This is a genomic window from Nocardia sp. NPDC050435, assembly GCF_040655395.1.
In the GTDB taxonomy this organism is placed as follows: Bacteria; Actinomycetota; Actinomycetes; order Mycobacteriales; family Mycobacteriaceae; genus Nocardia.
In genome coordinates this window covers 224533-279224 of the sequence record NZ_JBFAJW010000013.1, presented here as the reverse complement: position 1 = coordinate 279224, position 54692 = coordinate 224533, and the positions used below count along the sequence as shown (strand labels likewise).

The 54692-nt window shown below is 70.3% G+C and carries 57 protein-coding genes (2 of these 57 only partly in view); 37 read left to right on the top strand and 20 right to left on the bottom strand.

Features of this window, described 5'->3' with window-relative positions; translation table 11 throughout:
• From AB0I43_RS34595 to AB0I43_RS34585, 3 genes are all read right to left on the bottom strand, one after another.
• Nucleotides 1-740, bottom strand: the 5' portion of a protein-coding gene (locus AB0I43_RS34595; RefSeq protein WP_356977891.1) for a TIGR03617 family F420-dependent LLM class oxidoreductase. The gene continues 280 nt to the left of window position 1, outside the view; only the first 740 of its 1020 coding nucleotides appear in the window; it begins with the start codon at nt 738-740; its stop codon lies off the left edge, out of view.
• Nucleotides 741-789: 49 nt separating this feature from the next.
• Nucleotides 790-1845 carry an ABC transporter substrate-binding protein gene (locus AB0I43_RS34590; protein ID WP_356977890.1) on the bottom strand — a complete coding sequence of 352 codons (1056 nt, stop codon included), beginning with the start codon at nt 1843-1845 and terminating at the stop codon, nt 790-792.
• Nucleotides 1846-1915: 70 nt separating this feature from the next.
• Nucleotides 1916-2713 (bottom strand): VOC family protein, encoded by a 798-nt coding sequence (locus tag AB0I43_RS34585; protein WP_356977889.1) that lies wholly within the window; start codon nt 2711-2713, stop codon nt 1916-1918.
• A gap of 288 nt (nt 2714-3001) precedes the next feature.
• On the opposite strand from AB0I43_RS34585, the gene ctaD reads away from it, so the two are divergent.
• The 6 genes from ctaD to AB0I43_RS34555 all read left to right on the top strand — a co-directional run bounded on the left by ctaD (nt 3002) and on the right by AB0I43_RS34555 (nt 9455).
• Nucleotides 3002-4741 (top strand): cytochrome c oxidase subunit I, encoded by a 1740-nt coding sequence (gene ctaD / locus AB0I43_RS34580; RefSeq protein WP_356977888.1) that lies wholly within the window; start codon nt 3002-3004, stop codon nt 4739-4741.
• Nucleotides 4742-4863: 122 nt separating this feature from the next.
• Nucleotides 4864-6099, top strand: a complete 1236-nt coding sequence (serB, locus tag AB0I43_RS34575; RefSeq protein WP_356977887.1) for a phosphoserine phosphatase SerB — start codon at nt 4864-4866, stop codon at nt 6097-6099.
• An 81-nt stretch (nt 6100-6180) separates the two neighbouring features.
• Nucleotides 6181-6636, top strand: coding sequence for a protease inhibitor I42 family protein (locus AB0I43_RS34570; protein ID WP_356977886.1), 456 nt, complete (start codon nt 6181-6183; stop codon nt 6634-6636).
• Nucleotides 6636-7391, top strand: coding sequence for a peptidyl-tRNA hydrolase (locus tag AB0I43_RS34565; protein ID WP_356977884.1), 756 nt, complete (start codon nt 6636-6638; stop codon nt 7389-7391). The genes AB0I43_RS34570 and AB0I43_RS34565 overlap by 1 nt, the downstream gene beginning before the upstream one ends.
• A 376-nt stretch (nt 7392-7767) precedes the next feature.
• Nucleotides 7768-8601: an ABC transporter ATP-binding protein gene (locus tag AB0I43_RS34560; protein WP_356977883.1), complete on the top strand. Its 834-nt coding sequence runs from the start codon at nt 7768-7770 to the stop codon at nt 8599-8601.
• A gap of 83 nt (nt 8602-8684) precedes the next feature.
• Entirely contained in the window at nt 8685-9455 is a 771-nt protein-coding gene (locus AB0I43_RS34555) for an NUDIX hydrolase (RefSeq protein ID WP_356977969.1), read from the top strand.
• A 116-nt stretch (nt 9456-9571) separates the two neighbouring features.
• Here AB0I43_RS34555 and AB0I43_RS34550 read toward each other — a convergent pair whose 3' ends face one another.
• The gene (locus tag AB0I43_RS34550; RefSeq protein WP_356977881.1) at nt 9572-10399 is read right to left on the bottom strand and encodes a GNAT family N-acetyltransferase; all 828 of its coding nucleotides are present in this window, start codon (nt 10397-10399) and stop codon (nt 9572-9574) included.
• Nucleotides 10400-10482: 83 nt separating this feature from the next.
• Here AB0I43_RS34550 and AB0I43_RS34545 point away from each other — a divergent pair, with 83 nt between their 5' ends.
• The 3 genes from AB0I43_RS34545 to AB0I43_RS34535 all read left to right on the top strand — a co-directional run bounded on the left by AB0I43_RS34545 (nt 10483) and on the right by AB0I43_RS34535 (nt 13541).
• Nucleotides 10483-11250, top strand: a complete 768-nt coding sequence (locus AB0I43_RS34545; protein WP_356977879.1) for an enoyl-CoA hydratase-related protein — start codon at nt 10483-10485, stop codon at nt 11248-11250.
• 131 nt (nt 11251-11381) lie between these two features.
• Nucleotides 11382-12359 (top strand): class I SAM-dependent methyltransferase, encoded by a 978-nt coding sequence (locus AB0I43_RS34540; protein ID WP_356977877.1) that lies wholly within the window; start codon nt 11382-11384, stop codon nt 12357-12359.
• Nucleotides 12360-13541 carry a class I SAM-dependent methyltransferase gene (locus AB0I43_RS34535; protein WP_356977876.1) on the top strand — a complete coding sequence of 394 codons (1182 nt, stop codon included), beginning with the start codon at nt 12360-12362 and terminating at the stop codon, nt 13539-13541. It abuts the gene before it with no gap.
• 7 nt (nt 13542-13548) lie between these two features.
• Here the strand turns inward: AB0I43_RS34535 and AB0I43_RS34530 are convergent, their stop codons facing one another.
• The gene (locus AB0I43_RS34530) at nt 13549-14853 is read right to left on the bottom strand and encodes a PQQ-binding-like beta-propeller repeat protein (RefSeq protein WP_356977875.1); all 1305 of its coding nucleotides are present in this window, start codon (nt 14851-14853) and stop codon (nt 13549-13551) included.
• A 137-nt stretch (nt 14854-14990) separates the two neighbouring features.
• Between AB0I43_RS34530 and AB0I43_RS34525 the strand changes: the two genes are divergently transcribed.
• The 3 genes from AB0I43_RS34525 to AB0I43_RS34515 are packed head-to-tail and all read left to right on the top strand — an operon-like array spanning nt 14991 to nt 16969.
• On the top strand, nt 14991-15740 hold the full coding sequence (locus tag AB0I43_RS34525) for an acyltransferase (protein ID WP_356977873.1): 750 nt from the start codon (nt 14991-14993) through the stop codon (nt 15738-15740).
• 39 nt (nt 15741-15779) lie between these two features.
• Nucleotides 15780-16331: a DUF1697 domain-containing protein gene (locus AB0I43_RS34520; protein ID WP_356977872.1), complete on the top strand. Its 552-nt coding sequence runs from the start codon at nt 15780-15782 to the stop codon at nt 16329-16331.
• Complete coding sequence (locus AB0I43_RS34515; protein WP_356977870.1) at nt 16328-16969, top strand: hypothetical protein; 642 nt, start codon at nt 16328-16330, stop codon at nt 16967-16969. Before AB0I43_RS34520 ends, AB0I43_RS34515 begins: the two co-directional genes overlap by 4 nt.
• Here AB0I43_RS34515 and AB0I43_RS34510 read toward each other — a convergent pair.
• From AB0I43_RS34510 to AB0I43_RS34500, 3 genes are read right to left on the bottom strand one after another with little or no spacing between them, the layout of a single operon-like run.
• Entirely contained in the window at nt 16966-18228 is a 1263-nt protein-coding gene (locus tag AB0I43_RS34510) for a glycosyltransferase family 4 protein (RefSeq protein ID WP_356977868.1), read from the bottom strand. The two genes, AB0I43_RS34515 and AB0I43_RS34510, sit on opposite strands and share 4 nt — an antisense overlap.
• Nucleotides 18225-19826, bottom strand: a complete 1602-nt coding sequence (locus AB0I43_RS34505) for a glycoside hydrolase family 57 protein (protein WP_356977866.1) — start codon at nt 19824-19826, stop codon at nt 18225-18227. The genes AB0I43_RS34510 and AB0I43_RS34505 overlap by 4 nt, the downstream gene beginning before the upstream one ends.
• Entirely contained in the window at nt 19823-20623 is an 801-nt protein-coding gene (locus AB0I43_RS34500) for a class I SAM-dependent methyltransferase (RefSeq protein ID WP_356977864.1), read from the bottom strand. Before AB0I43_RS34500 ends, AB0I43_RS34505 begins: the two co-directional genes overlap by 4 nt.
• Nucleotides 20624-20841: 218 nt before the next feature.
• Here AB0I43_RS34500 and AB0I43_RS34495 point away from each other — a divergent pair, with 218 nt between their 5' ends.
• Both AB0I43_RS34495 and AB0I43_RS34490 read left to right on the top strand, forming a co-directional pair.
• On the top strand, nt 20842-21627 hold the full coding sequence (locus tag AB0I43_RS34495; RefSeq protein ID WP_356977862.1) for an electron transfer flavoprotein subunit beta/FixA family protein: 786 nt from the start codon (nt 20842-20844) through the stop codon (nt 21625-21627).
• Between the two features lie 35 nt (nt 21628-21662).
• Complete coding sequence (locus AB0I43_RS34490) at nt 21663-22619, top strand: electron transfer flavoprotein subunit alpha/FixB family protein (RefSeq protein ID WP_356977860.1); 957 nt, start codon at nt 21663-21665, stop codon at nt 22617-22619.
• A gap of 4 nt (nt 22620-22623) precedes the next feature.
• On the opposite strand, the gene AB0I43_RS34485 is transcribed toward AB0I43_RS34490, so the two are convergent.
• Nucleotides 22624-23631, bottom strand: coding sequence for a YafY family protein (locus AB0I43_RS34485; protein ID WP_356977858.1), 1008 nt, complete (start codon nt 23629-23631; stop codon nt 22624-22626).
• A 101-nt stretch (nt 23632-23732) separates the two neighbouring features.
• On the opposite strand from AB0I43_RS34485, the gene AB0I43_RS34480 reads away from it, so the two are divergent.
• Both AB0I43_RS34480 and AB0I43_RS34475 read left to right on the top strand, forming a co-directional pair.
• Nucleotides 23733-24860 carry an epoxide hydrolase family protein gene (locus AB0I43_RS34480; protein ID WP_356977856.1) on the top strand — a complete coding sequence of 376 codons (1128 nt, stop codon included), beginning with the start codon at nt 23733-23735 and terminating at the stop codon, nt 24858-24860.
• 44 nt (nt 24861-24904) lie between these two features.
• Nucleotides 24905-25870 (top strand): aminoglycoside phosphotransferase family protein, encoded by a 966-nt coding sequence (locus AB0I43_RS34475; RefSeq protein WP_356977855.1) that lies wholly within the window; start codon nt 24905-24907, stop codon nt 25868-25870.
• Here the strand turns inward: AB0I43_RS34475 and AB0I43_RS34470 are convergent.
• The gene (locus AB0I43_RS34470) at nt 25842-26453 is read right to left on the bottom strand and encodes a Uma2 family endonuclease (protein WP_356977853.1); all 612 of its coding nucleotides are present in this window, start codon (nt 26451-26453) and stop codon (nt 25842-25844) included. The two genes, AB0I43_RS34475 and AB0I43_RS34470, sit on opposite strands and share 29 nt — an antisense overlap.
• Before the next feature lie 19 nt (nt 26454-26472).
• The gene (locus tag AB0I43_RS34465) at nt 26473-27327 is read right to left on the bottom strand and encodes a LysR family transcriptional regulator (RefSeq protein ID WP_356977968.1); all 855 of its coding nucleotides are present in this window, start codon (nt 27325-27327) and stop codon (nt 26473-26475) included.
• A gap of 113 nt (nt 27328-27440) precedes the next feature.
• Between AB0I43_RS34465 and AB0I43_RS34460 the strand changes: the two genes are divergently transcribed.
• The 5 genes from AB0I43_RS34460 (at nt 27441) to AB0I43_RS34440 (ending at nt 32458) form a co-directional block, all read left to right on the top strand.
• On the top strand, nt 27441-28715 hold the full coding sequence (locus AB0I43_RS34460) for an NAD(P)/FAD-dependent oxidoreductase (protein ID WP_356977851.1): 1275 nt from the start codon (nt 27441-27443) through the stop codon (nt 28713-28715).
• Nucleotides 28716-28886: 171 nt separating this feature from the next.
• Nucleotides 28887-29708, top strand: coding sequence for a GNAT family N-acyltransferase (locus AB0I43_RS34455; protein ID WP_356977850.1), 822 nt, complete (start codon nt 28887-28889; stop codon nt 29706-29708).
• Between the two features lie 6 nt (nt 29709-29714).
• Complete coding sequence (locus tag AB0I43_RS34450; protein WP_356977848.1) at nt 29715-30716, top strand: lysophospholipid acyltransferase family protein; 1002 nt, start codon at nt 29715-29717, stop codon at nt 30714-30716.
• Nucleotides 30717-30804: 88 nt separating this feature from the next.
• On the top strand, nt 30805-31788 hold the full coding sequence (locus AB0I43_RS34445) for a helix-turn-helix domain-containing protein (protein WP_356977846.1): 984 nt from the start codon (nt 30805-30807) through the stop codon (nt 31786-31788).
• Between the two features lie 70 nt (nt 31789-31858).
• Complete coding sequence (locus tag AB0I43_RS34440) at nt 31859-32458, top strand: isochorismatase family protein (RefSeq protein WP_356977966.1); 600 nt, start codon at nt 31859-31861, stop codon at nt 32456-32458.
• Here the strand turns inward: AB0I43_RS34440 and AB0I43_RS34435 are convergent.
• A complete protein-coding gene (locus AB0I43_RS34435) occupies nt 32448-33257 on the bottom strand; it encodes a type II CAAX endopeptidase family protein (RefSeq protein ID WP_356977844.1) in 810 nt (269 codons plus the stop codon). The two genes, AB0I43_RS34440 and AB0I43_RS34435, sit on opposite strands and share 11 nt — an antisense overlap.
• Nucleotides 33258-33375: 118 nt before the next feature.
• On the bottom strand, nt 33376-34278 hold the full coding sequence (locus AB0I43_RS34430) for a MerR family transcriptional regulator (RefSeq protein WP_356977843.1): 903 nt from the start codon (nt 34276-34278) through the stop codon (nt 33376-33378).
• A 71-nt stretch (nt 34279-34349) separates the two neighbouring features.
• Between AB0I43_RS34430 and AB0I43_RS34425 the strand changes: the two genes are divergently transcribed.
• Nucleotides 34350-34955 (top strand): maleylpyruvate isomerase family mycothiol-dependent enzyme, encoded by a 606-nt coding sequence (locus tag AB0I43_RS34425; protein WP_356977841.1) that lies wholly within the window; start codon nt 34350-34352, stop codon nt 34953-34955.
• 5 nt (nt 34956-34960) lie between these two features.
• Here the strand turns inward: AB0I43_RS34425 and AB0I43_RS34420 are convergent, their stop codons facing one another.
• Nucleotides 34961-35290, bottom strand: coding sequence for a hypothetical protein (locus tag AB0I43_RS34420; RefSeq protein ID WP_356977840.1), 330 nt, complete (start codon nt 35288-35290; stop codon nt 34961-34963).
• A 96-nt stretch (nt 35291-35386) separates the two neighbouring features.
• Here AB0I43_RS34420 and AB0I43_RS34415 point away from each other — a divergent pair, with 96 nt between their 5' ends.
• Nucleotides 35387-36019: a histidine phosphatase family protein gene (locus AB0I43_RS34415; RefSeq protein ID WP_356977839.1), complete on the top strand. Its 633-nt coding sequence runs from the start codon at nt 35387-35389 to the stop codon at nt 36017-36019.
• 1 nt (nt 36020) lies between these two features.
• Here the strand turns inward: AB0I43_RS34415 and AB0I43_RS34410 are convergent, their stop codons facing one another.
• Nucleotides 36021-36527 carry a MarR family transcriptional regulator gene (locus tag AB0I43_RS34410; protein WP_356977837.1) on the bottom strand — a complete coding sequence of 169 codons (507 nt, stop codon included), beginning with the start codon at nt 36525-36527 and terminating at the stop codon, nt 36021-36023.
• Nucleotides 36528-36571: 44 nt separating this feature from the next.
• Here AB0I43_RS34410 and AB0I43_RS34405 point away from each other — a divergent pair, with 44 nt between their 5' ends.
• The 8 genes from AB0I43_RS34405 to AB0I43_RS34370 all read left to right on the top strand — a co-directional run bounded on the left by AB0I43_RS34405 (nt 36572) and on the right by AB0I43_RS34370 (nt 46489).
• Complete coding sequence (locus AB0I43_RS34405) at nt 36572-37783, top strand: MFS transporter (RefSeq protein ID WP_356977835.1); 1212 nt, start codon at nt 36572-36574, stop codon at nt 37781-37783.
• Nucleotides 37784-37826: 43 nt separating this feature from the next.
• Nucleotides 37827-38891, top strand: coding sequence for an ABC transporter permease (locus AB0I43_RS34400; protein WP_356977833.1), 1065 nt, complete (start codon nt 37827-37829; stop codon nt 38889-38891).
• Nucleotides 38892-38924: 33 nt separating this feature from the next.
• Entirely contained in the window at nt 38925-40145 is a 1221-nt protein-coding gene (locus tag AB0I43_RS34395) for a cysteine desulfurase family protein (protein ID WP_356977832.1), read from the top strand.
• Entirely contained in the window at nt 40145-41263 is a 1119-nt protein-coding gene (gene mnmA, locus AB0I43_RS34390; protein ID WP_356977830.1) for a tRNA 2-thiouridine(34) synthase MnmA, read from the top strand. The genes AB0I43_RS34395 and mnmA overlap by 1 nt, the downstream gene beginning before the upstream one ends.
• Nucleotides 41264-41372: 109 nt before the next feature.
• Nucleotides 41373-42404 carry a methionine synthase gene (locus tag AB0I43_RS34385; RefSeq protein ID WP_356977964.1) on the top strand — a complete coding sequence of 344 codons (1032 nt, stop codon included), beginning with the start codon at nt 41373-41375 and terminating at the stop codon, nt 42402-42404.
• Nucleotides 42405-42549: 145 nt separating this feature from the next.
• A complete protein-coding gene (gene ligA / locus AB0I43_RS34380) occupies nt 42550-44601 on the top strand; it encodes an NAD-dependent DNA ligase LigA (protein ID WP_356977962.1) in 2052 nt (683 codons plus the stop codon).
• Between the two features lie 72 nt (nt 44602-44673).
• On the top strand, nt 44674-45372 hold the full coding sequence (locus tag AB0I43_RS34375) for an SDR family oxidoreductase (RefSeq protein ID WP_356977828.1): 699 nt from the start codon (nt 44674-44676) through the stop codon (nt 45370-45372).
• An 88-nt stretch (nt 45373-45460) separates the two neighbouring features.
• Nucleotides 45461-46489: an S-adenosylmethionine:tRNA ribosyltransferase-isomerase gene (locus tag AB0I43_RS34370; protein WP_356977826.1), complete on the top strand. Its 1029-nt coding sequence runs from the start codon at nt 45461-45463 to the stop codon at nt 46487-46489.
• Here AB0I43_RS34370 and AB0I43_RS34365 read toward each other — a convergent pair.
• A complete protein-coding gene (locus AB0I43_RS34365; protein ID WP_356977825.1) occupies nt 46486-46851 on the bottom strand; it encodes a hypothetical protein in 366 nt (121 codons plus the stop codon). The two genes, AB0I43_RS34370 and AB0I43_RS34365, sit on opposite strands and share 4 nt — an antisense overlap.
• Before the next feature lie 337 nt (nt 46852-47188).
• Between AB0I43_RS34365 and AB0I43_RS34360 the strand changes: the two genes are divergently transcribed.
• The 3 genes from AB0I43_RS34360 to AB0I43_RS34350 are packed head-to-tail and all read left to right on the top strand — an operon-like array spanning nt 47189 to nt 49354.
• On the top strand, nt 47189-48442 hold the full coding sequence (locus AB0I43_RS34360) for an ATP-binding protein (RefSeq protein WP_356977823.1): 1254 nt from the start codon (nt 47189-47191) through the stop codon (nt 48440-48442).
• 24 nt (nt 48443-48466) lie between these two features.
• Nucleotides 48467-48805, top strand: coding sequence for a hypothetical protein (locus AB0I43_RS34355; protein WP_356977822.1), 339 nt, complete (start codon nt 48467-48469; stop codon nt 48803-48805).
• A 42-nt stretch (nt 48806-48847) separates the two neighbouring features.
• The gene (locus AB0I43_RS34350) at nt 48848-49354 is read left to right on the top strand and encodes a GNAT family N-acetyltransferase (protein WP_356977821.1); all 507 of its coding nucleotides are present in this window, start codon (nt 48848-48850) and stop codon (nt 49352-49354) included.
• Nucleotides 49355-49367: 13 nt separating this feature from the next.
• Here the strand turns inward: AB0I43_RS34350 and AB0I43_RS34345 are convergent, their stop codons facing one another.
• Nucleotides 49368-50018 carry an amino acid-binding protein gene (locus AB0I43_RS34345; protein WP_356977820.1) on the bottom strand — a complete coding sequence of 217 codons (651 nt, stop codon included), beginning with the start codon at nt 50016-50018 and terminating at the stop codon, nt 49368-49370.
• Between the two features lie 265 nt (nt 50019-50283).
• Here AB0I43_RS34345 and gatC point away from each other — a divergent pair, with 265 nt between their 5' ends.
• Both gatC and gatA read left to right on the top strand, forming a co-directional pair.
• Nucleotides 50284-50583, top strand: a complete 300-nt coding sequence (gene gatC / locus AB0I43_RS34340) for an Asp-tRNA(Asn)/Glu-tRNA(Gln) amidotransferase subunit GatC (RefSeq protein WP_356977818.1) — start codon at nt 50284-50286, stop codon at nt 50581-50583.
• Nucleotides 50580-52052: an Asp-tRNA(Asn)/Glu-tRNA(Gln) amidotransferase subunit GatA gene (gene gatA / locus AB0I43_RS34335; protein WP_356977816.1), complete on the top strand. Its 1473-nt coding sequence runs from the start codon at nt 50580-50582 to the stop codon at nt 52050-52052. Before gatC ends, gatA begins: the two co-directional genes overlap by 4 nt.
• A 49-nt stretch (nt 52053-52101) precedes the next feature.
• On the opposite strand, the gene AB0I43_RS34330 is transcribed toward gatA, so the two are convergent.
• Complete coding sequence (locus AB0I43_RS34330) at nt 52102-52950, bottom strand: SDR family NAD(P)-dependent oxidoreductase (RefSeq protein ID WP_356977815.1); 849 nt, start codon at nt 52948-52950, stop codon at nt 52102-52104.
• Between the two features lie 117 nt (nt 52951-53067).
• Between AB0I43_RS34330 and AB0I43_RS34325 the strand changes: the two genes are divergently transcribed.
• Complete coding sequence (locus tag AB0I43_RS34325) at nt 53068-53655, top strand: TetR/AcrR family transcriptional regulator (protein WP_356977814.1); 588 nt, start codon at nt 53068-53070, stop codon at nt 53653-53655.
• A 55-nt stretch (nt 53656-53710) separates the two neighbouring features.
• Here the strand turns inward: AB0I43_RS34325 and AB0I43_RS34320 are convergent, their stop codons facing one another.
• Nucleotides 53711-54148: an SRPBCC domain-containing protein gene (locus AB0I43_RS34320; RefSeq protein WP_356977812.1), complete on the bottom strand. Its 438-nt coding sequence runs from the start codon at nt 54146-54148 to the stop codon at nt 53711-53713.
• 38 nt (nt 54149-54186) lie between these two features.
• Nucleotides 54187-54692: the 3' portion of an alpha/beta-hydrolase family protein gene (locus AB0I43_RS34315; protein WP_356977811.1), read on the bottom strand. It continues 961 nt past the right edge of the window; 506 of the gene's 1467 nt are visible here — the last part of the coding sequence; its start codon lies off the right edge, out of view — the gene reads right to left on this strand; its stop codon occupies nt 54187-54189.

The following is a 54692-nucleotide window of genomic DNA, read 5'->3' as shown; positions in this document are numbered from 1 at the left end:
GTGGAATAGAGGAAGGCGAGTTCCTCGCGCATCGCCGGGCGGGCCGCGGCGAGCGCCGCCGCGTCGCGGCCGGTGATCGCCTTGGGCACCACCACGATGCGCGGGAGCGCGCGATCGCGGGTGGCGGCTCCCGTCGCCAGCGCGGGCCGTACCTGTGCGGCGAGCGAGCGTGGATGCGAGCCCGTCGGGTGCGCGACGAAACCGTCGGCGACCGCGCCTGCGAGCTCGCACATCCGCACGTTCACTCCGCCGGTCCAGAGCGCGGGCGCGGCGACCGCCAGCGGGCCGGGGTTGAAGAACGGCTGCAACCGCGTGAACGTGTAATGACTGCCGCGATGCTCCAGCGGCGTGCCGTGCTGGAAGGCGGCGAAGATCGCGCGCAGCGCGTCGGCGTAATCGCCGAGCTGGGCCACCGGATCGGACCACGGCATCGAGAAGCGGCCGACGATATTGCCCCGGACCTGCGAGGAGATGCCCAGCTGGAAGCGTCCGCTGGAGAAGCGCGCCAGCTCCCAGGCCGAACAGGCGGTGAGCATCGGACTGCGCGCGAACGCCACCACCATGCTGGTGCGCACGGTCAGCCGGGTGCTGTGCTCGATCGCCAGCGCGCACACCGCGAACGGGTCGTGCACGGTCTCCGAGACGTGCACCGTGTCGAAACCCAGCCGCTCGATCCGCCGCACCCGCTCGGCGACCCGGGCCAGGCCGGTGTCGGCGGGCAGTGAGGTCACGATCTCCACGGCGGCACCACAGTGTTCATATCGACACTGTGACAGGCCGGGTCCGGGGTCAGTCGGTGACGTACCCGTTCAACGTGTTCCGCAGATCGGTGAGCAGCGCGCGGGCGGCGGTGAGACCGGAACCGTGCCACACCGAATCCTCGGCCGCGAACACCCGCTTGTCCTTGGACGCGCCCAGCTCCTTGAAATCCTCGGAGCGCAAGGTCTTCTCCCCGAAGGTCTTTCCGGAGGCGCCGTCGAAGATTACGTAAATGAGGTCGCCCTCGATCGGCTCCAGGTCGGCGGCGGGCACGTCGAAGGACGTGGCACGCTGCGCGGTGGGCCGCTGCACGCCCGCGTCGGCCAGTACCTGCCCGGCGAAGCTGTCGCTGCCCTGGACCCGCATCACGTCGCCGCTGAAGCGCACCACCGAGGCCTGGGTCTGGTTGGCGGCCAGGGCGTTACCGGTCTCGGTGGCTTCGGCGCGATAGTCGGCGAGGGCCTGCTCGGCCGCGGTGCGGCGATCCAAACCGGCGGCGTAGCCGAGGAATTCGGCCTGCCAGCCGTCGTTCGTGCCGACCAGGACGGTGGGCGCGATCCGCTGCAGCGCCTCGAAACCGGCCGGGGCCGCGCCGAGAATCAGATCGGGGCGCAGCTCGGCGATCTTGGCCAGATCGGGCTGGGCGGGCGAGCCGACGCCCGGGACCGGCAGCACGCCGTACCCGAGATACTGCGGTTGCGCCCGCGGGCCGTCCAGGGTGACCGCGCCGACGACGCGCTCCCACAGGCCGACCGCGCACGTCGCGTCCAGTGCCGCCGTGGACAGCACCACGATGCGCTGCGGATCGGCCGGCACCTGCGACACCCCGCCCGCGTGCGTGACGGCGCGGGTGCCCCCGGCCTGGTCGGGTGTGCTGGGCAGCGGGCAGGCCCGGGTGGTGTCGCGTTCCACGCCGACCACGCCGGCCCCGGCGATATTGGTGGTGGTGCGGACGATCGAACTCGCGTCGTCGGCCTTGCCGCCGCAGGCCGTGAGCAAGGCCAGCACCGCGGCGCAGGCCGCCAGGGTGCGGAAACGGCGGAATTCGAACTGGTTTCGGGTGCGATCCATGACGCTCACCGGCATGCCGGAGAGGGTACATGCACCGGATCCGGCGCCGGTCGCGCATCCGGGCGGGCGCGCGACCGACGACCGTTCAGGCCGCGTCGCCGCCGAGATTGAACCGGGCGCCGGTCACGTCGGTGACCGTGGCCATGCGGCCGTAGGGGGTATCCATCGCGGGGGCGACGACCGCGCCGCCGAGCTCGACGACCCGCGCCACCGCCTTGTCGACATCGTCGGCGCCGAAGTACACCGACCAGGAGGCGGGCACGCCCTCGGGCAGGAACTCGGTCGCGTCCATCACCCCGCCCAGCATCGGGCTGGTGGAATGGATGGTGCTGTAGCGGAATCCCGGCGCCTCCGGCATGGCGAACACGTCGTCCCAGCCGAACACGTCGCGGTAGAACGACAGGGCGCCCTGGTAATCGCGGGTGTGCAGCTCGAACCAGGAGGGCGCGCCCGCGGCGTCGGTCCACTTGCCGCCCTCGACCAGGGCGGCGGTCTCGATGCCGGCGTGCGTGCCCGGCTGCCAGATGCCGACGCCCGCGCCCCCGGAGTCGCCGAGGATCGCCATGACGCCGAGATCGCCCACGTCCATGGGCTCCACGACGACCAGTCCGCCGTGCTCGGTGGCCGCGGCGGCGGTCGCGCGCGCGTCGGGGGAGAGCAGGTACACGGTCCACTGATCGGGACCGTCCACGCCGTCCTCGGTCTTGCCCATGGCGCCGCCGACGGCCTTGCCGTCCTTGCGGAAGGTGATGTAGCCGCCGAATTCCGCGCCGGCGCGCTCGGCGGTCCAGCCGAAGAGCTCGCCGTAGAAGGCGATGCTGGCCTCGGGGTCGGTGGTGTAGAGGTCGACCCAGATCGGGTCGCCCGGCTTGGGGTGAGTCATTGGCACAATCTCCTGTCCGGTGATGAAACACTCTCTGCGGATAGAGACGGCACGGCTCGGTGGAAATCATCGTCGCACGCCAGAGGAGGTGCGCGGGCCCCGCGGCCGACACCGGCGACCAACGAAATACGACACAGAGTAGGACCCGTGCGGATCCCTGCGGCAGCACGGTTTACGATCTCAGGAGCGCAAGCGAACTGTCGTCTGTCCGGACGCCGGAGGGTCACTCCGGGCGGATGCGAGCAGCGGAGCCTGCGGAGCGACCTAAAGGCACCTTCAGGAGGATCAGTGACTGCGGTAGAGCCCCAGCCAGTCCAGTTGGAAGCGACTCGGCCGTATCCGGCTCGGACCGGGCCGAAGGGTTCGTTCATCTACAAGGCGGTCACCACGACCGACCCGAAGGTCCTCGGCGTCATGTACCTCGTGACCGCGATGACGTTCTTCATGATCGGCGGCCTGATGGCCCTGCTGATGCGTACCGAGCTCGCGCGCCCCGGCATGCAGTTCCTGTCGGCCGAGCAGTTCAACCAGCTGTTCACCATGCACGGCACGATCATGCTGCTGTTCTACGCCACCGCGATCGTCTTCGGCTTCGCCAATATCATTCTGCCGCTGCAGATCGGCGCCCCCGATGTCGCCTTCCCGCGCCTGAACGCCTTCAGCTACTGGCTGTACCTGTTCGGCGCCTCGATGGCGACGGCCGGGTTCATCACCCCGGGCGGCGCGGCCGACTTCGGCTGGACGGCGTACTCGCCGCTGACCGACATCGTGCACTCGCCCGGCGTGGGCGGTGACCTGTGGATCATGGGTCTGGCCGTCTCCGGTCTGGGCACCATCCTCGGTGGCGTCAACATGCTGACCACGGTCGTCGTCCTGCGCGCTCCGGGCATGACCATGTTCCGGATGCCGATCTTCACCTGGAACATCGCCGTCACCGCGGTGCTCGTGCTGCTCGCCTTCCCGCTGCTGACCGCCGCCCTGATGGGTCTGGCCGTGGACCGGCACCTGGGCGGTCACATCTACGACCCGGCCACCGGCGGCGTCCTGCTCTGGCAGCACCTGTTCTGGTTCTTCGGCCACCCCGAGGTGTACATCATCGCGCTGCCGTTCTTCGGCATCGTCTCCGAGATCTACCCGGTGTTCTCGCGTAAGCCGATCTTCGGTTACACCACGCTGGTCTACGCGACGCTCGGTATCGCCGCCCTGTCCATCGCGGTGTGGGCGCACCACATGTACGCCACCGGCGCCGTGCTGCTGCCGTACTTCTCGTTCATGACGTTCTTGATCGCGGTTCCGACCGGTGTGAAGTTCTTCAACTGGATCGGCACCATGTGGCGTGGTCAATTGACCTTCGAGACACCGATGCTGTGGTCCATCGGCTTCCTGGTGACCTTCCTCTTCGGTGGTCTGTCGGGCGTCATCCTGGCCTCGCCGCCGCTGGACTTCCACGTCACCGACTCGTACTTCGTGGTCGCGCACTTCCACTACGTGCTCTTCGGCACCATCGTGTTCGCCACCTTCGCCGGCATCTACTTCTGGTTCCCGAAGATGACCGGTCGCATGATGGACGAGCGTCTGGGCAAGTGGCACTTCTGGACCACCTTCGTCGGCTTCCACACCACCTTCCTGGTGCAGCACTGGCTGGGCGCCGAGGGCATGCCGCGCCGCTACGCCGACTACCTGCCCTCGGACGGCTTCACTTCGCTGAACACGATCTCCACGATCGGCGCGTTCATCCTGGGCGCCTCGATGCTGCCGTTCGTCTGGAACGTCTTCAAGAGCTACCGCTACGGCGAGGTCGTCACGGTGGACGATCCGTGGGGCTACGGCAACTCGCTGGAGTGGGCCACCACCTGCCCGCCGCCGCGGCACAACTTCTACGAACTGCCGCGCATCCGCTCCGAGCGTCCCGCGTTCGAGCTGCACTACCCGCACATGGTCGAGCGCATGCGCGCCGAGGCCCACGTGGGCTGGGGCTCGGGCAAGCACTCGCACGCGGTCACCGAGGACGCGGTAGCCGCTAAGTAGTATTTCCGACGACGACGTGTGCACCTGCTGGTCACCAGCGGGTGCACACGCGTTTGAGGACCTAGTTACGCCCCTTTTCGGTCAGCGACAACGGCGACGCAGCACAGGGAGGGCACACACCAATGGAGCAGGACTTGGCTGACACCACCGTTCTCGTCACCGTCACCGGCCCCGACCGGCCGGGTGTGACGTCCGTGCTGCTCGCGGCGATGTCGCGGCACCAGGTGAGCCTGCTGGACGTGGAGCAGGTCGTCATCCGCGGCCGGCTCACGCTGGGCGTGCTGATCACCTGCCCGCACGATCCCGAGGCGTTGCAGGACGAGCTCGAAGAGGCGATGAACACTGTCGGCATGCAGGTCGACGTGGAGGTCGGCGCGGCGATCGGCCGGCAGCCGATGTCGACGCACGCGGTGGTCATCCTGGGCGCGCCGGTCACCGCCCGCGCGTTCAGCGCGGTGTCGCGGCAGCTGGCCACGCTCGGCGCGAATATCGACACCATCCGCGGCATCGCCGACTACCCGGTCACCGGCATGGAGTTGCTGGTCACCGCGACCGACACCGGCGCGGACACCGATTCCCGGCTGCGCACGGCGCTGGCCGAGGTCGCGGTCGCCGAGCAGGTCGACGTGGCGGTCGAGCGGGCCGGGCTGGCCCGCCGGTCCAAGCGGCTGATCGTCTTCGACGTGGACTCGACACTGATCCAGGGCGAGGTGATCGAGATGCTGGCCGCGCACGCCGGCGTCGAGGACGAGGTCCGCCAGGTCACCGAGGCGGCGATGCGCGGCGAGATCGATTTCGCGGAGTCGCTGCGCCAGCGGGTGGCCACGCTGGAGGGACTGGACGAATCGGTGATCGAGGAGGTCGCCGACCGGATCGAGCTGACGCCCGGCGCGCGCACCACCATTCGCACGCTGCGCCGGATCGGCTACCGCTGCGGCGTGGTGTCCGGCGGCTTCCGCCAGGTGATCGAACCGCTGGCGCACGAACTGGAACTGGATTTCGTGCAGGCCAACACCTTGGAGATCAAGGACGGCAAGCTGACCGGCCGGGTCGTCGGTGAGATCGTCGATCGGGCTTTCAAGGCCACCGCGCTGCGCAAGTTCGCCGCCGAGGCGGGGGTGCCGATGGAGCAGACCGTGGCGGTCGGCGACGGCGCCAACGACATCGACATGCTCAACGCCGCGGGGCTCGGCGTCGCGTTCAACGCCAAGCCGGCGTTGCGCGAGGTGGCCGACGCGGCGCTGTCGCACCCGTATCTGGACGCTGTGCTGTTCATTCTCGGCGTCACCCGCGACGAGGTGGAGGCCGCCGACGCCCGCGACGGCGGCGTCCGCCGGGTGCCACTGGTCGGCACCTGATCGACACGGGTTGCCCGGCGGTTACTCGGCCCGTACCTCTGTAGGCTTGGGCGAGTTGACCATTCGGCGATCGGAGGCGTGGTGCGGAAATCCCTCGTGGTGCTGCTGCTCGGTCTGACGGTCGCCGCCTGCGGCACCGAGGAGCCCGCCGCGCGCACCGTGGAGCCGGACACCTCGGCGCGCACCGTGACGCAGCAGACCACGCCGCCGGAGGGCACGATGACGGTGACCGAAGCCGACAACGGCCAGGAGCGCACGCTGAAGGCGGGGCAGCGGGTGGCGCTGCGGTTGCCGTCGAATCCGTCCACCGGCTACGGCTGGCAGGTGGTCGAGGTCGACGACAATGTCGTCGAGCAGGTCGGGGATCGGGAATACGTGTCGGATCAACCGGTCATGCCCGGTACGCCGGGCACCGAGGTGTGGACCTTCGCGGGCCGCGCCGCGGGGGTCACCCAGCTCCGGATGGAATACAAGCGTCCCTGGGAACAGGGTGTGGAGCCGGCGAAGACGTTCTCCCTGGTGTTGGTGGTGGTGTGATGAGTACCGAATTGTCCGTGCCGGACGCTGGTTTCGCGTTCCGGCACGCGGAGCTGGCGCGCGGCTACGGCGGTGCGGGTGATCCGGCCGACCCGGATCAGGTGCAGGCGATGCCGATGGTGCTGCACCTGCCGAAGGCGGAGCCGCCGCCGCGCAGCGCGCTGCTCGCCGCCGCGGCGACGGCGGTGGTCGCGCTGTGCATGGATCCGCGGGTGGGTCCCGAGGGGCCGTGGGAGCAGCGCTATCTCGACTGGAAGCGGTCGCGGATCCGCAAGGTGGCCCGCCGCGCCCGGGGCGCGCACTGGGCGGCCGCGAACGAGGTGGACGGCGTCACCGTCGAGATCGACGGCGCGCAGGCCCGGGCGCTGGTGCCGAGTGCGGTCAGCGCGGTGGACCCGCGGATCAAACGGTTGCAGATCGGCGGGACCGATCTGGAGCACGACGAGCCCGGCCCGGCCGATCCGGAACTGCCGGTGCTGTGGGTGAATTCGGCGCTGGAGATGACGCTCGGCAAGGCGGCCGCGCAGGTCGGGCACGGGAGCATGCTGCTGGCCGGTGCGCTGTCGGTGGCGCGGCTCAGACGCTGGGCGCGCAGCGACTACCGCTGCTCGGTGCGCGAGGCCGACGCCGCGCGCTGGCGGGAGTTGTCGGACCAGGTGGCCGCCGGCACCGCCGTGGCGGTGCGGGACGCGGGTTTCACCGAAGTCGCCCCGGGTTCGCTGACGGTGATCGCGGTGCCCGCGGAGACCTGGTAGCCGGAAAACGTAAACCCCGGTATCACGGCATATTTCGGAGTTTTGTCCGGTTCGAACTCGGAACGTCGAGTGTGGCTCACTCAAATCTGGGTAAATGTGACGGAACAGGGTCGTACCAATGCTAGTTACGCACCGTGCTGGTTCGGAGGATAAGTCATCATGACCATGCTGATGCTCATTCTTGCCGGGTGGGTGGCTTTGTCGTTGCCGCTCGCCTTTCTGGTCGCCCGGATGTTCCGCACCACCCCGCCCGCCGATCGCCCGCGTCAGGGTCGCCTGACACTGCGGGCCCGGATCCTGCGTGTCCGCGATCGAATGCCGCGTTCGGCCCGCCCGGCGTGGGTCGGTCGCTCATCCGCAACGCATTTGGGCCAAGATGGAGCGCGTGCCGCAACCGGATCCCGATCTGCTCATTGATTTCACCGATGTGACCGTCCGACGCTCAGGCCATACCCTGGTCGGTCCGGTCACCTGGCAGGTCGAGCTCGACGAACGCTGGGTCGTCCTCGGACCCAACGGCGCGGGCAAGACCTCACTGCTCCGCATGGCCGCCGCCGAATTACACCCCACTTCGGGCCAGGCCAATCTGCTCGGCGAGATACTCGGCAAAACCGATGTCTCCGAACTTCGTCCACGGATCGGACTGTCCTCCGCCGCGATCGCCAGCCGGGTGCCGCGCGAGGAGAAAGTCAGCGATCTGGTGGTCTCGGCCGGTTACGCGGTGCTCGGGCGCTGGCGCGAACGCTACGACGACATGGACACCGACCGCGCCATCGACATGCTGGAAAGCCTGGGCGCCGAGCACCTTTCCGATCGCACCTACGGCACCCTGTCCGAGGGCGAGCGCAAACGGGTGCTGATCGCGCGGGCGCTGATGACCGATCCGGAACTGCTGCTGCTGGACGAGCCCGCCGCGGGCCTGGATCTCGGTGGCCGGGAGGAGTTGGTGGAGCGCCTCGGCGATCTGGCCGCCGACCCGGACGCGCCGGCCATGGTGCTGGTGACCCATCACGTCGAGGAGATTCCGCCGGGCTTCACCCACGGCCTGCTGCTCAACGAGGGCGAGGTCATCGCGCAGGGTCTGCTCAGCGACGTGCTGACCGCGGAGAACCTGAGCGACGCGTTCCGCCAGTCGATCGCGCTGGATCGGGTGGACGGGCGCTACTTCGCCCGCCGCGCGCGGCGGGCGGGCAAGCACCGGCACCGCTGAGACCGAGCTCACCAAGCACGCGTTAGGGTGCAAAGGTGAGTGAGAAGTCTGAGGCAGTGCCGCTGAAGGACGCGTCCACGGTGATGCTGGTGCGTGACGGGGCCGCGGGCCCGGAGGTGTTCCTGCAGCGCCGAGTCGGGGCCATGGCCTTCGCCGCCGGGATGACGGTGTTCCCGGGTGGCGGCGTCGACGCGTCCGACGGCACCGCCGACATCGCCTGGTCCGGCCCCGGTCCGGACTGGTGGGCCGAGCGGTTCGGCACCACCGAACCGCGGGCCAAGGCGCTGGTCTGCGCGGCGGTGCGCGAGACCTTCGAGGAATGCGGCGTGCTGCTGGCCGGGCCCACCGCCGACACCGTGGTCTCCGACACCGGCGTCTACCGGGACGCGCGGGGCAGGCTGGAACGCCGCGAGCTGTCGCTGGCCGCGTTCCTGGCCGAGTCGGACCTGGTGCTGCGCGCCGATCTGCTGTTGCCCTGGGCGAACTGGATCACTCCGGTCGTCGAGCAGCGTCGCTACGACACCCGCTTCTTCGTCGCGGTGCTGCCCGCGGGCCAGCTCGCCGACGGCGCGACCTCCGAGGCCGACCACGTGCAGTGGCGCACCCCGGCCCAGGCCCTGGACCGCTGGCGCGCGGGCGAGGACATCCTGCTCCCGCCCACCTGGTCCCAGCTGGACGCGCTGAGCCGATTCGCCTCCACCGCCGAGATTTTCGCCGCCGAGGTGGTGATCGATCCGATCATGCCGGTGCTCACCCAGGTCGACGGTGCGCACGTGCTGAACTTCCCGGACAACAAGCGGTACTTCGCCGATCTGCCGGACCAGAGCAAGCTGCGCGGTTCGCTGCGCGGCTGAGCCGACTCCGGTCGCCGAGTTCCGGTAGAACCCACTCGTCCCACTCTGAGCGACAAACCTCGACAATTCTTCGGAGTTGTCGCTCGGAGTGGGACGCAACGGGGAATGCCCCGCCGCTAGGCGAGCAGTTTGTAGCGGCTGTACTGGGTGACCAGATAGCCAAGCGACTCGTACAGCCGCAGCGCCGGGGTGTTCTCGGCGAAGACGTGCAGTCCGAGCGTCGTGGTTCCGGCGGCGAGGGCGACCCGCTCGGCGAGCAGCATCAGACTGCGGCCGTGCCCCCGGCCGCGGTACGGCTCGGCGACCTTGACGTCGTAGACGAACGCGCCGTTCGCGTCGCGTCGCGCCACCCAGACGTGCCCGACCGGACCGCCGTCGTGCTCGAGCACGCGGAACCAGGTGCCGGCGGTGCCGAGCCCCTCGGGCAGGTTGTCGCGGTTGTCGGCCTCGGCCTTGCTGCGGGCCTGCTCGGGACTCAGGCCCCGATCGATCCAATCCTGGGTGTACTCGGCGAGTTCGGCGCGCTGCCACGGCTCGAACTCCGCTTCGGTCATCGGCCGCGCTCGGACCTCCGGCGGTAGCGCGGGCGGGTTGGCGGGCAGGCGTTTGACCATGTTGCGGCTGCGCTCGCGATAGCCGAGCGCGGTGCTCAGGCGCAGACCCGCGTCGGCGTCGGCGGGGACGGTGATCGTCACCTGCGTGCACCCCCAGCCCTGCAACACCTCCTCGGCGGCGAGCACGGCGATCGCCCCGCGACCCTTGCGCCGCTCGTCCTCGTCGATGCGCAGCGCCCGGATCGTGCCGACGCCGGGGCCGTAGCGCGGCATGGTCGCGATCCGGATCAGGCCGACGCGCCTGCGGTTCACGCACACGTCGTAGGCGCGGGAGCGCGCGCCCGCGCCGTCCAGCTGCATCGGCTGCGTGGGCCGAATTGTGGTGGTCATCAACGCCGTTGTACCGCGTGCGCGGCCGCTTGTCGCGGGATGCGCGAACTCCGGCGCGGGCGGCGGGCGGTAGGTTGCGTCCCATGGCCGAATTCGTGACCCTCGAGCTGCCCGCCGACCGTGGTGTGGCTGTGCTGCGGATGAACCGTCCGCCGATGAACCGGATCAGCGTGCAGCTGGTCCGGGAGGTCGCCGCGGCCGCCGCGACGGTCGCGGCCGATGCGCGGGTGGCGGCGCTGGTCGTCTACGGCGACGAGCGGGTGTTCTCGGCCGGCGACGAGCTCGCCGAACTGGCGGAGCTCACCCCCGAGCAGGCCGCGGCGATGGCCGCCGACGTGCAGGCCGGGCTGGGCTGCCTGGCCCGGGTGCCGCAGCCGACGGTCGCCGCGATCAGCGGGTACTGCCTGGGCGCGGGCCTGGAGCTGGCGCTCGGCGCGGATCGCCGGATCATCGGCGACAACGTGAAACTCGGCCTGCCGCAGATCGAATCCGGCCTCATCCCGCTCGCGGGCATCCGGCGGCTGTCGCTGCTGATCGGTCCGGGCCCGGCCAAGGACCTGGTCTACACCGGCCGCTTCGTGGAGCCGGCGGAGGCGGAGCGGCTCGGTCTGGTCGACGAGGTGGTGGCCCCGGACGAGGTGTTCAACGCGGCACTGCGCTGGGCGGAGCGGTTCGTGAACGGTCCGACCCGGGCGCTGGCCGCGGCCAAGGCGGTCTTCGAGGCGGGGCCGCACGGCCTGGATCGGGCGCGCACGGAATGGGCCGCGCTGTTCGGCACCGAGGACGCGCGCATCGGCACGCGCGGCTACCTCGCGGACGGTCCCGGCTCGGCCGCTTTCACGGGTCGCTGATTCGGGCGGCGCGCTGGCCTGGACAGATCCGCAGATAGGAACAGGTTTCAGTCTGCTCCGGCGTCCGGAAAGATCCCAATCGGTGGCCCGATTGCTGGCCTCATCTGGGGATTTGGGTAGGCTACCCGACCATGACGGTACGCCCCGACGACCCCGCGCCGAACCCGCACGCCACCGAGGCCGAGGTCGAAGCAGCGCTCAAGGACACAAAGCTCGCCCAGGTCCTCTACCACGACTGGGAAGCCGAGACCTACGACGACAAATGGTCCATTTCCTATGACGAGCGCTGTATCGAATACGCCCGCGGCCGGTTCGACGCGGCGGTCGGCCCGGCTCCGCTGCCCTACGACAAGGCGCTCGAGCTGGGGTGCGGTACCGGCTTCTTCCTGCTGAACCTGATGCAGGGCGGGGTCGCCAAGTCCGGTTCGGTCACCGACCTGTCCCCGGGCATGGTCAAGGTCGCGCTGCGCAACGCGCAGAACCTGGGCCTGGACGTGGACGGCCGGGTCGCCGACGCCGAGACCATCCCGTACGAGGACGACACCTTCGACCTGGTGTGCGGCCACGCCGTGCTGCACCACATCCCCGATGTGGAGCTAGCGCTCAAGGAGTGCCTGCGGGTGCTCAAGCCGGGCGGCCGTTTCGTCTTCGCGGGCGAGCCGACCACCATCGGCAATCTCTACGCCCGCCGGCTCGGCCAGGCCACCTGGAAGCTCACCACCGAGATCACCAAGCTGCCGTTCCTGTCCGGCTGGCGGCGTCCGCAGACCGAGCTCGACGAGTCCTCGCGCGCCGCGGCGCTGGAGGCGGTCGTGGATCTGCACACCTTCGATCCGCGTGAACTCGAGGCGATGGCCACCTCGGCCGGCGCCGTCGACGTGAAAGCCACGACCGAGGAGTTCGCGGCGGCGCTGTGGGGCTGGCCGGTGCGCACCTTCGAGGCCGCCGTGCCCGACGAGAAGCTGACCATGGGCTACCGCATGGCGCAGTACAAGGCCTGGCTGGCGCTGAGCAAGCTGGACGACAAGGTGCTCAAGCACGTCGTGCCGCGGCAGTTCTTCTACAACGCGATGATCACCGGCGTGAAGCCGGGCGCCGCGGCCAAGTAGGTGGGGTACGGCTTCAGCCGCGAGGATGTCGCCTTTCTGACCGGTGCGGCGGGCGCTGCCGCACTGGCCGAGGTGGACCGGCTGGAGCTCACCGCCGCGACGCACCTGCGCGATCTGGAGCGGGTGCGCCGGGCGCACGGCGCGTTCGCGGCGGCCCTGATCGACACGGTGCGCTTGCGCCGCAAGGCGAGCGCCAAACTCACGGGCGCGGGCGAGTGGCTGTTCACCGACGACGCGTTGCAGCAGGCGACGCCGACGCTGGTGGCCCGGGCCCGGGCCGAGCGCCTGGCGGGCCGGGCCGTGCACGACGTGACCTGCTCGATCGGAGCGGAGCTGGCCGAACTGGCCCGCGTCTGCCCGGCGGTGCTCGGCACCGATCTCGACGACGTGCGCCTGCGCATGGCCGCGCACAATCTGGCGCAGCCGGCCGGGGCGCGAAATATCTTGGTGGCCAAGGCCGACGCGCTCGTGCCGGTCAGCCGCGACACCGTCGTCATCGCGGATCCGGCCCGCCGCGCGGACGGCCGCCGCACCCACGATCCGGCCAAGTTGCAGCCGCCGCTGCCCGATCTGCTGAGCGCCTACGCGGGCCGCGACATCGCCGTGAAGTGCGCTCCCGGGCTGGATTTCGACAGCCTGGACTGGACCGGTGAGGTCGAGGTCGTCTCGCTGGACGGCGCGGTCCGCGAAGCGTGCCTCTGGTCCGCGGGCCTGGCCGAATCCGGCGTCACCCGGCGCGCCACGGTGCTGTCGAGCACCGGCTCCCCGATCGTGGTCACCGACGCCGCACCCGAGGAGCTCCCCGAGCGCGCACCCGGCGAGTGGATCGTCGACCCCGACGGCGCGATCGTCCGCGCGGGCCTGGTGCGCCACTACGCCGCGAAACACGGCCTCTGGCAACTGGATCCGCAGATCGCCTATCTCACCGGCGATCACGTGCCGGACGGCCTGCGCGGTTTCCGCGTCCTGGACCGCCTGGAACTGCGCGAGAAGTCGCTGCGCCAGGAGCTGGCCCGGCGCGAGTGCGGCACCCTGGAGATCCTGGTGCGCGGCGTCGACGTCGATCCGGACGCGCTGCGTAAACGACTCAAACTCCGTGGGACACAGTCCTACACGCTGGTGCTCACCCGCATCGGCCGCGCCGGCGTCGCGTTCCTGTGCACCGCGCACCGCATGCCCTGAGCGGGACTCACTTCTCCGGTTCGAAGGCGAAGACCTCGCCGATGCGCGTGGCGACGACGATCTCGCCCTCGGGGCCGACCGAGGTGCCCGTGGTGCTGCCCTTGGCGTCGGGCAGCGGATCGGAATCCTCGGTGGCTCCGGTCTTGGTGTCGAACGTGATCAGGTTGAGGCCCTCGCCGATGGCGGCGGTGGTGTAGCCGACGCCGCCGGCGGTCTGCACGGGGTTGCCGCGCAGCATGATGTCCTTGCGCTCCCAGGCGATCTCGGCGACCTCGCCCTTGTCGCGCACGGCCATCAGGTAGCCGTCGTCGCCCGCGGGCATGATCAGCCCGGAGTTCGCGACCGAGATCCCGCCGCGGGGCGCCCATTCCAGGTTCTGCACCCATTTGGTGCGCCCGTCGGCGGTGTCCACCGCGATCAGCCGCTTGCTGTTGTCGCCGAGGTAGAGCGTCTTGCCGTCCGAGGACAGCGCGGGGCTGGTGGCGCTGCCGCCGGTCAGCATCTCCGCGCTCCACTCCTGCTGGATCCGGCCGTCGTGATAGCGCAGCGCGACCAGGGCGGCCGCGGGCTGTCCGGGCTTCCACAGCGTCAGGTAGAAGCGGCCGGAGTCCGCGTCGACGGCGGAGATGTTGGCGACCGGGCAGTACGGCCCGCCGGTGGTGCAGTCGTCCAGGCCCTGACCCGCGGCCGGGCGGGTGAGGCCGGGATTCTCCAGGAAATCCGGCTCGCCCAGCAGTTGCAGGGTGGACACGACGCGGGCGCCGGTCTGGCGGCTGAGCACGTCGACCTGACCGGACTGGGTGACGGTGAGCAGGTTGCCGTCGCCGGTGAACTGCACCGAGACCGGCACCCCGGAAACCGGTGTGCGCCAGCGCGGCTGGCCGAGGTAGTTGAGCGAGTTCACCGCGCCGTCGTCGCCGACGTAGACATTGGTGGCACCGTCGACCACCGAGGGCGAGGCGATCGCGCTCGGGCCCAACTGGTTGCAGAATCGCTTGCGGCCGGTGGGCATCTGGAACGAGAGCAGAGCACAGTTGTTGGCGGTACGCGTGGTGAGGAACATCTGTCCCTCGGGGCCGATGGTGATCGGTTGCTCGATCGGGCCGGCGGCGGGCCGGGACCAGCTCAGCGCCATCTTGCGGGCGCCGACCACGGGCGTCGCCCCCGCGTTGCGGCCGTCGTGATGCACGGCGGGCCAGCCGGATCCCGAACCGACCTTGATGTCGTCGACGTCGGTGCCGCAGCCGGCCACCGTCATCGCGCCGAGGGCCGCGAGCACGGCCATCGCCTGCATCCGGGATCGCGTACGCACCTGGTTTTCTCCCCTCGGGTCGATGGCCGAGGGCAAGAGTAGTCGGTAGCCGACGGGCTTCGAAGCGCACCCCATTAAGCTGTCAGCCGATGGACAACCCAGGGCCCGGCCCTGCGGAACACGACGGGAGACGGTTCGTGACGAGCATGTGGGGCGCACCGTTGCGCTCGCGGTGGCGGGGTTCGCGCCGCCGGGATCCGCAGCAGGCGCGATTTCTGACGATGGCCTCGCTGCGCTGGGTGCTCGCCAACCGCGCGTACACGCCGTGGTACCTGGTCCGGTACTACCGGTTGTTCAAGTTCAAGCTGACCAACCCGCACATCGTGCTGCGCGGCATGGTGTTCCTGGGCAAGCGTGTGGAGATCCACGCCACCCCCGAGCTGGGGCGGATGGAGATCGGCCGCTGGGTGCACATCGGCGACGGCAACGCCATCCGCTGCCACGAGGGCTCGCTGCGCATCGGCGACAAGGTGGTCTTCGGCAAGGACAACGTCGTCAACACCTACCTCGACATCGAGATCGGCGAATCGACGCTGGTCGCGGACTGGTGCTACATCTGCGATTTCGACCACCGGATGGACGACATCACCATGCCGATCAAGGATCAGGGCATCGTGAAGAGCCCGGTCCGCATCGGCCCCGACACCTGGATCGCGGCCAAGGTGACGGTGCTGCGCGAGACCACGGTCGGGCGCGGCTGCGTGCTCGGCGCGCACGCCGTGGTCAAGGGCGACATCCCGGACTACGGCATCGCCGTCGGCGCGCCCGCCAAGGTCGTCAAGAACCGCAAGGCCGCCTGGGAGGCGGGTGCCGAGGAGCGCGCCAAATACCTTGCCGCGCTGGAGGACATCGAGCGCAAGAAGAACGGCGTCGCCCAGCAGGCGTAGTTCGCCGTCGTTGTCGGGGTTGCCGGGTACGGTCGGCGCATGACCGGATACGCGGCGCTGTTGCGCGGGATCGCACCCAGCAACCCGAACATGACCAACGACAAGCTGCGCGGAGTCTTCGAGAAGCTGGGCTTCGAGAAGGTGGCCTCGGTCCTGGCCAGCGGCAATATCGTCTTCCACAGCGCGGAATCGGATGTGCCCGCTCTGGAACGGCAGATCCAGCAGGCCCTGAACGCCGAGCTCGGCATCGGCGGCGGCACGATCATCCGCACGCACGCCGAGCTGCAGACGCTGCTCGACAGCGACCCGTTCCCGGGGCTGACCCACGGCCGGGGCACCTATCTCACCGCCACCTTCCTCAAGGACGGCACCAAGGCCCCGGTCGAGCTGCCGGATCAGCCCGATCCGCTGGTGCGGGTCGTCGGCTTCGACAAGCCCGCGCGGGTGTTCCTCTCGATCATCGACAACAGTGAGCCGGGCAAGACGCCCGATTTCATGACCTGGCTGGACAAGACCTACGGCAAGGACATCACCACCCGCACCTGGCTCACCGTGCAGCGCATCGTCAAGAAGCTGGACAGCCTCGGGTGAGATCGCTGCCGCGGCTGCTGCTCCCGGCGTGCGCCGCGTTCACGGTGGGCGCGTGTGCCGCCGATGTCGAGGCGGCGCACTACCCGGAAATGCCGATGACGTGCGCTCAGGCCACCACCGCGACGCGGGCGGCGCTCAGCGCGTTCGCCGGTGCGCTCGACGATCCGGCGCGACTGCTGACCGAGCTGCCGCGCCGGATCAGCGACAGCGATCCCGCCGATTTCCTGAACTACGAGCCGCGGTTGTGCGAAATCCGATACCGGGCGGCCGATCCGGAGGCCGTCCTGCCCGGCGCGCCGGTCGAGCGGTCGGTGCTGGTGAGTTTCGAGCGGTATCAGACCGCCGCCGAACGCGGCACGCGCAGCGCGGATCCGGTCGGCGACGCCCGTGATCGGCTGGCGCGCACCGAAGAAGCGCAACTCGAATCGCGGCACTTCGCGGATCTCGGCGACGGCGGCTTCGCCTTCGACTCCTTCGACCGGTCAGGCTCCTCGGTCCTGTTCCGGCGCAGCAACATACTCGTCCTGATCGGCCCGCGCGGCGTCGACGCCCCGGCCGCGGCACTGGACCTGGCGGCCCAGCGGGCGGCCGCCGAGGCGATCGCCCGCGCGGTCGCGGCCGCACTGCCCGGCCGTTAGACCGGGTTGTTCGGATCCCGTTCCGGCAGGGGGCGTTCCACGATGACGGGGCGGCCGAGCGGGTTGCGCACACGGCGCTTGGCCGAGTGGTAGACCTGCGCGGTCTCCGCCGCGACGACGTCCCAGGCGAAGTCGGCGGTGAGCCGGTCGCGGGCGGCGTAGGCGCGCGACTGCGCGGCGGCCGGGTCGTCGAGGGTGACGCAGACGGCTTCGACCAAGCCGTTGACATCGGCGGGTTCGAACGAGGCGCCGGTGACGCCGTCGATCACCGCCTCACCCAAACCGCCCGCGGTGGAGGTGATCAGGGGTGCGCCGGCCGCGGCCGCCTCCAGCGCGACGATGCCGAAGGGCTCGTACCGGCTGGGCAGGACGACGGCGTCGGCTCCGTGCAGCCAGCCCAGCAGCTCGGAGTGGTCGAGTTGCCCGGCGAAGTTCACCGCGCGCGCCACGCGGTGCACGCGCGCGCGTTCCCGCAGCCACTCGAACTGGGTGCCGACTCCGGCCAGGGTCAGCGTGGTGCCGGGGTGGGCGCGGCGGATGCGGGGGAGCGCGGCGATCGCGTCCTGCACGCCCTTCTCGTATTCCAGGCGGCCGACGTAGAGCAGCCGGGGCGGCCCGCTGCGCGGCGCGCGCGGCCGGAAGGTCCACGCGCCCACGTCGATTCCGTTGCGGATCACCGTCATCGGGATGCGCTCGGGGCCGTAGAGCCGCTCCACCTCCTCCTGCATGGAGCCGGAACAGGTGATCAGCGCGTCGGATTCGTTGGCCAGCCACCACTCCACCGAGTGCACCTGCTTGTTGACCCGCCCCGCGACCCAGCCGCTGTGCCGGCCGGCCTCGGTGGCGTGGATGGTGGAGACCAGGGGCACGTCGTAGTACTCGGCCAGTGCGATGCCGGGGTGCGCGACCAGCCAGTCGTGGGCGTGCACGACATCGGGGGTCCAGCCCTCGCCGATGCCGGGTTTGCCCAGCGCGACGCCCGCGCGCACCATGGCGTGGCCCATGGCCAGCGTCCAGGCGAGCATGTCCTCGCCGAAGTCGAAGCACGGCGGGTCCTCGGCGACCGCGACCACCAGCACACCGTCGGCGACGTAGGAGTGCGTGGGGTGGGTCGCGGAGTCGGTGCCGGAGGGGCGGCGCGAGAGCACGACCACCTCGTGGCCGGCGGCGGCCAGTTCGGTAGCCAGGTGATGCACGTGGCGACCGAGCCCACCGACCACGACCGGCGGGTACTCCCACGACACCATCAAGATCTTCATGTATGTCCTTCTGAAGCGGATCCTGGTTCCGCAGAGCTGTCTTCCGAACCGACAGCGAGGGCCTGTTCCGGCACGGCGGCCGCATGTCCGGCCCCGAGCCTTCTGGCATCCAGCCCGGGGAAGAGTCCGTCGGCCGCACCCCATCCTGCCGCCAACCGGTGTGCTTTGGCGAGTTGACCCGCGCCCACCGCGGCCGCGATCTCCCGGACGGCGTGCGCGTGCTGGTGCGCCCGCTCCCGGGCGTATCCGGCGGCGGAGTCCTTGGAAACCATGAACGCCCAGTCGCTCTGCACCGCGAGGATCGCTTCGCGCAGCAACTGGTCGGCGACGGGGTCGCGCAGCGCGGGCCCGGTGTCGGCGGCCCGCATCTTGTCGAGGGTGTCGAGGGTCAGGCGGACGATGTCGTCGTTGAGTTCGACCAGGTCACGCACCTGATCGCCGGCCCAGACCCGCCAGTCCTTGCCGGAGCCCCAGGACGAGTCGGTCAGCTGCACGGGTTCCCCGACGTAGCCGTTGGCGCGGGCGTCGGCCAGGGTGCCGACGGTGACGCCCGCCTCGGGCAGTTTGCGCAGCACCTGGGCCAGCCACTGCGGACCCTCGTGCCACCAGTGACCGAACAGTTCGGTGTCGAAAGCGGCCACTACCAGGGCCGGACGGCCGATCCGCGCGGATTCGGCGAGCAGCCGCTCGCGCACGGTCTGCACGAAATCGTCGACGTCGCGGACGACGGCCGCCGCGGCGAGCTCGGGATCGTAGGGAGCCTTGTCCGGGCCCGCCACCGTCTTGCCGGTGACCCGCGCCGGTTTCAGTCCGGTGGCGTGATCATAGTGATGGAAATCACGGTAGGCGCCGTGGCCGGGGTAGCCGGATTTCGGCGACCAGACCCGATAGCTGACGTGCAGATCCCGGCCGAAGGCGACCACGTCGGCGTCGCGCACCGGGCGACCGAGGCTGCTGTCGCCGCGCAGCGACGGACCATCGACCATGAAATGCGTCACACCCGCGGCGTCGTATTCGACCTCCATGCCCGGGGTGAAGCCGCACTCCGGCGCCCAGATTCCGGTGGGCGTGTGGCCCCAGCGGTGCCGGGCATCGGCCAGGCCCTCGGCCAGCTCGAACCGGCGCAGCCGGGAGTCCAGCAGCGGCTGGAACGGATGGGCGAGCGGTCCGCCGAGCAACTCGATCGTCCCGGCTTCGATCAGCCCGCGCCACACCGGCGCCGCCCCGTGCCGCCAGTGCTGCTCGAACTCGGCCAAAGCCGTTGCGGCCAGCCGGTGTTCGTGCCGGCCCAGCGCCACGTTGCCGGCCTTGGCGGCCTCGTCGGCGCGCAGCTGCCAGTTGCCCAGCCAGTGGTGCATGCCCGACAGGCAGTGCGGATCGTCCAGCTGCGCCGCCAGCACCGGCGTGATGCCCAGGCTCAGCAGATGCGAGCGGCCTTCGGCGGCAAGCGTTCTGAGCACCTGGACCACCGGAAGGTAGGTGGCGGCCCAACTCTGGTACAGCCATTCCTCGCCGACCGGCCAGCGGCCGTGATGCGCCAGCCACGGCAGGTGCGAGTGCAGTACCAGCGAGAACTGGCCCGGGACCTGGTCGCTCACGCGGGTTTCACCGCGATGGCGAGCAGATCGAGGCTGGCGTCGATGTCGGCGGGGTCGATCGTGAAGTCGTCGATGGTGATGCCGGCGACGTCGGCGGTCAGCTCGGCGGGCCACGGCTCGCCGGCCAGCGCCCGTTCGATCTGCGCGTCGATGAACGAGCCGCCGTGCTTGGCGTCCAGCGCCTTCAGGCTCGGACCGTGGTGCACGCCGGTCATCAGCGACACCTCGAAACCGGCGTCCACCAGCAGCTCGGTCAGTTCGGCGGCATTGAGCTCGCGGGTGTGGAACGGGTTGAGCGGGGTGTCGCGGCCCGGGGAGAAGGTGATCCGGTTCGGGGTGCTGATCAGCAGCTCGCCGCCCGGGCGCAGCACGCGCAGGCATTCGCGCAGGAACTGGCTCTGATCCCAGAGGTGCTCGATGACTTGGAAATTCACCACGATGTCGACCGAGGCGTCCGGCAGCGGCAGGGCGGCGAGGTTGCCCTGGATCATCTCCACCCGCGGGTAGCGCGCGCGGACGTGCTCGACGGCGCTGGTGTCGTAGTCCAGGCCGGTCACCTTCGCGGCCACGCCGGCGATCATGTCCGCGCCGTAGCCTTCGCCGGAACCGGCCTCCAGCACGGTTTTTCCGCCGCAGCGCGGCAGCAGGCGGGCGTAGACGATCTCGTGCCTGCGGAACCAGTAGTTCTCCTCGGCGATGCCGGGGACGGTGCGCTCGCCGGTCAGCGGCAGCGTTTCGACAGCAGGGTTCGCGGCAACATCGTCCGATAGTGCGGCAGGGATCACAGCCTCGCTCATCTTCCTGACGTTAGCCGAGCCGAAAATGCCCGATACCTGCGGCCGGGCGTTCCGGATCAGTGCACGTGGAGGAGAGTTGCGGTAGCGAGGCCGCTAAGTTACCCATGAGTAACTTAACGTAGGGTAATGTCACGCCAGAGCTCAACAATCGGACGTACGGCGCAGGTCGTGCGGCCACCCGGATACACGCCCCCAGAACAGGAGGTCGACGAAGACCGATGCCGAACATCGTCGTACTCATCAAGCAGGTTCCTGACACCTGGTCCGAGCGCAAGCTGACCGATGGTGACTACACCCTCGACCGCGAAGCCGCCGACGCCGTCCTGGACGAGATCAACGAGCGCGCTGTCGAAGAGGCGCTGCTGATCAAGGAGGCGCAGGGCGGCGAGGTCACCGTGCTGGCCGCCGGTCCGGACCGCGCCACCGAGGCCATCCGCAAGGCGCTGTCCATGGGCGCCGACAAGGCCATCCACATCAACGATCCGGCGATCCACGGCTCCGACGCCGTGCAGACCGCCTGGGTGCTGGCCAGCGCGCTGGGCCAGGTCGAGGGCGTCGAGCTGGTCATCGCCGGCAACGAGGCCACCGACGGCCGCGCCGGCGCCGTGCCCGCGATCATCGCCGAGTACCTCGGCCTGCCGCAGCTGACCCACCTGCGCAAGCTGGTCATCGACGGCGACAAGATCACCGGCGAGCGCGAGACCGACGACGGCGTCTTCAAGCTGGAGGCCACCCTGCCGGCCATCGTCTCGGTCACCGAGAAGATCAACGAGCCGCGCTTCCCCTCCTTCAAGGGCATCATGGCCGCCAAGAAGAAGGAAGTGCAGACCTTCACGCTGGCCGACCTGGGCGTCGACCCGTCGACCGTGGGCGTCGCGAACGCGGGCACCGCCGTGACCGCCGCCACCCCGAAGCCCCCGCGCACCGCCGGCGAGAAGATCACCGACGAAGGCGACGGCGGCACCAAGATCGCCCAGTACCTCGTCGGCCAGAAGATCATCTGACCTCGCCGCCCGAGACTGCTTAGGAGAGAACACAAATGGCAGAAGTACTTGTGCTCGTCGAGCACGCCGACGGTGCGATCAAGAAGGTCAGCACCGAACTGCTCACCGCCGCGTCCGCGCTGGGCGAGCCCGCCGCCGTGGTGCTCGGCACCGCCGGCACCGGTGAGAAGCTGGCCGACGCGCTGGCCGCCGCGGGCGCCGCGAAGATCTACATCGCCGAGTCCGACGATGTCGAGAACTACCTGGTGACCCCGAAGATCGACGTGCTGGCCGGTCTGGTCGAGTCGGTCTCCCCGGCCGCCGTGATCGTTGCCGCCACCGCCGAGGGCAAGGAAGTTTCGGGTCGCCTGGCGGCTCGGATCGGCTCCGGCCTGCTGGTCGACGTCATCGACGTCAAGGCCGACGGCACCGCCGTGCACTCCATCTTCGGTGGCGCGTTCACCGTCGACGCCAAGGCCACCGGCGACGTGCCGGTGATCTCGGTGCGCCCGGGCGCCGTCGAGGCCAAGGCCGACGCCGGTGCGGGCGAGAAGGTGACCATCGAGGTCCCGGCCCAGGAAGAGGGCGTCGTCAAGGTCACGGCGCGCGAGCCGATCGTCGCCGGCGACCGTCCGGAGCTCACCGAGGCGAACATCGTCGTCTCCGGTGGCCGTGGCGTCGGCTCGGCCGACAACTTCGCGGTCGTCGAGACGCTGGCCGACTCGCTCGGTGCCGCCGTCGGCGCCTCGCGTGCCGCGGTCGACTCGGGCTACTACCCGGGCCAGTTCCAGGTCGGTCAGACCGGTAAGACGGTTTCGCCGCAGCTCTACATCGCCCTGGGCATCTCCGGCGCCATCCAGCACCGCGCCGGTATGCAGACCTCGAAGACCATCGTCGCGGTCAACAAGGACGAAGAGGCGCCGATCTTCGAGATCGCCGACTACGGCATCGTGGGCGACCTGTTCAACGTCGCGCCGCAGCTGACCGAAGCGGTCAAGTCGCACAAGGGCTGATTCCTCAGCGCTTCGAAACGCCCCCGGATTCGGAAGAGTCCGGGGGCGTTCGTGTTCCGGGGGTGATCGCGCGGCGGTAGCGCTCGGCGAGGGTGTGCAGGGCGGCCGACAGTTCGGGGGAATCGAGCACCTCGAAGTCGGCGTCGAGCATGCCCAGGTACAGGGCCAGGCGCAGGGGGTCGTCCGAGCCGGGTGCGAAGGCGCACCGCTGCGCGCCCAGGACTTCGATGTCGACCGGGATCGGCAACCGGGCGCGCACGTGTTCGGCGGAGGCGTGCACGATCACCCGGGCGCGGAAGCGCCAGACCGCTTCGCCCACGCCACGTTCCACCTGGGCGCCGATCTCGCGATCAGGCGGCAGTTCGCGCGGCGTGAAGCGTGGTCCGGCAGGCGTTTTCGGCGTCAGTCGATCGACTCGAAAAGTGCGCCAATCGTTTCGGTCCAGATCCCAGGCCAGCAGGTACCAGCGCTGCCGGTGGTTGACCAGGCGATAGGGCTCGACGCTGCGGCGGCTGCCGGCGCCCGAATGCGCGCGATACTCCAGGCGCAGCCGCTGATGATCCCGGCAGGCCGCGGCGAGGACGGTGAGGATCTCGGGATCGACGAGCGGTTCGCGCGAGGGCACCGGCAGGGTGTGCGAGCCGAAGGCGCTGACCCGATGCCGCAGCCGCGCGGGCAGAATGCGCTGCACCTTGGTCCAGGCGCGCAGCGCCGTCTCCTCGATGCCCGCTATGGAACCGCCCGCGGCCGTGCGCAATCCGATCGCGACCGCGACGGCTTCGTCGTCGTCGAGCAGCAGCGGCGGCAGTGCGCCGCCCACGCCGAGCCGATAGCCCCCGGCCACGCCGGGGCGGGCTTCGACCGGATAGCCGAGGTCGCGCAGCCGCTCCATGTCCTTGCGGACGGTGCGGGTGGTGACGTCGAGGCGTTCGGCCAGTTCTGTACCGGTCCAATCCGGTCTGGCCTGGAGCAGGGAGAGCAGGCGGAGCAGGCGCGCCGAGGTTTCCAGCATTCTTCGATTCCACCTCTAATCGCGGAACGAACCCTTCCGCAATCGATTCTATCGTTGCCGTAACAGCTCGAAAAGCGCTGATAGAACGATCGGAGAAGACGATGTCGACCACAATCCGCCCCTTCCGCCTCGAGGTCCCCCAGGCCGAACTCGACTACCTGCACGACCGGCTGGCCCGGGCCCGCTGGACCCAGCAGCTGCCCGGGACCGGCTGGGAACGCGGCGTGCCGCTGGAGCACCTGCGGGAGCTGGCCGAGTACTGGCGGACCGGATTCGATTGGCGGGCCCAGGAGGCGCGCCTGAACTCCTACTCGCAGTACACCACCGAGATCGACGGGCAGGTCGTCCATTTCCTGCACGTGCGGTCCTCGCGCGCCGACGCGACACCGCTGCTCCTGACGCACGGCTACCCGAGCTCGGTCGCCGAATTCCTGGGCCTGATCGACGACTTGACCGAGCCCCCGGCGGCGGAGCCCGCGTTCCACGTCGTGGTGCCTTCGCTGCCCGGCTACACCCTGTCCACACCGCTGAGCGCGGCCGGCTGGACGATGGGTCGCGCCGCCCGCGCCTGGATCGAGCTGATGCGCCGCCTCGGCTACGACCGGTACGGCGTGCACGGCGGTGACGTGGGCGCCGGCATCTCCGGCATGGTCGCGAGCCTGGACGGCGCGCGCGTCCTCGGCGTGCACGTGGTCACCGACCCGCTCACCGCGGCCAACACCGCGACCTTCCTGCCCGGCATGGCCGATCGGCTCGACGCCGACGATCCGGTCGACAAGCTGATCCTGAGCCGGATGGCCGATTTCCAGCGGGACGGGTCCGGGTATCTCGCCATCCAGAACACCCGCCCGCAGACCATCGGTTACGGACTCGTGGACTCCCCGCTGCTGCAATTGGCCTGGATCGCCGAGAAATTCGAGGAATGGACCGCGCTGCCGATCGAGCGAGATCTGCTGCTGACCACGGTGAGCCTGTATTGGTTCACCGGTTCCGGGGCCGGCGCCGCGCACACCCTCTACGACCAGGCGCACTCCAGCGAGTGGGGCGGCCCCGCCGCGGTGCCGCAGGGCTTCGCCGTGTTCGGCGCGGACGAGACCGTGCGGCGGGTGGTGCCCGCACCCGAGGACGCGCACTGGACCGAGTTCCCGCACGCCCTGCACTTCCCGGCGATGGAAGCACCGGGCGATGTGGTCGCGGACCTGCGAAAGTTCTTCGGCCCCTTGAACTGAGGCCCCGCGGCGGCGCCGGCGCCGGTGGGTGAGAGGCTGGCGACATGTCCCTGCCTGACGAGATCGCCGAGAACATTCGAGACGTCTTCGCCGAGCGGGGTGAGCGCTGGCTGGCCGATCTGCCCGGGTTGATCGAGAACCGTTGCAAGGCTTGGGAACTGGAGGTCGTCGGGGAGCCGTTCGGCGGCGGCACGCACTCCTGGGTCGCGCCGGTGCGGCGGCGCGACGGCAGTGTCGCGGTGCTGAAGATCCCGGTGGTCGACGAGGAGAACATCGGCGAGGCCGCCGGACTGTTCTGCTACGGGGGCGACGGCGCGGCGCGCCTCTACGAGTACGACCCGGACAGCGGTGCGCTGCTGCTGGAATGGGCGCGGCCGGGCGCGCCGCTGCTGGAACAGCCGGGATTCCCCAGCCTCGAGGGGCGACCCGAGAACGTCGACAAGGTCGTGCGGGCCTGCGAGCTGTACCGGCGGCTGCGCCGCGCGCCGATCGGCATCCCCGCGCACTTCCCCGAACTGCCCCTGGCCGCCGACATGGTGCGGCAGTGGGTGGAGATGTTCACCGACCCGGAACCAGCAGTGGCGCAGGTGCTTCCACCGGACCTGCGCACCGCTGCCCTGGACTGGTGCCCGCGCCTGGCGGTCCCGGACGGCCCGCTGCTGGTGGTGAACCGCGACACCCACCTCGGCAATATCGTGGCCGCCGAACGGGAACCGTGGCTGCTCATCGACCCCAAGGCCTACCTGGGCGAGGCCGCCTTCGACGCCGGCTTCCTGATCATGATCCAGGTCCAGAGCGACCCGGCCCCGGCCCACGCCCGCGCCGTCGTCACCCGCACCGCCGCCGCCCTCGGCGTCGACCCCGACCGCGCCCGCGGCTGGGCCTTCCTGCGCGCGATGGAGGAAATCGTCTGGGCCGTCGAAGACGAGGAACCCGACGACCTCACCCTGCACCTCGCCGTCGCCCGCGCGCTGGTCTCGCCTATGGACGCTGCAACTGATCGAAGGTGACGGCGAGAGTCACCGGCTGATCCAAGACCAGGCCGACGCGGTGGACCAGGTGCGGCATGTATCGCATTCCGGACCAATCGAGACGGTATTCCTCGATGCGATCGATCGTCGCCCAGTCCTTCTCGAAGAACACGATCAGGTAGACCGGGATGCCGGCGCGGGCATAGACCTGGCGTTTGATCCCGGTGTCGCTGTCCGCGGTAGTTTTCGAGACGACTTCCGCGATCAGCAGGATGTGGTCTCGCACCGTATTCACGTCGTAGGGTTCGCAATCCCGGACGAAGATGTCCGGGTAACGGACGTTGAGCTGATGATCCCGGCGCGAATCCTCCTTGTCCGGGAATCGGACCGCCACGTCGGTCGCGACCCGCATGCACGGGTCACCCGTCTTGCGGGCTTCCTCCAGGGCCGATGCCAGCCTGCGAACGACGGTGCTGTGCGCCTCGCTCTGTGCCATTGATTGCACGACGAGGCCGTCGACGATCTCGACGTCACCGAAGGTGTGGCTGAAGGCGTCGGGCTCGACGGACAGGAACTCCTCCGCGGTGCAGCGCCTGCCGTCGTCCGGGTTGATCACCGTCACAGGTCAGAGGCTACTCGGTTCAACGGTGCAGGTTGGTGAGGAGTGTGGCGAGGATGGGGGAGGGGCGGGCGTCGCTGCGGACGACGGCGGAGACGGGGATGCGGAGGCGGTGTTCGGTGAGTTCGAGGACGACCAGGCCCTCGGTGGGGCTTTCGGCGTAGAGGACGGTCCAGGCGTCGGGGCGGTTGAGCAGCTCCATGGTGGCGGTGTGGTCGGGCGGGATGGGCGGGCCGTAGGTGGGGCCGGTGGGCAGATCGGCGAAGGCGGCTCGAATGATGTTGTGCAGCAGCACCTGTTCCTGCTCGGGCGGCAGGAGGAGGGGGTAGGGGCTGAGCTCGGCCAGGGTGACGGTCTCGCGGGTGGCCAGCGGGTGCCCGCTGGAGGTCGCGATGACCAGATCCTCGACCCAGAGTTGCTCCACCTCGAGCCCGGGCTGATCCACGCTGCCGCGGATGAGCGCGAGATCGCAGTCCCCGTCGGCGACGGCGGTGATCCGCTGCCGGAACGGTTTGATGACATATTCGATTTCGGCATCGGTGTGCGCGGCGCGGGTGGCCGCGATGGCCGAGAGCGAGCGAGTGGCGAAGGACATGTTGGCGGTCAGCCGGATTCGGGGCCCGCTGGTGCGCACGGTGGCCCGGATGGCAGACTCCAGGCTGAGCATCTGCTTAGCCAGCGGAAGTAGCCGAGTGGTCGCGTCGGTGGGGATGACGGCCCTGGTGGTGCGCTCGAAGAGGGGGACGCCCAGGTCGCGCTCGAGTCGCGCGATCTGATGGCTGATGGCCGACTGCGAGATGAAGCAGCGGACGGCGGCCTTGCTGAAGCTGAGTTCCTCGCAGACCGCGACAAAGTATGCCAGTTGGCGCAGCTCCATCACAAGCTCCCGATTCATGAATGATCCAGATAAGAGTCATCTACATTATGCGCCCTAACACCTGAAATATCTTCGTTCCGTATGACGGTTGGTAATGAGAGAAGGAGGCTGTCATGGAACACGCAGATGTGGTCGTAGTCGGATCGGGATTCGGGGGGCTGGCCGCGGCGAAGCAGTTGGCGAAGTCGGGAATCAACTTCGTGCTCATCTCGAGCACGCCGGAGCACCTTTTCCAGCCGCTGCTGTATCAGGTCGCGACAGGTGTGCTGGCCTCCGAGGAGATCGCGCCACCCATCAAGTCGGTGCTGCGCCGGCACCGCGAGGCCGACGTGCGGCTGGGCAAGGTCGTCGACCTGGACCCCGCTACCGCGGTGCTCACCTACGAGGCGAACGGGGAGCAGCGGCAGATCCGCTACGGCTCGTTGATCGCGGCGACCGGCGCGAGCCAGTCCTATTTCGGCCGTGACGATTTCGCGGACAAGACCTTCGCGCTCAAGACCATCGACGACGCCAAGGCGCTGCGCGCGCAGATCGAGCGTGTCTTCAGCCAGGCCGCGCAGGCCGACGCCGCCACCCGTGCGCGACTATTGAGCTTCGTGGTGGTCGGCGCGGGCGCGACCGGCGTCGAGGTCGCGGGCCAGCTGAAGGAACTCGCGAAAAGGTACTACCACCAAGAGGTTTCGGTGACCCTGGTGGAGGGCGCCGGCGCGGTGCTGCCGCCCTTCGGCGGCGGTCTCTCGGAGTACGCCAAGCGCTCGCTGACCGGTAGCGGCGTCGAGGTGCTGCTGGGCACGTTCGTCACCGACATCGATGCCGGCAAGGTGACGGTCAAGGACGCCGAGGGCGCGGAACGCCTGATCGCCGCGGAGACCGTGGTCTGGTCGGCCGGTGTCCAGGCGGGCGGGTTCGCCAAGCTGCTGGCCGAGCGCACCGGCGTCGAAACCGACCGCGCCGGAAGACTTCTGATCAATCCCGACCTCACCGTCGGCGGCCACGCCGACATCTTCGCCATCGGCGACATGACCTCGCTCAACGGCTACCCCGGCCAGTCGCCGGTCGCCATGCAGGAGGGCCGCCACGCCGCCGACATCATCCGCCGCAAGAAGCTGCCCGGCACCCCGTTCAAGTACTGGGACAAGGGCAGCATGGCCGTGATCAGTCGCTTCAGCGCGGTCGTGAAGCTGAACGACAGCATCACCTTCCGCGGCTTCCTCGCCTGGCTGATGTGGCTGGCCGTGCACCTGATGTACCTGGTCGGTTTCCGCAACCGGTTCGCGGCGGTTGGTTCGTGGCTGGTCGCCTTCATCGGGAGCGGACGGCCCGGCTTCGCGGAGGTGGAGCAGGACCGGAAGGCGTCCGCGCCGGAGTCGCCACGGCTGGCCGCGTGACCGAAGTGACGGTCAGGCAAGCAGAAAGGCGCAGGTAGGACACCATCGCGCGAACCGGGCGCGACCAGTCGGTGAACGGGCGGTGTGATCGGGATCTCGTTCACCTGACCGCCCTCGACATGACACTTCCGGGTTCCTTCGATGCGGTTTGGGCATGGCTGCATAGAGGACATGACTGTTACGTCAGTGCTGACAGCTCCGGCTCCGACGAACCCGGGAGACGAGAAGTCCTCGTACTCGCTGGTCGTGTCCTCCGATGCCGATCACCGCGCGGCGGCCCAGCGACTGCGGTACCAGGTCTTCGCCAACGAGCCCGGTTTCCGGATCCCGGACAACGGTACCGGCCTGGACGCCGACCGCTTCGACGACCACTGCGACCACCTGCTCGTCCGTGACGATCGCAGCGGCGAGTTCGTCGGCTGCTACCGGATGCTGCCGCCGGACAAGGTGAACGCCGCCGGCGGCTACTACACCGCCACCGAATTCGATGTGGCGCAACTGGATCCGGCCGGCCGCCGGATCGTCGAGATGGGCCGGGCCTGCGTGGTGCCCGACCATCGCAACGGCTCGGTGCTCACCCTGATGTGGGCGGGCATCCTGCACTACATCCAGCTCACCGGCTACGAGTGGGTGATGGGCTGCGTGTCGGTGCCCATGCAGGACAGCCCCGCCGATCCGGTCGGGGTGAACGTCCGCGGCGTCCGCGACGTGCTGCTCGGCCGCCACTCGGTCGACCCGGAGTGGCGGGTGCACCCGCTGAACCCGGTGGTCGTCGACGGCAAGACCCTCGACGAGCTGACGCCGCCCAACCGCCCGAAGCTGCCGCCGCTGCTGCGCGGCTACCTGCGGCTGGGCGCGGAGATCTGCGGCGAACCCGCGCACGACCCCGATTTCGCGGTGGCCGACTTCGTCGCCCTGCTCGGGCTCGACACCATCAACACCCGCTACCTGGAACGGCTGCAGAGCGCTGCGGCTTCGCTCGACGGACGGTGAACGCCCATGGTTTTCGACGCCCCGCCCGCGCAAGCGGCGCACGCGTGGATGCCGTCGAGCCCGTGCGGGCCCGGCTGTGTCCAGTCGACCGCTGAGGTCGGCCCGGCCCGGGTGTTCGCCCGGGTCCTCGGAGTCGCGGGCTTGCTGTTCAGCTACCCGCTGCTCAACGCGGCGACGCCGCGCAAGCGGCGCGAGGGCCTGCAGCGCCGCTACGCCCACGCCGTCCTGGACTGCCTGGGCATCGAATTGCGGGTCGTGGACCAGCGCCCCGGCTCGGATCGCGCCCGCTACGCAGCACCGGATGAGGGTGTGCTGATCGTGGCGGGGCACGTCGGCTGGTCCGATGTCGTCGTGATGGCGGCGGTGCAGCCCCTCGGTTTCGTGGCGCGCGCGGACATGCTGGACTGGCCGCTGCTGGGCGGGCTCGCCAGACGACTACGCGTGATCCCGATCGAGCGGGAGCGGTTGCGTGAACTCCCCGGCGTGGTGGCCGAACTCGGCGAGCGACTGGCCACGGGCGACCGGGTGGCGGTCTTCCCGGAGGGCACCACCTGGTGCGGCCGGGCCTACGGCCGGATGCGCCCGGCGCTGTTCCAGGCCGCCGTGAACACCGGCACCTTCGTGCAGCCGATTCGGCTGCGGTATCTGGACCGGCACGGTGCGCAGTGCACCGTCCCGGGTTTCGTGGGCGAGGACACCTTCGCGGATTCCGCCAAGCGGATGCTGCGCTCGCGCGGCATGGTCGCCGAGGTCGTGTTGCTGCCGCAGGAGTATCCCGGCCTGGATCGCCGTGACCTGGCGCGCCGCTGTGAACGCGCGGTGCGCGGCACCGGGCAGTCCCGCCACGGCGCCACGGTGGAGTGGATCGAGGCGAGCGCCACCCGGGTCCAGGACCCGGCGCCCGCCGCGCTGCCGATTCCGGAGCGGCACCCCGCGGATCGGCGTGGCCTGCGCGGGCGCGCAGCCGGCGTGCTGCGGCGCCGCACGCCGGAGTCCGCCGCCGGATAGGCCGCCGGATAGGCCGCCGCAGGGGCGTGTCCGAATGTGACAGATATGCGTCGTTGCGGCGATCGGCGGACCCGCCGATGATGGGTGCATGCCTCTGATCCATCGCGTCGTCATCGCGGTCTTCCCGGATGTCGACCTGCTCGACGTTACCGGGCCCGCCGAGGTCTTCGCGCTGGCGAATCGCGAGGGCGGCGGGCGGGTGCGCTACGAGGTACGCCTGGCCGGCCCCGGCGGCGGGGCGGTGACCACCTCGGCCGGGGTGCGGTTGCTCACGGACGTGTCCTTCGCCGAACTCGACGGCGGTATCGACACGCTGATCGTGCCCGGCGCGGTGGAGATGTCCCCGGCGGGTGCGGTGGCGCTCGTCGATCCCGACGTCGTCGCCTGGCTGACCGATATCGCGCCCCGGGTGCGGCGGCTGGCTTCGGTCTGCGTCGGCGCGCATCTGCTGGCGGCCGCCGGTCTGCTGGACGGGAAGACGGCGACGACGCACTGGTCCACCGCCGGCCAGCTCGCCGCCGAGTATCCGCGGATCACCGTCGACCCCGATCCGATCTTCGTCCGCTCCGGGCGGGTGTGGACGGGGGCCGGGATCAGCGCCTGCCTGGATCTGTCCCTGGCGCTGGTGGCGGAGGATCACGGCGAGGAACTGGCGCTGGCGGTCGCGCGCCAGCTGGTCGTCTACCTGAAGCGGCAGGGCGGGCAGAGCCAGTTCAGCGTGCCGCTCAGCCGGCCGGCCGCTTCCCGCCGCGATATCGACGAACTCCGGCTGTTCATCGCCGAGCACCTCGACGGCGATCTGTCGGTGTCCGCGCTGGCCGCTCGAATGTGCCTGAGCGACCGCCATTTCGCGCGCGTCTTCCGCCAGGAGACGGGCACCGGCATCGCCGCCTATGTGGAGGCGGCGCGGGTCGAAGCCGCCCGGCGACTGCTCGAGACGACCGACCAGCCCTTGGCGGCGGTCGGCGCGAGCGTCGGCCTCGGCTCGGTGGAGACGCTGCACCGCGCCTTCCGCAAGCAGCTCGGCACCAGCCCCGGGGCATACCGCCGCCGGTTCCGCACCATCGCCTGAATCCAGGCCCCCTGTGCCGCAGCCGATTCCGGCTGCGGATCCCCCGAAAGGAATTGTTGTGTCCACTGTTGTGCCCTCGTCCACCCTGCGTACCGTGTCCAGCCTGGACAACCAGCTGCCGCGCCTGGCCGACGCCACCCTGGTCCTGATCGACTTCCAGAACACCTACCGGACCGGTGTGATGGCCCTGACCGGAGCGGAAGAGGCCCTCGCCGCCGGCGCCCGGCTGCTGGCGGCTGCCCGCGCGCTGGGCCGCCCGATCGTGCACATCGTCAACGACGGCGGCGAAGGCACCCCGTACGACATCCGCGCCGAGATCGGCTCGATCAGCACCGAGGTCGCCCCGCGGGCGGGGGAACCGGTCGTCGTCAAGCAGGTCCCGAACGCCTTCTACGGCACCGAGCTGGAGAAGACGCTGCGCGATCTGGGCGCGGGCACCGAACTCGTGCTGTGCGGCTTCATGACGCACATGTGCGTCACTTTCACCGCCGAGGGCGCGTTCAACCGCGGCTACCGCCCCACCGTCGTCGCGGAGGCCACCGCCACCCGATCCCTGCCGACCGTCGACGGTCCCGCGCTCCCGGCGGCCGCGCTGCAAGCCGCCGCCCTGACCACCATCGCCGACCTGTTCGGCCTCGTCGCCCCCACCGTCGACGACCTCACCGCCTGAGCGCGGCGTGCTCGGCTCGGACCGGCAGTCCGAGCCGGCCGCGGGTCACGGCCAGGGCGATCAGCCCGGCGCCGCCCATGACGACGACGTCGATCCACTGGTAGACCTCGTCGAGGGCCGCGGCCTGCAACCCGTAGGCCAGGTTCGCGACGGTGTGGGCGGTGACGACGACCATGACATTGCCGCCCGAGGCGTTGAAGAGCCAGCCCAGCACCAGGGCAAAGCCGGTGGTCGACACGATGTAGAGCGGGAAGTTCGAGTCGTATTGCGCGACAGCGGGATTCCACCACAGCGGAAGATGCCACAGCGACCAGAGCAGGCCCAGCGTCACGTTCGCCGCCCAGACCGGGAGCCGGTCTTGCAGGTGCGGCAGCGCGAAGCCGTGCCAGCCGAATTCCTCGTCGATGCCGCCGCCCAGCACGAAGGTGAACACCGCCAGGGCGGGCAGCGCGAGCAACCCCGAGCGCGCGCCCGCACCGTCCCAGCTCGCGCCCGCCAGCAGGTGCGCGGGCACCACGCCCAGGATCAGCGCGGCCATGCCCGCGGTGGCCACGAGATAGAACCGCGGCGCGGCCCGCCACCGGAAGGCCCGCCGCAGGAACGGCCGGACGCCCTCGGTTGTGCGGGCACAGAGCAGCGCCGCCGCCAAGGGGCCGAGCCCGCCGGGGATCATCAGCACGATCCAGGGCAGGTCCAGCGGCAGGACGCCGCGCTCGATCAGGGCGGCGGGAATCCACCACATCCAGGTGAGTGCCAGTGCCAGCACGAAGAATTCGATGAGGTGCCGTCGTCGTTCCATTCCGCTCCCAGCCTCCCGCCGGATCAGACCCGATGTCTGGGAACGTAATGACCTGGTTCTCAACCGAACTCAGCCCACGGCGCTGAATCCGCGTCATACCGGAGGGGGAGAGCCGCCCTCAGGCCGCGGCGCTGAGCGCCAGGGCTCGGTCCAGCCAGCTCTGGGCCGCGCCGCTGGTGGCGGGGCCGACGAGTTCGGCGGTGAGCGACCAGTAGCGCCGCACCCACGGATTATCGGATGGCGCCGCGCGCAGCAGTGCGGCGCGGAAGGCCGGGGTGTCGACGTGGCCGCGGGCGGCGGCGTGGGCGGCCACGAAGTGGTCCAGAGCCGGCCCCGGGCGCGGGTCCGCTCGCGCGAGGACCAGCGGCGCGACCTGTTCGCCCGCTTCCGCGAGCCCGATCAGCAAGCCGCGCCGGTCCCGCAGATCGAACGGGCGGGCACGCCAAATATTCTGCGACATAGCGGCTTTGGCCTCGGGCCGGGACAGGTGCGCGACGAGTTCGGCGAAGGCGAGCAGCTGCTGGACGGTGGGATCGGCGGGCAGCTCCGGGAGGTTCATCAGCGCGAAGCCGTCGAACATCGCCGGCGCGAGCGGGTGCAGCACCCGCCGCCAGAATTCGATCAGGCGCTGCTCCGCCGCCCGCCGATCCGCCACTGCGGCAAGCATGTCGAGCCGGGTCGGTGCGGGGAAGTCGTGCTCGAGCGCTCGCAGCGTCGCCCGCCGCCAGGCGAGGGCGGCGAATTCGTCGTCCAGCGCGGCTCGTTCGGCGCGGACGGCCGCGGTGACGGGCACGCTGCCGTCGAGCACCGTCGCGATCGCGGGGAGACCGAGCCCGACGCCGCGCAGTCGCCGCAGCAGGCGCAGCTGCGCGAGGGCGGCAGCGTCGAAGGTGCGGTGGCCGCCGGGGCTGCGCCCGCACGCCAGCAGGCCCTCGTCGCAGTAGAACCGGATAGTGCGCACCGGCACTCCGGTGCGGCGCGACGCTTCCCCGATCCCCACCCGTGCTGTGTCTTCGATCACGTTCGCTGGAACCTCCACCCGGCTGGAGTTTCTACGGTACTGCCGACACGCACCCGAAAGGACCGGAGCCGATGATGAACGACGACCAGATCTGGGCGGCGGTGGCCACCGAACGGCGCAGCCTGCACGCCCTGCTGCGCGAACTGCCCGAGGCCGCCTGGGACCATCCCAGTCTGTGCTCGGAATGGCGGGTACGCGACGTCGTCGCGCACGTGAACCTGTCCGCGAACGCCGGGCTGGGCTGGATCCTGCGCGAACTGGTCCGGGCCCGCGGCAGTCTGGACCGCGCGATCCGGGACACCGCCATCCGGCACGCGGACGAAAGCTCGCCGCCGGAACTGCTGGCCGAACTGCACGCCGGGATTTCCGCCCGGACCACGGCGCTGGGCACCAAACCCGCTGACCGCCTGATGGATCTGCTCGTGCACGGCCAGGACATCGCGGTGCCGCTCGGCATCGCCCGGGAAATGCCCGCCGCCGCAGCGGAAGTGGCGCTGCACCGAATCTGGACGACGGGTGCGCCCTTTCATGCCCGCAAGAAGCTGCGGGGCCGGAAGCTGGTCGCCACCGACACCGAATGGACCGCGGGCACGGGACAGACGGTGGCGGCGCCCGTGGCGACACTGCTGATGCTCGTGACCGGACGCGTGGAGGTGGAACACCTCGCCCGGCCCTGAACGCCTTACCGCACCGGGAACGAGCCGCTGCGCCCCCGCGCCGCCAACCGGCCGTCACCCCAGCTCGCGCTGCCGTAGGCGTCGACCTCGATCGAATACTCGCCCACCGCCAGCGGATCCGGCAATCGCACTCGCGCCCACGGTGTTCCGTCGACGATGTCGAGATACATCCGCAGCTCGTGCCGGGTGACGACGAACAGGCGCGCGTACTCGAGCCGGCGCCCGGCGGCGATCTCGTCGTCGGGCGACCAGCGCACGGTGAGCGATCGCCGTGCGGCATCGTGGAATTCGACGGTGACCCGCAGGTGACCGGTGAGCCCGGCCCGGTGCTTCACGGCTCCTCCTCGACCGGCCATACGCTGGAAATATCGTCGAATCCAGGCTGGCACGCGCACCCGCGCAGAGCAAACACGAATCAGTATCGTGATCCGATGCGCACCGTGTACGTCGTCACCCACCCCGAGGCCACCCACCACGTCGAGGATCTGGTGGGCGGCTGGTACGACTCGGAGCTGACCGCCGCGGGTGTGCGGGCGGCGTCGGCGATCGCGGCGGAACTGTCCGCCCGGATCCCCGAACCCGCTGCCGCCGAGCTGTTCTCGTCGGATCTGCGGCGGACCCGGCGCACCGCCGAGATCATCGGCGAGCGCCTCGGCGTGCCGGCGATCCTCGACGCCCGGTTGCGGGAGAAGTCCTACGGTGTGGCCGAGGGGCGGCCGCAGCGCTGGCTGCGAGAGCGTTTCGTGCCCCCGCCCGCACTCGGCGAACGACTCGGCCACGACGAAGGCATCGCGGCGGCGGAGACGATGGCCGACGCGGGCCGGCGCGCGTACGCCGCGATGACGGCGATCCTGGCGCGGGACTGCCGCGAGCAGATCGTGGTGACGCACGGTGGCACAGCGACTTTCGTGATCGCGGCCTGGCTCGCCCTGCCGCTCGAAGCGCTCGGCTATGCCCGATTCCAGGTGGCTTCGGGCAGTATTACCGAACTGCGCGAGGACGATTACTTCCACAACCGTCAGCTCGTCCGCCTGGGCGAGACCGCCCACCTCCCGGCGGAGTAGGTCAGCGCGGCAAGGTCTGATTCAGCTTGCGCAGCAGCACGATCAGGGCTTCGCGCTCCGCGCCGGTCAGTCCGGCGAGCAGGCGCGCCTCGTTGCGCAGGTGCTGTCCCATCGCCGCGTCGATGAGTGCGCGACCGCGATCGGTGAGCTGGATCAGGCGGCCGCGCGCGTCGTCGTCGGCGGCGCGCCGGTGCACCAGCCCGGCTCGCTCGAGCCGGTCCACCCGTTTGGTGACCGCACCCGAGGTCACCATCGTCGACCCGCGCAGTTCCCCGGCGCTGAGTTCGAACGGCGGTCCGGAGCGCCGCAGCGTGGCGAGCACGTCGAATTCACCGCGCGACAGGTCGTACTCGGTGAACACCTTGATGAGCTGATCCTCGAGCGCCCAGTGCAGGCGGCTGATCCGCCCGATCACCTGGATCGGATTCGGGTCGAGATCGGGTCGTTCGCGGCGCCACTGCTGCTCGATGCGATCGATGTCGTCGAGCTCGGTCGAGGTGCGCTCCATGGCCATACATTGACATATTTTCCATGGAAAGTAATCTATCTTCCATGGAAACTAATTTACCGGCGGCGCCATCGGCCACGAGATCCTGGCTGGCTGTCGTCGCGATCACGGCAAGCCTGTTCGTCTTCGTCACCACCGAGCTGATGCCGGTGGGCCTGCTCACCCCGGTCAGCGCCAGCCTGAGCATCTCGGTCGGCGTAGCCGGTCTGATGGTCACGCTCTACGGCCTGTCCGCCGGGCTGGGCGTGCCGTTCATCGTGGCCTGGACCCGGCGCGTCGACCGGCGCGTGCTCTTGACCGCGCTGCTGGCGATCCTGGCCCTGGGCAACCTGATCACCGCGCTCTCGCCGAGCTACCCGCTCGTGCTCGCGGTGCGCCTGATCATGGGTTTCGCCAACGGCGTGTTCTGGGCCATCGGCGTCAGCATGGCGATGCGGGTGGTACCGCAGCGGCACGCGAGCCGCGCCGCGGCGGTCGCGCTGTCCGGCATCTCGATCGCCACCGTGCTGGGCATCCCGCTCGGCACCTTCCTGGAAAGCCTGACCAGCTGGCGCACCACCTTCCTGATCTGGAGCGCGCTGAGCGCGGTGGTACTGGTGGCGGTAGCCGTCCTCGTGCCCGCGCTGCCCTCGCAGAACGCGGTCTCGGTGGCCGAGGTGCTGCGGCTGCCGCTGCGCAATGTGCGGTTGCGGCTGGTGATGGTCGCCGTCACGCTCTACGTGCTCGGTCACTTCGGCGCGTACACCTTCGTGCGGCCGTTCCTGGAGCAGAACTCCTCGGCCACACCGGCCTTCATCGCCGCCCTGCTGATCATCTACGGCCTCGGCGGCGCGGCCGGGAACTTCCTCGCCGGGTACACCGTCACCAAGAATCTGCGCGGCACGTTCATCGTGGCGTGCGCGGGCCTGGTGGTGGCGCTGCTGCTGTTGCTCACGATCGGGCAGACGCCCGCCGGTGCGACCGTCGCTCTCGCGCTGTGGGGCCTGTCCTTCGGTGCGGCGAACTTGTCCCAGATCAACCTGATGCTCGACGCCGCGCCCGACACCTTCGAGGCGGCCATGTCGATCAACACCCTCGGCTACAACACCTCCATCGCGGTCGGCGCGCTCGTCGGCGGCGTGTTCGCCGATCGGGTGGGTGTGACGGGCGCGGTCTGGTTCGGTGTGGCGCTGATGGCCGCGGCGCTGCTGGTCACCCTCGCGGCCCGGCGGAAGACCGCGCGCGAGGTCCCCGAGGTGCTGGCCCCGACCGGATAATCTCGATGCTGATTCGTCCGGCGATACAGCTGCGAGGAGGGTCATGACCGGGGACAAGCTCGCGCGTTTCCGGGCCTCGCCCTACTTCCCGGCGAGCGTGCTCGTCCTCATCCTGACCGCGGCGGCCGCGCTCTTCGCCGGCTCCTACACCTACGCGATGGCCAAGCCGACGCCGCGGAATGTGCCGATCGCGGTGGTGAACCCGCAGGGCGACAGCGAAGTCCGGGAATTCCTCGGCGCCCTGAACCGGAATCTGAACGGAGCGCTGGACGCGCAGGAGTTCGGCGACCGCGCCGGGGCGCTGACCGCGCTGGAGAGCCAGCGGGTCTTCGCGATCGTCGAGAAACGCCCCGCCGGGGTGGGCGTGGACGTCGCCGGTGCGTCCGGAGCCTCGGTCGCCGAGCTGCTGACCCAGCAGGCGCTGGCCGCCGGCGCGGCCACCCGGGTGCCGACCGCGGTGACCGATCTGGTGCCGCTGCAACCCGGCGATCCGCGCGGGCTCGGCATGTTCTACATCACCCTCGCCGCCATCATCGTCGGCTTCGTCGGCGCGATCCAGCTCAACGTGCACGCGGGCGGCCTCCCCCCGGCGGTCCGCGTCGCCTTCATCGCGGCCTACGCGCTCTGCGGCGGGTTCGCGATCACCGCCACCGTGGACTGGGCACTGGGCGCGCTGTCGCTGGTCTTCCCGGAGTCCGGGCTGATCCTGGCCCTGACGATGTTCACCGCGGGCATGGTCTTCACCATGTTCAACACCCTGTTCGGACGCTGGGCCATGGTCCCGACCTGGGTCATCCTGGTCCTGCTCGGCAACCCCTCCTCCGGCGGCGCGGTCTCCTGGCCCCTGCTGCCCTCGGTCCTGGCCTTCCTCGGCCAATGGCTCCCGCCGGGCGCCTCGATCGAGGCCCAGCACACCGCCGTCTACTTCCACGACCACCAGCGCTGGTTCCCGTTCCTGGTCCTGGCCGGCTGGTCGCTCCTCACCTCCACGATCTATCTCTTCGCCGAACGCCGCAAACTCGCGAAGGCCGCCGACACGCCCACAATCGGACCTCTATTGCCAGGCGAGTCGGGTGGGGTCGGTGTGGGTGGGGCCGGGCGGGAATAAGTCGCGCGTCCCGGCGGCTAGACTTTTACGGTCATGAAGTCGGCTCTATCGGGCGGTGCTGCGCCCAAGACGGTCTACCTCGATCACGCGGCCACCACTCCGATGCTGCCTGCCGCGATCGAGGCGATGAGCGCTGCGCTGGCGCAGACCGGGAACGCCTCGTCGCTGCACGGGTCCGGGCGCGCGGCCCGGCGGACGCTGGAGGAGGCGCGGGAGTCGATCGCCGCGGACCTGGGCGCCCGGCCCTCGGAGGTCATCTTCACCTCCGGCGGGACCGAGAGCGACAATCTGGCGGTCAAGGGAATCTACTGGGCGCGGCGCGACGCCGAGCCGCGGCGCACCCGGATCATCAGTTCTTCGGTCGAGCACCACGCGGTGCTGGACGCGATCGAGTGGTTGGAGCAGCACGAGGGCGCGCAGGTGACCTGGCTGCCGGTGGACGCCGACGGTGTGGTGGCGCCGCGCGTCCTGCGCGACGCGCTGGCCGAGCATGCCGACGACGTCGCGCTGGTCACCGTCATGTGGGCGAACAACGAGGTCGGCACCATCCAGCCGATCGCGGAATTGGCCGCGGTGGCACAGGAATTCGGTGTGCCGATGCACAGCGACGCGGTTCAGGCGGCGGCGCAGCTGCCCATCGATTTCGCGGCGAGCGGCCTGTCGGCGGCGAGTTTCGCCGGTCACAAGATCGGCGGCCCGCACGGCGTCGGGGTGCTGCTGCTAGGCCGGCAGGTGGCCTGCGTGCCGCTGCAGCACGGCGGCGGGCACGAGCGGGACCTGCGCTCGGGCACCTCCGACACCGCGGCCGCGGTCGGCTTCGCCACCGCGCTGCGCCAGGCGGTCACCGAATTGCCCGCGCGAGCAGGAGAATTGGCCGCGCTGCGCGACGATCTGATCGAGCGGGTCGGGGCCCTGGTGCCCGAGGCCGTGCTCAACGGCCCCGTCGGCGCGCGCCGCCTGCCCGGCAACGCGCATTTCCGCTTCCCGGGCTGCGAAGGCGATTCGCTGCTGATGCTGCTGGACGCCGCCGGGATCGAATGCTCGACCGGCTCGGCGTGCAACGCGGGCGTGGCCGAGCCCAGTCACGTGTTGATCGCCATGGGCGTGGAGCCCTGGCAGGCGCGCGGTTCGCTGCGCTTCTCGTTGGGGCACACCTCGACGCGCGCCGATGTCGATGCCCTGGTGCGGGTCCTGCCCCAGGTGGTGGAGCGAGCCAGAGCAGCTGGTCTTGCCGGTGCGAAAGGTGGTGTGTGATGCGGGTACTCGCGGCGATGAGCGGTGGTGTGGATTCGGCCGTGGCGGCCGCACGCGCCGTCGACGCCGGACACGAAGTGGTGGGCGTGCACTTGGCGCTGTCGGCGTCGCCGGGCACGCTGCGCACCGGTTCGCGCGGCTGCTGCTCCAAGGAGGACGCGGGTGACGCGCGCCGCGCCGCCGACGTGCTCGGCATCCCGTTCTACGTCTGGGATTTCGCGGACCGGTTCAAGGAAGACGTGATCGACGATTTCGTCGCGGCCTACGCGGCGGGGGAGACCCCGAACCCGTGCCTGCGCTGCAACGAGAAGATCAAGTTCTCGGCGCTGGCGGACCGGGCGGTGGCGCTCGGCTTCGACGCGGTGGTCACCGGCCACTACGCCCGGCTGGAGGACGGCGTGCTGCGCCGGGCCGTCGACGCCGACAAGGATCAGTCCTATGTGCTCGCGGTGCTGACCGCAGGCCAGCTCGCGCGGGCCATGTTCCCGGTGGGCGACACCCCCAAGCCGCGGATCCGCGAGGAGGCCGCCGAGCGCGGGCTCGCCGTCGCGAACAAGCCCGACTCGCACGACATCTGCTTCATTCCCTCGGGTGACACCCGCGCGTTCCTAGGCGCCAAGATCGGCATCCGCCCCGGCGCGGTGGTCGACGCCGACGGCACCAAGCTCGCCGAACACGAAGGCGTGCACGGGTTCACGATCGGTCAGCGCAAGGGCCTGGGGCTGCCCGGGCCGGGCGCCGACGGCAAGCCGCGCTATGTCACCGGCATCGACCCCGAATCCGGCACCGTCCGGGTGGGTTCGGCCGCGGATCTCGAGGTGTGGACGGTGCTGGCCGACCGGGCCATCTGGACCTCCGGGGTCGCCCCGACCGGTCCGATCGAGTGCGTCGCGCAGGTGCGCGCGCACGGCGGCATCGCCCCCGCGGTCGCGGAGGCCGAGGGTGCGGGCCTGATCGTCCGGCTGCGCGAGCCGCTGACCGGCGTCGCCAAGGGGCAGGCCGTCGTGCTGTACCGCCCGGACGCCGCGGGCGACGAGGTGATCGGCAGCGGCACCATCAGCGGCACCGAGCGGGCGAACGCTCCGGTCGACGCCGAAACCGGCGCTGCCGCACAGTGATCCGGCTTGCCGGGCCGCGACGGTCTGGCGGTTACCCCCGGGCGTGCCGATCGGCGTGCCCGTCCATGCGGATCTCGGATAGGGCGTTGTGAGCGAAACTGGAACCGACCTGGCCGCGCGGCTGCTGCCCGGCGGTGTGGCGACGGCGGTCGGATCCTGGCCGGGAACCGACCCGCGCGAGGCCGCGGCGACGATCGTGGGGGAGTTGCCCGCGCTGGCGCATCTGGTCGAATTGCCCGCGCGCGGCGTGGGTGCGGACCTGATCGGCCGGATGTCGGCGCTGCTGGTGGACCTGCGGTTCGACACCACCACGCGCGGGTACCGGCTCGCGCCCCGGCCGGGCGCGGCATCGCGACGGGCGCACGATCTGCTGCGCGCCGATCTCGACGCGCTCGAAGAGGTATGGGAGACAACGGGTTCGGCGGGCACCGGCCGGGTGATCAAGGTGCAGGCCGCCGGGCCGCTGACGCTGGCGGCGCAGGTGGAGCTGCCGGGTGGGCATCGCATTCTCACCGATTCCGGTGCGGTGCGCGATCTTTCGGAATCCCTGGCCGAGGGGCTGGCCACCCATGTCGCCGAGGTGCGTAAGCGGCTCGGCGCGGAAGTCGTTCTGCAACTGGACGAGCCCTCGCTGACCGACGTGCTGAACGGCTCCCTGCGGGGCGTGAGCGTGCTCAACACAGTGCGAGCGGTGCCCGAACCCGAAGCGCTGGCGGTGCTCGACGCCGTGATCACCGCGCAGTCCGCGCCGGTGCTGGTGCACACCTGCGCCGCTCCGCCCGCGATCGGTTTCCTGCGCGGCAGCGCGGCCGCCGCGGTCGGTTTCGATCTCGCCACCATCGGCACCCGCGATCTGGACCGGATCGGCGAAACCCTGGACGCCGGAAAGCAATTGGTGCTGGGCGTGGTGCCCACCGCCGCACCGGCCGTCCCGCCGGCCTGGCGCGAGATCGCCGAGCCCGCGGTGCGCCTGGTCGACCGCCTGGGCTTCCCCCGGCGCACGCTCGCCACCCAGATCCTGTTGAGCCCGGCCTGCGGCCTGGCCGGCGCGACTCTGCCGTGGGCGCGGCGGGCACTGGATCTGGCCACCGAGACCGCCCGCGCGTTCGCCGACGATCCGGAGTCGCTGAGCTTCGGATGAACCGGGCGAATCGGTCGACGCACAGCCTCTGACGTGCCCGAATGTGTCGGTGGGGTGCACTAGTGTTCGTAGGGTGAGCGACAGTGTGGAACCCCTCCAGAACTCCTCCGGCAGTGCGCCCGAGCAGGCCTCGGCGGAGCTGCGGGTGCGGTGGCAGCAACTGGCCGACGAGGTGCGCGAGCACCAGTTCCGCTACTACGTGCGGGATTCCCCGATCATCACCGACGGCGAGTTCGACACGCTGCTCCGGCAGTTGCAGGCGCTGGAGGAGCGGCATCCCGATCTCCGGACGCCCGATTCGCCGACGCAGCTGGTCGGCGGCGGCTTCGCGACCGATTTCACGGCGGTCGACCACCTGGAGCGCATGTTGTCACTGGACAACGTCTTCGACGCCGACGAGCTGCGCGCCTGGGCGAGCCGGGTGGAGGCCGAAGCCGGGTCCGATCTGCACTACCTGTGCGAGGTCAAGATCGACGGCGTCGCGCTGAACCTGGTCTACGAGAACGGCAAGCTGGTGCGCGGCGCCACCCGCGGTGACGGTCGCACCGGCGAGGACGTTACCTTGAACGCGCGCACCATCGCCGACATCCCCGGCGAGCTGTCGCCGAGCGCGGAGTTCCCGATTCCGGCGCTGCTCGAGGTGCGCGGCGAGGCCTACATGCGGCTCGAGGATTTCGAGACGCTGAACGCCGCCATCGTCGCCGACGGCAAACCGCCCTACGCGAATCCGCGCAACACCGCCGCCGGGTCGCTGCGCCAGAAGGATCCGGCGGTCACCTCCCGCCGCCGCCTGCGCATGATCTGCCACGGTTTCGGCCGGATCGAGGGCTACGCGCCGGCCTCCCAGCACGAGGCCTATCGCGCGCTCGCGGCCTGGGGGCTGCCGGTCTCCGAGCACACCCGGCTGGTGCGGGGGATCGACGCGGTGATCGAGCGCGTCGCCTACTGGGGCGAGCATCGCCACGATATCGAGCACGAGATCGACGGCCAGGTCATCAAGATCGACGAGACGGCCCTGCAGCGCCGCCTCGGCGCGACGTCGCGCGCGCCGCGCTGGGCCATCGCCTACAAATATCCGCCGGAGGAGGCGACTACAAAGCTGCGCGACATCCAGGTGAATGTCGGTCGCACCGGGCGGGTTACGCCGTTCGCGGTGATGGAGCCGGTGTCCATCGCGGGCTCCACCGTCTCGATGGCGACGCTGCACAACGCCTCCGAGGTCAAGCGCAAGGGCGTGCTGATCGGTGACACGGTCACCATCCGCAAGGCCGGTGACGTGATCCCCGAGGTGCTCGGCCCGGTGGTGGACGCGCGCACCGGCGCCGAACGCGAGTTCGTCATGCCGACGCACTGCCCCGAGTGCGGCACCGAACTGGCGCCCGCCAAGGAGGGCGATGCCGATATCCGGTGCCCGAATCAGCGGTTCTGTCCCGCGCAATTGCGCGAGCGCGTCTTCCACGTGGCGGGTCGCGGCGCGTTCGACATCGAGGCGCTGGGTTACGAGGCCGCGATCGATCTGCTCAAGTCCGGCGCCATCGCCGACGAGGGTGATCTGTTCGATCTGGACGAGGCGCGCCTGCTCACCACCGCGCTGTTCGCCAACAAGAGCGGCACGCTGTCGGCGAACGGCAAACGCCTGCTGGAGAATCTGGACGCCGCCAAGGATCGTCCGCTGTGGCGCGTGCTGGTCGCCCTGTCCATCCGCCATGTCGGTCCGACGGCGGCGCGAGCGCTCGCCGCCGAATTCGGCAGCATGGAGCGCATCATGGCGGCCTCGGCGGAGGAGCTGGGCGCGGCCGACGGCGTCGGCCCGACCATCGCCAACGCCGCCGCGGAGTGGTTCACCGTGGATTGGCATCGCGCCATCGTCGACAAGTGGAGCGCGGCGGGCGTGCGGATGGAGGACGAGCGCGACGCCTCGATCGTGCGCAATCTCGAGGGCCTGTCCATCGTGGTCACGGGTTCGCTGACGGGGTTCACCCGGGACGGTGCGAAGGAGGCGATTCTGGTGCGCGGCGGTAAGGCGGCCAGTTCGGTGTCGAAGAAGACGGCGTTCGTCGTCATCGGGGACGCACCGGGGTCGAAGGCGGCCAAGGCCGAGGAGCTGGGTGTGCCGATCCTGGATGAGGACGGGTTCCGGACACTGCTGGCGGAGGGGCCCGAGGCGGTGACACCCGCGGCCGAGGAAGCCGAGTAGCCACGGCGAACACTCCTTGACCTGAAGCATTGTTCAGGTATCACGATGGGTGGTGACAAGCAGGAGGTCACCATGAATCATCCACGGAATGCGCTGATCACGGGTGCGTCGGCGGGGCTCGGGCGGGCGCTGAGCGCGGAGCTGGTCCGCCGCGGCTGGCGCGTCGTCGGGACAGCCCGGCACGCGGACCGGCTCGAGCGCGTCCGGGCCGAACTCGGTTCCGGATTCCAGACGGTGGTCGGGGATGTCGCCGATCCCGTCCACCGGGCGCGACTGGCGGAGGTCGTCGCCGCGCGGGGCGAGCTGGATCTGGTCGTCAACAACGCCAGCGCCCTGGGGCCGAGCCCGCTGCCGGCGCTGCTGGCGTATCCGCTGTCCGAGCTCGAAGAGGTCTTCCGGACGAATGTCGTCGCGCCGCTGGCGATTCTGCAGTTCGCGGTGCCGCTGCTGAGTGCCGCGGGGGTGGTGGTCGACATCAGCTCCGACGCCGGTGTCGAGCCCTATCCCGCCTGGGGCGGCTACGGTTCGTCCAAGGCCGCGCTCGACCAGCTCACCGCGATCCTCGCCGCCGAGCGCCCGGATCTGTCGATCTACGCCTTCGATCCCGGCGACATGTGCACCGAGATGCACCAGGCCGCGTTCCCGGGCGAGGATATCTCCGATCGTCCGGAGCCGGAATCCGTTGTGCCCGCGCTGCTTCGGATGATCGAGCAGCGGCCGAAGAGCGCGCGATACACCGCCGCGGATTTCGCCACGGAGGTGCTGCGATGAACCTCGCATCGACCCGTCGCGGCGCAACGTGCCGAGCCGGACGGCAACGGGGCCCGCATGCGCCCCGGAGCGCGGAGCGGGGTGCCCGATGACCGTCTCGGTAGCGGAGCGGGCCTTCGTCCTGCCTCCGGAACGCAACGCGACCCAGCCGCCGGAAGCCCGCGGGCTGGCCCGGGACCAGGTGCGGTTGCTCGTGGCCCAGGGTGCGCTGACGCACGCCCGGTTCGACGAGCTGCCGCGCCACCTGCGCGCCGGAGACCTTGTGGTCGTGAACAATTCGGCGACGATGACCGCCGCGGTCGACGCCCGGCTCGGCGACCGCCCGGTCACCCTGCACCTGTCCACCTGGCTGGACGACGGACGGTGGGTAGTGGAGGTCCGCTCGCCGGACCGCACGCCCTTCCCGGCGGGCGCGTTCGACGCGGGCGCGGAGCTGCGGCTGCCGGACGGCGGCTCGGCCACCTTGCTCGCGCCCTGGTTGCCGCCCGCGCGGCGACTGTGGATCGCCGCCTTCGACGTCGACGCGCGCGGCCTGATGCGCCGTCACGGCTACCCGATCACCTATTCCTATGTCCCGCAACGCTGGTCCGCGTCGTACTACACGACCGCGTTCGGCCGGATCCCCGGTAGCGCGGAAATGCCGAGCGCCGCACGGCCGTTCACCGATCGCCTGGTGCTGGATCTGCTGACCCGCGGTGTCGGCGTCGCGCCGATCACCCTGCACACCGGGGTCTCCTCACCCGAGACGGGCGAACCGCCGAGCCCGGAACGCTTCTCGGTTCCCGCCTCGACAGCGCGCCTGGTCGACGACACGCGGGCGGCGGGCGGCCGGGTGATCGCGGTCGGCACGACGGTGACGCGCGCCCTCGAGTCGGCGGTCGACCCGGCGGGCCTGATCCGTGCGGCGGAAGGCTGGACGGAACTCGTGCTGGGGCCGGAGCATCCGGCACGCGTGGTGGACGGCCTGATCACCGGCTGGCACGCGCCCGGCGCCTCGCACCTGGACCTGCTCGTCGCCGTGGCGGGCGAACGAGTGGTGCGCGCGGCCTACACGGCCGCGCTGGAGACGGGCTATCTCTGGCACGAATTCGGTGACAGCGCCCTGCTGTTGCGTTAGACCGGGATCAGCGTCACCGAGGCGGAGGTCTGCGCGGGCAGCGGAATCTGGGTGCAGTGCCCGGTGTCGAGCTCGCGGTCGATCGGCTTGGCCTTGCGCCCGGCGTACTCGACGTGCACGTTCACCCGCACCCGCCCGACCGAGCAGACCTTCGACACCCACCGCGGTGAAGAGTAGCTGGCGGAACCGGACTGGCAGAGATTGTCGCCGCCTTCGAAGAAGATCCGCGCGGTGCCGTCCGGGCAGGGGGCTCCCGCCGCGGCCCGGGGCACGGAGACATCCGGCACCAGGAGCACCGATCCCACGCCCATCGCCGCGATCAGCGCGCCCCGAAGTGCCGCCCGCCGTACTGAAATTTCCATCGTTACCTACCCGCTCGAAACTCTCGCACCGCATCGCACACGGCAACTACTGCGCCCAGCATGCTAATGCTCCGGTGCCACCCTGTCCGCACTTCGCGCCGCGCGCATCGCCTCGATCGGCCCGGTCCGAGGGGCGTTCGACCAGCTCACGTGCCTGTTCTCGAGATCATCGAATTCGACGTCGGCGGCCTCCTCCAGGTGGCCCGGATCGCTGGGGCGTCGAGCGTTCGACGCGCCGCGAACCAGCGGAATTCCCGGGCGTCGTCATGTCTTTCGGCTATGACGGTCAGCGACTCGCGAGGCTTCGATGTCGCGGCGCGCGGGTGCAGGGGTAAGGATGGGCACCGTGCTGCGGAGTTTTCAGGTGGAGAATCATCGGTCGCTGGCCGAGCGTCAGGAACTGCGACTGTATCGGGGGAGCGGGCCGGTCGCGGTGCCGGTGACCGCGGTGCACGGCGCGACGGCGGCGGGCAAGTCGAGTCTGATCGGCGCGCTGGGGCAGATGCGCGACGCGGTGCTGCACTCGGTGACGGGCTGGGATCCCTACGCCGGACCGGTGCGCTCGCCGCACCTCGGCTCGCCGGACCGGCCGACGGAGTTCGTGGCGGCCTTCGTCGCCGAGGGCGTGCCCTACACCTACGGTTTCCGGCTGGACAACGCCGACGTGACGGCGGAGTGGCTGCACACCCATCCGCGCAATCGCAAGCGCATCGTGTTCGAGCGCGCCGGCGAGCAGATCAAGGTCGGGCCGATGTTCGAGGCGGCCCGCTACGGGATCACCGCGCTGGTGCCGCTGGTGCGCCCGAACGCGTTGCTGCTCAGCCTCGCCGGGCAGATGTACGCGGAGGCCCTGGTGCCCGCCTACCGCTGGTTCTCGGCCCTGCTGGAGGTGCAGCACGGCGCGACGGACCCGGCCGGGGTGGCGCACCGCCTGGGCGCGCACGTGTCCCGGTCCGCGGACAACGCCGCCCGGTTGCTGCTGCTGTTGCGCTCGGCCGAGCTGGGCATCACGGATCTGCTCGTCGCCGAACACGATCCGATGTACGCGGACTACCTGCGGGAACTGGACGCCGACATCGCCGCGACGGCCGAGCAGGTCGAGCTGTGCGCCACCAAGCCGGGCCATGCCGAGAACCTGTTGCGCGCCAACGGGTTCACGCCGCTGCTGCTGGAGCGCGAGCTGACCACGCTGCAAGCCGCCCGCGAGACGCTCTACTCCCGGATGGTCGAGCGCCGCGGCGCGGGCCTGAACCTGGTGCACGCCGGGATCGACGCGCCCTTCGACATCACCGACGAATCCGCCGCCACCCTCGCGCTGCTGCGGGTGCTGCCGGCCATGCTCGACGCCCTGGACGCGGGCCGGGTGCTCGCCGTCGACGACCTGGGCGCGCACCTGCCGGCCGAGCAGACCGACCGCCTGATCCAGCTGTTCCAGAACCCGGAGACCAATTCCCGTGGCGCGCAGCTGATCTACACCACCGCCGATCGCGCGCTCATCGATCGGGGCAACGGGCGCTCGCAGCGCACCCGGACCGCGGTCTGGCAGGTGCGCCGCACCGAGCGCGGCGCGAGCGAGCTCGCGGTGCTCTGAGGCGCGCTGACTAGGATCGATCGCATGTGGCAATTCGTGTTCCTGGTGGTTCTGCTGGTCGTGCTGGCCGCCATGGTGGTGCCCCTGCTGCGCCGCCGGGGAATGGGCGCGGCCGAACCCGAGGGCGGCACGCTGTACGTCACCGGGATCAGCCCGCGTCCCCTGGACGGGACCGAGGATTTCGTCACCATCACCGGCAATCTGAGCGGGCCGACGGTGCCCGAGACGGTCGTCTACGGCCGGTGGACCTGGACGGTGGAGCACTGGCCGACCGTCGGCGAGACCATGCCGGTGGTCTACCCGCCCGGGAAGCCGGAGCGCTGGCAGCCGGTGCACCCCGGACTGCGGTCGCTGTGGGGGTAGGCGGACGTCCAGTTCGTTTATCGCTGGTGGCAGTATGCCCACATGGGTGCAAACGACTCCGCGCTCGTCATCCGGACGGCGAAACCGGATGACTACGACGCGATCGGCGAATTGACCGTCGACGTCTACGTGGGCGAGGGCTACGTGCAGGCCGGCAGCCTGTACGCCGCCGAATTGGGCGATACCGTCAAGCGCGCGGCCGCGGCGCGGATCCTGGTGGCGACGCACGATGATCGCGTCGTCGGTTCGCTGACCGTGGCCCGGCCCGGCACCGAATACTCCGAGATCGCCCGCCCGGGCGAGCTGGAATTCCGGATGCTGGCGGTGGCGAAGCGGGCGCGCGGTCTGGGTGCGGGTTCCGCGCTGCTGCGCGCGGTGCTGGACATCGCGGCGGCGGAGGGATTCGAGGCGGTGGCGCTGACCACCATGCCCGCGATGGTCGATGCCCGCCGGCTCTACGAGCGGTTCGGTTTCGTGCCGGTGCCCGAGCGGGATTGGGTCACCCCCTCGGGTGAGCAACTTCGCGTACTGCGCCTGCCCCTCGACTGAGGGGCGCGCCGACTCAGCCGAGGACGGTGGCGATTATCCCGGCGAGGTAGCCGAGCCGCGCGATCTCCGACGGCCGGAAATCCGGGCCGCCCGGGCGGCCGAGCATCAGCACCTTGCCGGTGTTGCCCAGCGGCGCGGCCGCGAGCTTGGTGTCCATGTCGCGCCAGATCTGCGGCACCCACTCGGCCTCGGGGTCGAGCACGGTGGGCTTCTCCAGCGGCATCCACGGCGCCGACGCGGCCTGCGTCTGCGGCGCGCTCTGGCTGCCGACGACCCGGTAGGCGCCCTGGGCGCCCATGTCGAGAATGGTGGACCAGCCCACGCGCAGCACGCGGGGCGCGCCGTCGACCAGGACCTGCATTCTGTCGTCGCGGGCGCTGGCGACCTGATCGATCAGCTCGAGTTCGCGATGGGTGTCCAGCACGCCCGAGTACGGGCGGATCGAATCCACCAGGACGTCGCCGATGGATTCCGCGGCGGTGATGAGCGTGTCCGGGAGCGCGCCGGGCGGCACCTCCACGACGAGATCGTCGATCGCGAAGCCTGCCCCACGCTCGACCACGTCGAGGGAGAGGATGTCGGCACCCACCGAACCCAGGGCGAGTGCCAGGGCGCCGAGGCTTCCCGGGCGATCCGGAAGTTGCACGCGGAGCAGATAAGACACGCGCGTTCCTTTCCTCTGGGCCGGCCGAGCCTGATGTTCGGATACCCGGGTCTCGCAATACTTACACCCCCGACCGACGGTTATCGAGCCGAACAGCCGCCAGTGACCAACGCCACGCGGCGTTTTGGCGGCGCGACGGCGTGTCACATTAGGCGCCGGAGGTGTGTCGGGCGGCCGCGGGCTGCGGTGGGCGGCGCACGTCGACGGGTCGGTAGGCTACCGTCTGGCCGATTCATCATGCTCACATGCCGAAAGGGGTCCTGCGGTGCCCGCCATCTCCCGCGACGAGGTAGCTCACCTCGCCCGGCTGTCCAGGCTCGCGCTGTCCGAGGCCGAACTGGATCAGTTCGCCGGTCAGCTGGATTCGATCCTGAGTCACGTACAGACCATCAACGGGGTCGCCACCGCCGACGTGCCGCCGACCTCGTCGCCGAATCCGGCCACCAATGTGACCAGGCCCGATGAGGTCCGGCCGAGCCTGACCCCGGAGCAGGCGCTCTCCGGCGCGCCCGCGGTGGACGAGCAGCGGTTCATGGTTCCGCAGATCCTGGGGGAGGGCGAATGAGCGACCTGACCACGCGGTCGGCCGCCGAGCTGGCCGCGCAGATCCACGCGCGCGAGGTCACCTCGGTCGAGGTGACCCAGGCGCACCTGGATCGCATCGCGGCCTCCGACGCCGAGATCCACGCCTTCCTGCACGTCGCCGGCGAGCAGGCCCTGGAAGCCGCCGCGCGGGTCGACGCCGACCTGGCCGCCGGCCAGGCCCCGGCCTCCGCGCTCGCCGGTGTCCCGCTGGCGCTCAAGGACGTGTTCACCACCACGGACATGCCCACCACCTGCGCCTCGAAGATCCTCGAGGGCTGGGTCTCGCCCTACGACGCGACGGTCACCACGCGGCTGCGCGCCGCGGGCATCCCGATCCTCGGCAAGACCAACATGGACGAGTTCGCCATGGGCTCCTCCACCGAGAACTCGGCCTACGGCCCGACCCGCAACCCGTGGGACACCACCCGCATCCCGGGTGGCTCCGGCGGTGGTTCGGCCGCCGCGCTGGCCGCGCATCAGGCGCCGCTGGCCATCGGCACCGACACCGGCGGCTCGATCCGCCAGCCCGCCGCGGTCACCGCGACCGTCGGCACCAAGCCCACCTACGGCACCGTGTCCCGTTACGGCCTGGTCGCCTGCGCGTCCTCGCTGGATCAGGGCGGCCCGTGCGGTCGCACCGTGCTGGACACCGCGCTGCTGCACGAGGTGATCGCCGGGCACGACCCGCGCGACTCCACCTCGCGTGACGTCCCGGTGCCGCCGGTGGTCGCCGCGGCGCGGGAGGGCGCCCAGGGCGATCTGCGCGGGCTCAAGGTCGGTGTGGTCAAGGAACTGCACTCCGACAGCTACCAGCCGGGCGTGCTGGAATCCTTCGACGCCGCCGTCGCGGTGCTGCGGGAGCTGGGCGCCGAGGTGATCGAGGTGTCGTGCCCGAACTTCGAGTACGCGCTGTCCGCGTACTACCTGGTGATGCCCAGTGAGGTGTCCTCGAACCTGGCGCGCTTCGACGCCATGCGCTACGGCCTGCGCGTCGAGGACGACGGCAAGCACAGCGCCGAGCAGGTCATGGCCGCCACCCGCGCCGCCGGGTTCGGCCCGGAGGTCAAGCGCCGCATCATGATCGGCACCTACGCGCTGTCGGCCGGGTACTACGACGAGTACTACGGCCAGGCGCTGAAGGTGCGCACGCTGATCACCCGCGATTTCGATCGGGCCTACGAGCAGGTCGACGTGCTGGTCTCGCCGACCAGCCCGTTCACGCCGTGGAAGCTGGGTGAGAAGGTCGACGATCCGCTGGCCATGTACCTCTCGGACCTGTGCACCCTGCCCACCAACCTGGCCGGGCATCCGGCGATGTCGGTGCCGTCGGCGCTGAGCAAGGACGACGGCCTGCCGGTCGGCTTCCAGATCATGGCGCCGGCCCTGGCCGACGATCGCCTGTACCGCGTCGGAGCGGCCTACGAGGCGGCGCGCGGGCCGATCAACTGATCGCAGCCGGAAACGGGGTGGGGCCGCACGGCGGTCCCACCCCGTCGCGTTATGCGGGCCAGACGAATTCGGGGTCGGTCAGGTAGTCCTGGCGGCGGGCGTCCAGCGCCAGCGTGACCATCTGGTGGGCGCCGGGACCGATCACCTTGCGGACCGGCGGATGGTCCATGGCGACGAGCTCGAGCAGGCCCGCGGCCGCGACTTCCGGTGCGGGCTCGGCCCATTCGTTGTCCGCGGGCTGCGGGTCGGCGGGCGCGGCCGCGAAGTCCGGATAGTCGGGCATGCCCAGGATCGCCTGGCGCTGTGCGGAATACGCGGGCAGGCCGGCGCCGAAACGCATGCTGGACTTGGCCCAGTCGGTGTCGAAGCCGCCCATCTGGGCACTGGTGACGTGGATGCCGAGCGGCCGCAGTTCGTCGGCGAGGGAGGCGCTGAAGCCTTCCAGTGCCCACTTGCTCGCGTTGTAGAGGCCGAACAGCGGCAGGCTGCCGACCGCGCCGACGGTCGAGATCTGCACGATGTGCCCGGAGCCCTGGGCGCGCAGGTGCGGGACCGCGGCCTGGGAAACCCAGAGCGCGCCATAGAAGTTGGTGTCCATCTGGTCGCGGATCTCGGCTTCGGTGAGTTCCTCGAGCGCGCCGACCAAGCCGTAGCCGGCGTTGTTGACGATCACGTCGATGGTGCCCGACCGCGCGAAGGCGGTGTCGACCGTGTCGATCACCCGGTCGCGCTCGCGCACGTCCAGGGGCAGGACCGTGAGGCGCTCGGCGCGCAGGTCGTCCATCGTCTTCGGGTCCCGGGCGGTGGCGACGACCCGGTCACCCTGGGCGAGGGCGGCGGTGGTGAAGGCGCGGCCGAGGCCGCGGTTGGCGCCAGTGATGAACCAGGTGCGGGTCATGGTGAATCCTCTCGGTCGCGAGACGGACCGTCTCGTTTGAACGAGGACGACTGTGCCAGACGAATCCGGATGCGTCAAGACGAGACGTTTCGTCTCGTCTTTGCTACCGTCGGAGGCATGCCAGAAACGCCCAGCGCCGCCCGGCGCAGTGCGCGCGCCCGCGCCGCGATCCTGAACGCCGCCACCGAGCTCATTCGCGAAGTCCCCTACGCGAGGCTCAGCGTGGAGGCGATCGCGTCCCGGGCCGGAGTCGGCAAGCAGACGATCTATCGGTGGTGGCCGTCCAAGGGGGCGGTGGTGTTCGACGCCATGCTCGAACTCGACTCCGGCCCCGAAGGTTTGGTGCTCCCGGACACCGGCGACCTCCGCGCCGATCTGGTGCCGCTGCTGCGCGGATCAGTTGCCGCGCTGACGGATCCCGGATTCGAGGGGTTCCTGCGCGCGGTCTACATCGAGATCCAGCAGGATCCGGCCCTCGCCGCGCTGTACCGGGAACGCCTGCTGCTGCCCCAGCGCGCGGCCCTCGCCCAAAGGCTCACGGCCGCCATCGATGCCGGAGAAGTCCGCGCCGAGGTGAATATCGAGCTGGCGCTGGATCTACTGCTCGGCCCGATTCAGAGTCGCTGGTCGCTCGGCCTGGGCGGGCTGGACGACGCCTACGCCGACGCCGCCCTCGACGCGGCTCTGGCCTATCTGCGGGCGTGAATCACACTGTGCGCGACTATGTCCCAAAGCGCGCACGACCCACGCGGCGGCACGCTCAGCGCAGCCCCTCGGCCCGACGCTGCACGGCGGCGGTCATTCCCTCGAACCCGTTGCGCAGATGCTTGCCGAGCAGGGCGGCGACGACCGGGCTGAGCCAGCCGTCGAGTTCGAAGTGGGATTCGTAGCGGGTGCGATCCGGATTCACCGCGGTGACCGTGTGCGAGCGCATGCTGTGCAGGGTCCCGGCCGGCACCGGCTTCATGGTGTAGCTGAATTCCCGTCCCGCGGTGTGGCTGCGGACGAACTCGCGCTGCCGCAGGCGCCGGGGGCCGAGTTGCACCAGCATGTCGATCGGCTCGCCGGGCACCAGGCTGGTCTTCGCCTCCAGGCAGAAGGGGTTCCACTCGCCGTAGTGCGGGAAGTCGGTGAGTACCTGCCACACCACCTCGGCGGGCGCATCGATGTAGACGGTGGTGTCGACGGTCAGTCCCATGCGAGAAAACTAGAACACGTTTCAGGATGCGTCAACGTTCAGCAGCCGCCGAGCGCGGTGCCCTGATCGGCGCCGTAGCGGTGACCGTGGCCCGCGGGCGCGTCCAGGGCCGCGAGCAGGTCGGCGGTGGTCTGGATGAAGCTCGCCACCGGCAGCCAGCCCGGCAGCGGTGCGTCGACCCGCGCCCCGGACAGGTCCGGAGCCCGCCACAGCAGCGCGGGCGACCAGCGCACGACCGGATCGGAGCTGTTGGCCAGCACCGTCGCGCCCGCGCGGTGTACCTGGCCCGCGGGCGGGCCCGCCCACAGCACGGCGCAGGTGCGGCGGTCCTGCTCGGCGGCGTCGGCGAACACGGCGCTGCCGCCGTAGGCACCCAGGCTCTGGCCGTAGACGAACAACCGGTGCCCGCCGCCGAGCTCGGCGCTGCGCCGCTCCACCGCGTCGAACAGCGCGCGGGCGGCGGCGACGGCGTCGTCGCGCCCGAAGACGAAGGTCACCCAGCTCGGCGCGTAGGAGTACTGCAATCCGACGATCGCGGCGTCGG

What these genes read in the sequence shown, in the direction of transcription:
- AB0I43_RS34540 (WP_356977877.1), top strand. Translation starts at nt 11,382, where the DNA reads ATGACGGTACGCCCCGACGACCCCGCGCCGAACCCGCACGCCACCGAG.
- serB (WP_356977887.1), top strand. Translation starts at nt 4,864, where the DNA reads ATGGAGCAGGACTTGGCTGACACCACCGTTCTCGTCACCGTCACCGGC.
- AB0I43_RS34355 (WP_356977822.1), top strand. Translation starts at nt 48,467, where the DNA reads ATGTGGCAATTCGTGTTCCTGGTGGTTCTGCTGGTCGTGCTGGCCGCC.
- AB0I43_RS34320 (WP_356977812.1), bottom strand. Translation starts at nt 54,148, where the DNA reads ATGGGACTGACCGTCGACACCACCGTCTACATCGATGCGCCCGCCGAG.
- AB0I43_RS34520 (WP_356977872.1), top strand. Translation starts at nt 15,780, where the DNA reads ATGACCGGATACGCGGCGCTGTTGCGCGGGATCGCACCCAGCAACCCG.
- AB0I43_RS34425 (WP_356977841.1), top strand. Translation starts at nt 34,350, where the DNA reads ATGATGAACGACGACCAGATCTGGGCGGCGGTGGCCACCGAACGGCGC.
- AB0I43_RS34500 (WP_356977864.1), bottom strand. Translation starts at nt 20,623, where the DNA reads ATGAGCGAGGCTGTGATCCCTGCCGCACTATCGGACGATGTTGCCGCG.
- AB0I43_RS34360 (WP_356977823.1), top strand. Translation starts at nt 47,189, where the DNA reads ATGGGCACCGTGCTGCGGAGTTTTCAGGTGGAGAATCATCGGTCGCTG.
- AB0I43_RS34475 (WP_356977855.1), top strand. Translation starts at nt 24,905, where the DNA reads ATGTCCCTGCCTGACGAGATCGCCGAGAACATTCGAGACGTCTTCGCC.
- gatA (WP_356977816.1), top strand. Translation starts at nt 50,580, where the DNA reads ATGAGCGACCTGACCACGCGGTCGGCCGCCGAGCTGGCCGCGCAGATC.
- AB0I43_RS34410 (WP_356977837.1), bottom strand. Translation starts at nt 36,527, where the DNA reads ATGGAGCGCACCTCGACCGAGCTCGACGACATCGATCGCATCGAGCAG.
- AB0I43_RS34395 (WP_356977832.1), top strand. Translation starts at nt 38,925, where the DNA reads ATGAAGTCGGCTCTATCGGGCGGTGCTGCGCCCAAGACGGTCTACCTC.
- AB0I43_RS34495 (WP_356977862.1), top strand. Translation starts at nt 20,842, where the DNA reads ATGCCGAACATCGTCGTACTCATCAAGCAGGTTCCTGACACCTGGTCC.
- AB0I43_RS34445 (WP_356977846.1), top strand. Translation starts at nt 30,805, where the DNA reads ATGCCTCTGATCCATCGCGTCGTCATCGCGGTCTTCCCGGATGTCGAC.
- AB0I43_RS34325 (WP_356977814.1), top strand. Translation starts at nt 53,068, where the DNA reads ATGCCAGAAACGCCCAGCGCCGCCCGGCGCAGTGCGCGCGCCCGCGCC.
- AB0I43_RS34510 (WP_356977868.1), bottom strand. Translation starts at nt 18,228, where the DNA reads ATGAAGATCTTGATGGTGTCGTGGGAGTACCCGCCGGTCGTGGTCGGT.
- AB0I43_RS34490 (WP_356977860.1), top strand. Translation starts at nt 21,663, where the DNA reads ATGGCAGAAGTACTTGTGCTCGTCGAGCACGCCGACGGTGCGATCAAG.
- AB0I43_RS34590 (WP_356977890.1), bottom strand. Translation starts at nt 1,845, where the DNA reads ATGCCGGTGAGCGTCATGGATCGCACCCGAAACCAGTTCGAATTCCGC.
- AB0I43_RS34560 (WP_356977883.1), top strand. Translation starts at nt 7,768, where the DNA reads ATGGAGCGCGTGCCGCAACCGGATCCCGATCTGCTCATTGATTTCACC.
- AB0I43_RS34370 (WP_356977826.1), top strand. Translation starts at nt 45,461, where the DNA reads ATGACCGTCTCGGTAGCGGAGCGGGCCTTCGTCCTGCCTCCGGAACGC.
- AB0I43_RS34545 (WP_356977879.1), top strand. Translation starts at nt 10,483, where the DNA reads ATGGCCGAATTCGTGACCCTCGAGCTGCCCGCCGACCGTGGTGTGGCT.
- AB0I43_RS34375 (WP_356977828.1), top strand. Translation starts at nt 44,674, where the DNA reads ATGAATCATCCACGGAATGCGCTGATCACGGGTGCGTCGGCGGGGCTC.
- AB0I43_RS34405 (WP_356977835.1), top strand. Translation starts at nt 36,572, where the DNA reads ATGGAAACTAATTTACCGGCGGCGCCATCGGCCACGAGATCCTGGCTG.
- AB0I43_RS34450 (WP_356977848.1), top strand. Translation starts at nt 29,715, where the DNA reads ATGGTTTTCGACGCCCCGCCCGCGCAAGCGGCGCACGCGTGGATGCCG.
- AB0I43_RS34460 (WP_356977851.1), top strand. Translation starts at nt 27,441, where the DNA reads ATGGAACACGCAGATGTGGTCGTAGTCGGATCGGGATTCGGGGGGCTG.
- AB0I43_RS34365 (WP_356977825.1), bottom strand. Translation starts at nt 46,851, where the DNA reads ATGGAAATTTCAGTACGGCGGGCGGCACTTCGGGGCGCGCTGATCGCG.
- AB0I43_RS34415 (WP_356977839.1), top strand. Translation starts at nt 35,387, where the DNA reads ATGCGCACCGTGTACGTCGTCACCCACCCCGAGGCCACCCACCACGTC.
- AB0I43_RS34350 (WP_356977821.1), top strand. Translation starts at nt 48,848, where the DNA reads ATGGGTGCAAACGACTCCGCGCTCGTCATCCGGACGGCGAAACCGGAT.
- AB0I43_RS34465 (WP_356977968.1), bottom strand. Translation starts at nt 27,327, where the DNA reads ATGGAGCTGCGCCAACTGGCATACTTTGTCGCGGTCTGCGAGGAACTC.
- AB0I43_RS34485 (WP_356977858.1), bottom strand. Translation starts at nt 23,631, where the DNA reads ATGCTGGAAACCTCGGCGCGCCTGCTCCGCCTGCTCTCCCTGCTCCAG.
- AB0I43_RS34480 (WP_356977856.1), top strand. Translation starts at nt 23,733, where the DNA reads ATGTCGACCACAATCCGCCCCTTCCGCCTCGAGGTCCCCCAGGCCGAA.
- AB0I43_RS34550 (WP_356977881.1), bottom strand. Translation starts at nt 10,399, where the DNA reads ATGACCACCACAATTCGGCCCACGCAGCCGATGCAGCTGGACGGCGCG.
- AB0I43_RS34330 (WP_356977815.1), bottom strand. Translation starts at nt 52,950, where the DNA reads ATGACCCGCACCTGGTTCATCACTGGCGCCAACCGCGGCCTCGGCCGC.
- AB0I43_RS34455 (WP_356977850.1), top strand. Translation starts at nt 28,887, where the DNA reads ATGACTGTTACGTCAGTGCTGACAGCTCCGGCTCCGACGAACCCGGGA.
- AB0I43_RS34555 (WP_356977969.1), top strand. Translation starts at nt 8,685, where the DNA reads ATGCTGGTGCGTGACGGGGCCGCGGGCCCGGAGGTGTTCCTGCAGCGC.
- AB0I43_RS34585 (WP_356977889.1), bottom strand. Translation starts at nt 2,713, where the DNA reads ATGACTCACCCCAAGCCGGGCGACCCGATCTGGGTCGACCTCTACACC.
- mnmA (WP_356977830.1), top strand. Translation starts at nt 40,145, where the DNA reads ATGCGGGTACTCGCGGCGATGAGCGGTGGTGTGGATTCGGCCGTGGCG.
- AB0I43_RS34400 (WP_356977833.1), top strand. Translation starts at nt 37,827, where the DNA reads ATGACCGGGGACAAGCTCGCGCGTTTCCGGGCCTCGCCCTACTTCCCG.
- AB0I43_RS34565 (WP_356977884.1), top strand. Translation starts at nt 6,636, where the DNA reads ATGAGTACCGAATTGTCCGTGCCGGACGCTGGTTTCGCGTTCCGGCAC.
- AB0I43_RS34435 (WP_356977844.1), bottom strand. Translation starts at nt 33,257, where the DNA reads ATGGAACGACGACGGCACCTCATCGAATTCTTCGTGCTGGCACTGGCA.